Source organism: Noviherbaspirillum sp. ST9 (assembly GCF_048799745.1).
Classification (GTDB): Bacteria; Pseudomonadota; Gammaproteobacteria; order Burkholderiales; family Burkholderiaceae_D; genus Noviherbaspirillum.
Map to the genome: position 1 here is coordinate 57,672 of NZ_JBLWFR010000005.1, position 57,671 is coordinate 115,342.

49 protein-coding genes (2 of these 49 cut by a window edge) are annotated in these 57,671 nt (G+C 60.8%); 20 read left to right on the forward strand and 29 right to left on the reverse strand.

Going from position 1 to position 57,671, the window contains the following annotated elements; genetic code table 11:
• The 5 genes from ACNOHI_RS12200 to ACNOHI_RS12220 form a co-directional block, all read left to right on the forward strand.
• Window positions 1-752 carry the 3' portion of an exopolyphosphatase gene (locus ACNOHI_RS12200; RefSeq protein ID WP_420474942.1) on the forward strand. 187 nt of this gene lie to the left of the window's left edge, so only the last 752 of its 939 coding nucleotides appear in the window; the start codon falls outside the window, past its left edge; the stop codon is at window positions 750-752.
• 53 nt (window positions 753-805) lie between these two features.
• Entirely contained in the window at window positions 806-1,006 is a 201-nt protein-coding gene (locus ACNOHI_RS12205) for an oxidoreductase-like domain-containing protein (RefSeq protein WP_420474943.1), read from the forward strand.
• Between the two features lie 153 nt (window positions 1,007-1,159).
• Window positions 1,160-2,122, forward strand: coding sequence for a thiamine pyrophosphate-dependent dehydrogenase E1 component subunit alpha (locus tag ACNOHI_RS12210; protein ID WP_420474944.1), 963 nt, complete (start codon window positions 1,160-1,162; stop codon window positions 2,120-2,122).
• Window positions 2,123-2,133: 11 nt separating this feature from the next.
• Window positions 2,134-3,123, forward strand: a complete 990-nt coding sequence (locus ACNOHI_RS12215; protein ID WP_420474945.1) for an alpha-ketoacid dehydrogenase subunit beta — start codon at window positions 2,134-2,136, stop codon at window positions 3,121-3,123.
• Between the two features lie 20 nt (window positions 3,124-3,143).
• A complete protein-coding gene (locus tag ACNOHI_RS12220) occupies window positions 3,144-3,557 on the forward strand; it encodes a hypothetical protein (RefSeq protein ID WP_420474946.1) in 414 nt (137 codons plus the stop codon).
• Here the strand turns inward: ACNOHI_RS12220 and ACNOHI_RS12225 are convergent, their stop codons facing one another.
• The gene (locus ACNOHI_RS12225; RefSeq protein WP_420474947.1) at window positions 3,558-4,466 is read right to left on the reverse strand and encodes a methyltransferase domain-containing protein; all 909 of its coding nucleotides are present in this window, start codon (window positions 4,464-4,466) and stop codon (window positions 3,558-3,560) included.
• Window positions 4,467-4,716: 250 nt separating this feature from the next.
• Here ACNOHI_RS12225 and fnr point away from each other — a divergent pair, with 250 nt between their 5' ends.
• Window positions 4,717-5,487 carry a fumarate/nitrate reduction transcriptional regulator Fnr gene (fnr, locus tag ACNOHI_RS12230; protein ID WP_420474948.1) on the forward strand — a complete coding sequence of 257 codons (771 nt, stop codon included), beginning with the start codon at window positions 4,717-4,719 and terminating at the stop codon, window positions 5,485-5,487.
• A gap of 59 nt (window positions 5,488-5,546) precedes the next feature.
• Here fnr and ACNOHI_RS12235 read toward each other — a convergent pair whose 3' ends face one another.
• The 13 genes from ACNOHI_RS12235 to ACNOHI_RS12295 all read right to left on the reverse strand — a co-directional run bounded on the left by ACNOHI_RS12235 (window position 5,547) and on the right by ACNOHI_RS12295 (window position 20,499).
• On the reverse strand, window positions 5,547-5,804 hold the full coding sequence (locus ACNOHI_RS12235) for a hypothetical protein (protein ID WP_420474949.1): 258 nt from the start codon (window positions 5,802-5,804) through the stop codon (window positions 5,547-5,549).
• Window positions 5,805-6,003: 199 nt separating this feature from the next.
• Window positions 6,004-6,540, reverse strand: a complete 537-nt coding sequence (locus ACNOHI_RS12240; protein WP_420474950.1) for a FixH family protein — start codon at window positions 6,538-6,540, stop codon at window positions 6,004-6,006.
• A gap of 9 nt (window positions 6,541-6,549) precedes the next feature.
• Window positions 6,550-7,944: a cytochrome c oxidase accessory protein CcoG gene (gene ccoG / locus ACNOHI_RS12245; RefSeq protein WP_420474951.1), complete on the reverse strand. Its 1,395-nt coding sequence runs from the start codon at window positions 7,942-7,944 to the stop codon at window positions 6,550-6,552.
• A 113-nt stretch (window positions 7,945-8,057) separates the two neighbouring features.
• A complete protein-coding gene (ccoP, locus tag ACNOHI_RS12250) occupies window positions 8,058-8,987 on the reverse strand; it encodes a cytochrome-c oxidase, cbb3-type subunit III (RefSeq protein WP_420474952.1) in 930 nt (309 codons plus the stop codon).
• Window positions 8,980-9,159: a cbb3-type cytochrome oxidase subunit 3 gene (locus ACNOHI_RS12255; RefSeq protein WP_420474953.1), complete on the reverse strand. Its 180-nt coding sequence runs from the start codon at window positions 9,157-9,159 to the stop codon at window positions 8,980-8,982. The genes ccoP and ACNOHI_RS12255 overlap by 8 nt, the downstream gene beginning before the upstream one ends.
• A 2-nt stretch (window positions 9,160-9,161) precedes the next feature.
• Window positions 9,162-9,779, reverse strand: a complete 618-nt coding sequence (gene ccoO, locus ACNOHI_RS12260; protein WP_420474954.1) for a cytochrome-c oxidase, cbb3-type subunit II — start codon at window positions 9,777-9,779, stop codon at window positions 9,162-9,164.
• A 14-nt stretch (window positions 9,780-9,793) separates the two neighbouring features.
• Complete coding sequence (gene ccoN / locus ACNOHI_RS12265) at window positions 9,794-11,218, reverse strand: cytochrome-c oxidase, cbb3-type subunit I (RefSeq protein ID WP_420474955.1); 1,425 nt, start codon at window positions 11,216-11,218, stop codon at window positions 9,794-9,796.
• A gap of 157 nt (window positions 11,219-11,375) precedes the next feature.
• On the reverse strand, window positions 11,376-11,573 hold the full coding sequence (gene ccoS, locus ACNOHI_RS12270) for a cbb3-type cytochrome oxidase assembly protein CcoS (protein ID WP_420474956.1): 198 nt from the start codon (window positions 11,571-11,573) through the stop codon (window positions 11,376-11,378).
• The gene (locus ACNOHI_RS12275) at window positions 11,573-14,059 is read right to left on the reverse strand and encodes a heavy metal translocating P-type ATPase (RefSeq protein ID WP_420474957.1); all 2,487 of its coding nucleotides are present in this window, start codon (window positions 14,057-14,059) and stop codon (window positions 11,573-11,575) included. Before ACNOHI_RS12275 ends, ccoS begins: the two co-directional genes overlap by 1 nt.
• Window positions 14,059-14,820, reverse strand: a complete 762-nt coding sequence (locus tag ACNOHI_RS12280; protein ID WP_420474958.1) for a sulfite exporter TauE/SafE family protein — start codon at window positions 14,818-14,820, stop codon at window positions 14,059-14,061. The genes ACNOHI_RS12275 and ACNOHI_RS12280 overlap by 1 nt, the downstream gene beginning before the upstream one ends.
• A 133-nt stretch (window positions 14,821-14,953) precedes the next feature.
• Window positions 14,954-16,384 (reverse strand): oxygen-independent coproporphyrinogen III oxidase, encoded by a 1,431-nt coding sequence (gene hemN, locus ACNOHI_RS12285; protein WP_420474959.1) that lies wholly within the window; start codon window positions 16,382-16,384, stop codon window positions 14,954-14,956.
• Window positions 16,385-16,535: 151 nt separating this feature from the next.
• Window positions 16,536-17,732, reverse strand: a complete 1,197-nt coding sequence (locus tag ACNOHI_RS12290) for an NnrS family protein (RefSeq protein ID WP_420474960.1) — start codon at window positions 17,730-17,732, stop codon at window positions 16,536-16,538.
• An 85-nt stretch (window positions 17,733-17,817) separates the two neighbouring features.
• The gene (locus ACNOHI_RS12295) at window positions 17,818-20,499 is read right to left on the reverse strand and encodes a bifunctional acetate--CoA ligase family protein/GNAT family N-acetyltransferase (RefSeq protein ID WP_420474961.1); all 2,682 of its coding nucleotides are present in this window, start codon (window positions 20,497-20,499) and stop codon (window positions 17,818-17,820) included.
• A gap of 396 nt (window positions 20,500-20,895) precedes the next feature.
• Between ACNOHI_RS12295 and ACNOHI_RS12300 the strand changes: the two genes are divergently transcribed.
• Window positions 20,896-21,744 carry a universal stress protein gene (locus tag ACNOHI_RS12300; protein ID WP_420474962.1) on the forward strand — a complete coding sequence of 283 codons (849 nt, stop codon included), beginning with the start codon at window positions 20,896-20,898 and terminating at the stop codon, window positions 21,742-21,744.
• A gap of 195 nt (window positions 21,745-21,939) precedes the next feature.
• A complete protein-coding gene (locus tag ACNOHI_RS12305; protein ID WP_420474963.1) occupies window positions 21,940-22,206 on the forward strand; it encodes a heavy-metal-associated domain-containing protein in 267 nt (88 codons plus the stop codon).
• A 153-nt stretch (window positions 22,207-22,359) separates the two neighbouring features.
• On the opposite strand, the gene ACNOHI_RS12310 is transcribed toward ACNOHI_RS12305, so the two are convergent.
• From ACNOHI_RS12310 to moaA, 4 genes are all read right to left on the reverse strand, one after another.
• Window positions 22,360-23,040 (reverse strand): response regulator, encoded by a 681-nt coding sequence (locus ACNOHI_RS12310; RefSeq protein WP_420474964.1) that lies wholly within the window; start codon window positions 23,038-23,040, stop codon window positions 22,360-22,362.
• Between the two features lie 10 nt (window positions 23,041-23,050).
• On the reverse strand, window positions 23,051-24,994 hold the full coding sequence (locus ACNOHI_RS12315; RefSeq protein ID WP_420474965.1) for a type IV pili methyl-accepting chemotaxis transducer N-terminal domain-containing protein: 1,944 nt from the start codon (window positions 24,992-24,994) through the stop codon (window positions 23,051-23,053).
• A gap of 113 nt (window positions 24,995-25,107) precedes the next feature.
• A complete protein-coding gene (locus ACNOHI_RS12320) occupies window positions 25,108-25,773 on the reverse strand; it encodes a carbonic anhydrase (protein WP_420475356.1) in 666 nt (221 codons plus the stop codon).
• Between the two features lie 4 nt (window positions 25,774-25,777).
• Window positions 25,778-26,752: a GTP 3',8-cyclase MoaA gene (moaA, locus tag ACNOHI_RS12325; RefSeq protein WP_420474966.1), complete on the reverse strand. Its 975-nt coding sequence runs from the start codon at window positions 26,750-26,752 to the stop codon at window positions 25,778-25,780.
• 272 nt (window positions 26,753-27,024) lie between these two features.
• Here moaA and ACNOHI_RS12330 point away from each other — a divergent pair, with 272 nt between their 5' ends.
• The 3 genes from ACNOHI_RS12330 to ACNOHI_RS12340 all read left to right on the forward strand — a co-directional run bounded on the left by ACNOHI_RS12330 (window position 27,025) and on the right by ACNOHI_RS12340 (window position 32,284).
• Window positions 27,025-28,281 carry a metallophosphoesterase family protein gene (locus tag ACNOHI_RS12330; protein ID WP_420474967.1) on the forward strand — a complete coding sequence of 419 codons (1,257 nt, stop codon included), beginning with the start codon at window positions 27,025-27,027 and terminating at the stop codon, window positions 28,279-28,281.
• Between the two features lie 6 nt (window positions 28,282-28,287).
• A complete protein-coding gene (locus ACNOHI_RS12335; RefSeq protein WP_420474968.1) occupies window positions 28,288-31,746 on the forward strand; it encodes an AAA family ATPase in 3,459 nt (1,152 codons plus the stop codon).
• A 91-nt stretch (window positions 31,747-31,837) separates the two neighbouring features.
• Window positions 31,838-32,284 carry an SRPBCC family protein gene (locus tag ACNOHI_RS12340; protein ID WP_420474969.1) on the forward strand — a complete coding sequence of 149 codons (447 nt, stop codon included), beginning with the start codon at window positions 31,838-31,840 and terminating at the stop codon, window positions 32,282-32,284.
• Window positions 32,285-32,572: 288 nt separating this feature from the next.
• On the opposite strand, the gene ACNOHI_RS12345 is transcribed toward ACNOHI_RS12340, so the two are convergent.
• From ACNOHI_RS12345 to ACNOHI_RS12375, 7 genes are all read right to left on the reverse strand, one after another.
• Complete coding sequence (locus ACNOHI_RS12345; RefSeq protein ID WP_420474970.1) at window positions 32,573-33,319, reverse strand: peptidylprolyl isomerase; 747 nt, start codon at window positions 33,317-33,319, stop codon at window positions 32,573-32,575.
• A gap of 40 nt (window positions 33,320-33,359) precedes the next feature.
• Complete coding sequence (narI, locus tag ACNOHI_RS12350; protein WP_420474971.1) at window positions 33,360-34,043, reverse strand: respiratory nitrate reductase subunit gamma; 684 nt, start codon at window positions 34,041-34,043, stop codon at window positions 33,360-33,362.
• A 42-nt stretch (window positions 34,044-34,085) separates the two neighbouring features.
• On the reverse strand, window positions 34,086-34,754 hold the full coding sequence (gene narJ, locus ACNOHI_RS12355; protein WP_420474972.1) for a nitrate reductase molybdenum cofactor assembly chaperone: 669 nt from the start codon (window positions 34,752-34,754) through the stop codon (window positions 34,086-34,088).
• Window positions 34,755-34,844: 90 nt separating this feature from the next.
• Window positions 34,845-36,401 (reverse strand): nitrate reductase subunit beta, encoded by a 1,557-nt coding sequence (gene narH, locus ACNOHI_RS12360; RefSeq protein WP_420474973.1) that lies wholly within the window; start codon window positions 36,399-36,401, stop codon window positions 34,845-34,847.
• 25 nt (window positions 36,402-36,426) lie between these two features.
• Window positions 36,427-40,122: a nitrate reductase subunit alpha gene (locus ACNOHI_RS12365; RefSeq protein ID WP_420474974.1), complete on the reverse strand. Its 3,696-nt coding sequence runs from the start codon at window positions 40,120-40,122 to the stop codon at window positions 36,427-36,429.
• A gap of 171 nt (window positions 40,123-40,293) precedes the next feature.
• Window positions 40,294-41,679 (reverse strand): NarK family nitrate/nitrite MFS transporter, encoded by a 1,386-nt coding sequence (locus tag ACNOHI_RS12370; RefSeq protein ID WP_420474975.1) that lies wholly within the window; start codon window positions 41,677-41,679, stop codon window positions 40,294-40,296.
• A 38-nt stretch (window positions 41,680-41,717) separates the two neighbouring features.
• On the reverse strand, window positions 41,718-42,983 hold the full coding sequence (locus ACNOHI_RS12375; protein ID WP_420474976.1) for an MFS transporter: 1,266 nt from the start codon (window positions 42,981-42,983) through the stop codon (window positions 41,718-41,720).
• A 328-nt stretch (window positions 42,984-43,311) separates the two neighbouring features.
• Here ACNOHI_RS12375 and ACNOHI_RS12380 point away from each other — a divergent pair, with 328 nt between their 5' ends.
• From ACNOHI_RS12380 to ACNOHI_RS12395, 4 genes are all read left to right on the forward strand, one after another.
• The gene (locus tag ACNOHI_RS12380) at window positions 43,312-43,749 is read left to right on the forward strand and encodes a universal stress protein (RefSeq protein WP_420474977.1); all 438 of its coding nucleotides are present in this window, start codon (window positions 43,312-43,314) and stop codon (window positions 43,747-43,749) included.
• Between the two features lie 164 nt (window positions 43,750-43,913).
• Window positions 43,914-45,935 carry a ribonucleoside triphosphate reductase gene (locus ACNOHI_RS12385; RefSeq protein WP_420474978.1) on the forward strand — a complete coding sequence of 674 codons (2,022 nt, stop codon included), beginning with the start codon at window positions 43,914-43,916 and terminating at the stop codon, window positions 45,933-45,935.
• 30 nt (window positions 45,936-45,965) lie between these two features.
• Window positions 45,966-46,160 carry an anaerobic ribonucleoside-triphosphate reductase gene (nrdD, locus tag ACNOHI_RS12390; RefSeq protein WP_420474979.1) on the forward strand — a complete coding sequence of 65 codons (195 nt, stop codon included), beginning with the start codon at window positions 45,966-45,968 and terminating at the stop codon, window positions 46,158-46,160.
• A gap of 22 nt (window positions 46,161-46,182) precedes the next feature.
• Entirely contained in the window at window positions 46,183-46,866 is a 684-nt protein-coding gene (locus ACNOHI_RS12395; protein ID WP_420475357.1) for an anaerobic ribonucleoside-triphosphate reductase activating protein, read from the forward strand.
• A gap of 211 nt (window positions 46,867-47,077) precedes the next feature.
• Here ACNOHI_RS12395 and ACNOHI_RS12400 read toward each other — a convergent pair whose 3' ends face one another.
• Window positions 47,078-47,992 (reverse strand): flagellar brake protein, encoded by a 915-nt coding sequence (locus tag ACNOHI_RS12400; RefSeq protein WP_420474980.1) that lies wholly within the window; start codon window positions 47,990-47,992, stop codon window positions 47,078-47,080.
• Between the two features lie 156 nt (window positions 47,993-48,148).
• Here ACNOHI_RS12400 and ACNOHI_RS12405 point away from each other — a divergent pair, with 156 nt between their 5' ends.
• Together ACNOHI_RS12405 and ACNOHI_RS12410 are read left to right on the forward strand one after the other, a co-directional pair.
• Window positions 48,149-48,568: a VOC family protein gene (locus ACNOHI_RS12405; RefSeq protein WP_420474981.1), complete on the forward strand. Its 420-nt coding sequence runs from the start codon at window positions 48,149-48,151 to the stop codon at window positions 48,566-48,568.
• Window positions 48,569-48,937: 369 nt separating this feature from the next.
• Complete coding sequence (locus ACNOHI_RS12410) at window positions 48,938-50,848, forward strand: TonB-dependent receptor plug domain-containing protein (protein WP_420474982.1); 1,911 nt, start codon at window positions 48,938-48,940, stop codon at window positions 50,846-50,848.
• 13 nt (window positions 50,849-50,861) lie between these two features.
• On the opposite strand, the gene ACNOHI_RS12415 is transcribed toward ACNOHI_RS12410, so the two are convergent.
• Together ACNOHI_RS12415 and ACNOHI_RS12420 are read right to left on the reverse strand one after the other, a co-directional pair.
• Window positions 50,862-51,419, reverse strand: coding sequence for a YfiR family protein (locus ACNOHI_RS12415; RefSeq protein WP_420474983.1), 558 nt, complete (start codon window positions 51,417-51,419; stop codon window positions 50,862-50,864).
• A 224-nt stretch (window positions 51,420-51,643) separates the two neighbouring features.
• On the reverse strand, window positions 51,644-53,746 hold the full coding sequence (locus tag ACNOHI_RS12420) for a putative bifunctional diguanylate cyclase/phosphodiesterase (protein ID WP_420474984.1): 2,103 nt from the start codon (window positions 53,744-53,746) through the stop codon (window positions 51,644-51,646).
• Between the two features lie 226 nt (window positions 53,747-53,972).
• Between ACNOHI_RS12420 and ACNOHI_RS12425 the strand changes: the two genes are divergently transcribed.
• From ACNOHI_RS12425 to ACNOHI_RS12435, 3 genes are all read left to right on the forward strand, one after another.
• The gene (locus tag ACNOHI_RS12425) at window positions 53,973-55,457 is read left to right on the forward strand and encodes a sensor histidine kinase (RefSeq protein WP_420474985.1); all 1,485 of its coding nucleotides are present in this window, start codon (window positions 53,973-53,975) and stop codon (window positions 55,455-55,457) included.
• Window positions 55,458-55,543: 86 nt separating this feature from the next.
• Window positions 55,544-56,698 (forward strand): ATP-binding protein, encoded by a 1,155-nt coding sequence (locus ACNOHI_RS12430; protein ID WP_420474986.1) that lies wholly within the window; start codon window positions 55,544-55,546, stop codon window positions 56,696-56,698.
• Window positions 56,699-56,702: 4 nt separating this feature from the next.
• Window positions 56,703-57,146 carry a response regulator gene (locus ACNOHI_RS12435; protein ID WP_420474987.1) on the forward strand — a complete coding sequence of 148 codons (444 nt, stop codon included), beginning with the start codon at window positions 56,703-56,705 and terminating at the stop codon, window positions 57,144-57,146.
• A 63-nt stretch (window positions 57,147-57,209) separates the two neighbouring features.
• Here the strand turns inward: ACNOHI_RS12435 and ACNOHI_RS12440 are convergent, their stop codons facing one another.
• Window positions 57,210-57,671, reverse strand: the 3' portion of a protein-coding gene (locus ACNOHI_RS12440; protein ID WP_420474988.1) for a hypothetical protein. The gene runs 183 nt beyond the window's last position; 462 of the gene's 645 nt are visible here — the last part of the coding sequence; its start codon lies beyond the right edge, outside the window — the gene reads right to left on this strand; the stop codon is at window positions 57,210-57,212.

Genomic DNA, 57,671 nt, shown 5'->3' on the forward strand with positions numbered 1-57,671 from the left:
GTGCCCATCTCGCCTTCGACCACCATTTTTCCGAAACCCTGCGCAACGCGGGCGGCAAGACCAACCACATCATCAACGCGCGCGCGCCCTCCGCTGCCCGCGTCGTTTACGACTATTACGGCGGCGAGATCGCCTTCCCGGCCGCATGGAACGACATGATGGCCGCCGTCGACAAGGGGGACGCGGCGCAGTTCAACCGCGACGAAATCCTGCATCCCGAGAAGTGGGACCTGCTGAACTTCCTCATGGATGCGCGCACCGGGCTCGGCCGCTTCCGCGAGTTCCGCATCTCCAATTACAACCTGATGATGGACCTGATCGATTACTGCAGGAACCACAGCATCGAGCAGATCATGGAACTGCCGGACGTGAAGGAGCGTGTGAACCTGTATTTCGAACACGAAGCGAAATTCAAGGATCAGCTCACGCGCTGCTCCACCGTCCACAAGAATCTCATCGTGCTCGACCTGCGCAAAGAGGAAACGATCTACGCCGGCAACCGTTTCATGATCTACGCCCTCTTCCCCGAAACGAACATTTCGATCCATGTGCTGTGGGGATTGAAGAACCAGAACACGGTATTCGCCACGGGCAAGTCGATCATCAACCGCAGCTCGAAGACCAATATTGGCGAGCTGATGCTGAAGTACGGCGGCGGCGGGCACGAGAACGCCGGCACCTGCCAGGTGGACAACGACAAGGCCGAACAGGTATTGCAGGAGCTGGTGGCGAAGATCAACGCTGACGGCTGAAGCACGCTAAAATCGCGGTTCGGGCGCGCCAACCCTTGCGCCCGGCCGCCGACATGACACACGATTTTCCCGACCTGCCGCCCAAACCCTTGCCGCCCGAACCGCCCGAAGATGGCGACTGCTGCCGCAGCGGCTGCGAGCCCTGCGTGTTCGACCTGCACGCGCTGGCAATGGAGCGCTACCGTGCCGAGCTGAAGACCTGGGAAGCGCAGATCGCCCGGCTCATGCACGACGACAACGTCGACCTGCCCTGAATGCATCCGCGCGGAAACCTTCGCTGCGGGCTTTCCTAAAACTTCATTCAATTCATCTTAAAAAAATCTTAAGCCCGTTCCGGGCCGTGCTGCTGCGCCGGTTCGCGATTTAGACTTCGTCCCTCGATTCCGAACCGTTGAAGAGGGACATTCATGAATCACACTACAACCGAGGGCAGCCCCGCATCCATGCTCGAATGCATGATGCTGATCCGGGCATACGAAGAAAAAGCGGCCGCGCTGCAGGCCGCCGGCAGCATGGCGGGCACCTGCACCGCCGTTGGCCAGGAGGCGTCGGCGGTCGGCGTCGTGCGCGCCCTGCGCGCATCCGACCGCATCCTGACCAACCATCGCAGCGCCGGCCACCTGCTCGCGCGCGGCGCCGACGCGGGCCGCATGATGGCCGAGGTGATGGGTCGCAGCACCGGCTACTGCAAGGGCAAGAGTGGCTCGCTGCACATCTCCGCGAAGGAACTGGGCGTCGTCCTGACGTCGACCATCGTCGGCGGCGAACTCTCCCTGGCCACCGGCGTTGCGCTCTCGACCAAGATGCTCAGGCAGGACGGCATCGTCGCCTGCTTCTTCGGCGACGGCGCTGCCTGTGAAGGCATCTTCCATGAATCGCTCAACCTCGCATCGGTATGGGACCTGCCCATTCTCTACGTCTGCGAAAACAACCAGTGGCAGGCCTTCGTGCACCGCAAGGAAACCATGAACATCGACCACGTCAGCGAATGGGCAAAAGGCTACGGCATGGCCACCCGCACCGTGGACGGCAATGACGTCGAGGCGGTCCATGCTGCGGCGGTGGAAGCCGTCGCGCATATCCGCAAGACCGGCAAGCCCTACCTGCTGGAAACCTATACCTATCGCCTGCGCGGCCATTTCGAGCCGGACGACCAGTCCTATGTCGACGCGCGGGAACTGGCGGAATGGCGCGCGAAAGACCCGGTCGTCATGACGCGCGAACGCCTTCTGAAGAATGGAACACTGAAAGCGGATGACATCGCGCTGATGGAAGAGCGCATCGCCGCGGAAGTGGAACGCGCGGCTGCCTTCGCTGCTGCCTCACCCTTCCCTGTCCCGTCCGAACTCACTACCGACGTCTACGCTTGAGGAGTACCACCATGCCACACATTACCGTCAATGAAGCCATCGAACACGCATTGGCCGAGGAAATGCGCCGCGACGCGCGCGTGCTGATGTTCGGCGAAGGTGTCGCGACCAAGCGCAAGGAACTGGCGAAGGAATTCGGTCCGCTGCGCATTCGTAACACGCCGCTCGCTGAAGGCATCATCGCGGGAACGGCGGCCGGTGCCGCGGCAACCGGATTGCGTCCGGTGGTCGACATGCTGTTCGCGCCCTTCCTCTGCTTTGCGATGGACGAGATCGTCAACAGCGCGGGCAAACTCCGCTACGTGTCGGGAGGCCAGTTCGAATTCCCGATGGTCGTACTTTCCATGACGGGAAGCGGATGGACCGTCGGCGCGCAGCACAACCACAACCTCGAAGCCTGGTTCGTGCACAGCCCTGGACTGAAAGTCGTGATGCCGTCGAATGCCGCCGATTTCAAAGGACTGCTGAAGTCCGCGGTCCGCGACGACAACCCGGTGCTCTTCTTCGTCGACATGCCGCTTGTTCATGCCTCGGGGGACGTGCCCGACGGTGAACATGTCGTCCCGCTCGGCAAGGCCGCAGTGCGGCGCAAGGGTGCGGACGTCACGATCATTTCCTACGCGAAGATGGTCGATACCTGCATGCAGGCGGCCGCACAGCTCGAAGAGCGCGGCATCGATGCGGAAGTGATCGACCTGCGCACCCTCAAGCCCCTCGACGAGGAAACGATATTGCGTTCGGTGAGGAAGACCGGCCGGCTGCTCATCGTCCATGAGGCGAGCCGCATGTGCGGTGTCGGCGCCGAGATCAGCGCGATCGTGGCAGAACATGCTTTCAGTTCGCTGAAGGCGCCCGTCATGCGCCTGACCGGGCCTGATGCACCCACGCCTTCGAGCTATGTACTGGAACAGGCCTTCATGCCTCAGCCGGACGCTGTCGTGGCCGCCGCACTCCAACTCGCTGGACACACCGCCGCCGTCAAGGAAGAACAACTCGTCTGAAAAAGAAAGGAAGAACGATCATGCACACCACTCCGTCCCTCGCCCAAACTCAACCCGCCTTTTCCACCGCCGGCGCGCTCTGGCTGAAGCTTGCCGTCCTGTACCTGATCGTCGGGGTCGGGCTAGGCATCATGATGGGGGCCAGCGAGGACTTCACCATGCGACCGGTCCACGCGCACATCAACCTGCTCGGCTGGGCCACAATGGCCGTGGCGGGACTTGTCTACAGCGTATTTCCGCAAGCGGCAGCGAGCAAACTCGCGAAGGCGCACTTCTGGCTGCACAACATTTCGCTGCCGGTGATGGCGGTTTCGCTGGCCTTCGTGATCGGCGGCCAGCGCGGCCTCATCCCCGTGCTCGCGTTTTCGGAAATCGTCGCCGCACTCGGAATCCTGGTCTTCGCGGCGAATATTTTCCTTAATTTGAAGAAGTAATCAGGCGTAGGCCGGGATGCGTTCGTCGACGACGACGCATTCCGCGCGCATCGCCTGCTGCAGCGACGGCAGTGATCCGCCGGCGCGATACTGGAAGCTGACGCGCAGGGTGTCGCCCGCTACAACCTGCACCGGTTCGCCCAACGGCAGCACCATGTAATGGTTAAGCCAGTCGATGGTCGTGCCCTGCTTCACGAGCACGGTCAGGATGTTCTTGGTGATGAAGCGCAGCGCATTGACACAGCCGGACTGTGTCATCGTGAAACACCCTTCCCACTGGATTATTTCGGAAGTGTCCTGGCTGAAGTCGAGGACACTGTATACAGCAGGCTGCGCCAGCTCGACGCTGCCGGCCTGGATGTGCGAGGGCTCCTGGAACTGGACGATCGGCGCCTGGTAACCATGGAAGTCGTACGCCTGCTGGAGCGGCTGCACTGCCATGATGGCAGCCTCCGGCAGGAAAACCGGGAGCTTGCCGCCGAAGCGCGCGCGGTAGCGGCGCTTGAACGCTTCGATCATCTGCACCTGCTTTTCGCGCAGCATGCCGACGTGGATCATTTCGCAGATCACGACGTCGACTGGCTCGGGTGGCAGGTATTCGAACGCGTCGGCATGGATGACTTCGACCTTGTCGCCGCCCTTGTTCCTCGCCAGGAGGCGGCGTGCCTCGGCCACAAGCTCGGGGTTGAACTCCACGCACCAGACCTTCTCGGCCTTGGCCGAGGCAAACCAGGACAGCACGCCGGTGCCGCCGCCAAGCTCCAGCACCTTCGCCCCCGGAAACACGGCAGCGTTGATGGCAGCCTTGAAGCCGTCCATACGGCGGCTGTCCATCAGCATGTTGTGGTGGTAGTGCAGCGGGATGAATTGTCCCAGATAGCAGCTTTCGATCTCGCGTTCGGTCAGCATGTGTCTCCCTGCGGATATGGGTAGTTGGGCGCAAGCATTTGCGGAATGAGGTACATTATCGACCCCCGCCCCGAATCCAATTCCGCAAGATGCGCCAGGATTGCCATCCTGTTCACCCGTTTTGGGTGAGTTGGCACGGGGTTTGCATGACATTGCTTGACCTGGCTCAATTCAAGGCCATAACAGCAATTATTCCTAAAGTTTGGAAAAGGGCTCGAAAATGATCCTGCACCGCCTAAATCCTGCCGACATGACTCAAACCATCCCGTTCCCGCCCCAGCAAGTGCAGCAGCCGACCGCTACCGTGCATGAGCTTCGCGCCCGCTGCTCGGCGTGCAGCATGCATCAGCTGTGCTTGCCGATGGGATTGAACGAGCTGGACATGGCGAAGCTGGACCAGATCATCGGCCGCCGCCGCAAGGTGCCGCGCGACGCGCACCTGTACCGCGTGGGTGATCCCTTTACCAACCTGTACGCCATCCGCCTGGGCCACTTCAAGACGCATCAGATCAACCCGAGCGGCGATCAGCAAATCACCGGTTTCCAGATGGCCGGCGAGCTGCTCGGCATGGATGCCATCAGCACGGACCGCCACCATTGCAACGCGATCGCGCTGGAAGACAGCGAAGTCTGCGAAATCCCGTTCGCCCGCCTGGAAGCGCTGTTCGCCGAGATGCCCACCCTGCTGCATCACTTCCACCGGATGATGAGCCAGGAAATCACCCGTGAGCAAAGTGTCATGCTTTTGTTGGGGAATATGCGCGCGGAACAGCGTTTCGCAGCCTTCCTGACGAATTTGTCCGCACGTTATTCGGTACGCGGCTATTCGTCCACCAGCTTCCAGCTGCGGATGACGCGTGAAGAGATTGGCAACTATCTCGGCCTGACCATTGAAAGCATCAGCCGCCTGCTGTCCAAGTTCAAGAAGCAGGGCTGGATCAAGGTGAACAACCGCGAACTGGAATTGCTCGACCCGACCACCCTCAAGGCAGTCGCCCAAGGCACGCAGTCCTGCGCCTGAACGCGCGGTAGCGGCCAAAAAGAAGGCGAGCGGCGCATGGCGCCCTCGCCTTTGTTTTTTTACAAGCCCCGGAAGTTGCGCCGGCCTGCGGGCGCCTCGTTTGGCACGGCCATCAGGTAGAAGGTGAGCATGCTGGCAAGTGAACAGAACAGCCAGAAGCAGAAGAACCCGATGCTGTAGACCGCCAGCGGCTTGATGTCCGGATATGTCCCGAACAGCGACAGGTCGTAGGGGTCGAACATCGAGAAGAAAAATCCCTCCGCAACGATCGCCACCAGAAACGACGGCCACAAGACGACCATCATCAGTCGCGCCATCAACCTACCCTCCTTTCACTCCGAACAATCGGTGTAAAGCTGTACCGGGATTTAGCACTGGTCACCATTCCCACTTTCGAACTATTGACATTCCCGATTTCGGGAACCTCATTCACGAGAATGAGAACGATCGTGCTGCGGATATTGTGCACCAGCATTGAATTTGTTGCCAGACGTAAGACAATATCCTACTTCGGAGTTACCTTTGGACCGTCTGGTCCGCCTTCATATCAACCTGCTTCTGCTGCGGCCACATCCACTCGCCAGCAAGGCGCCAGTCGCGCTGCTCGCCTTCGACCACCACATTCCAGCGCGCGATATCGAGAAGAGGCACTGCAATGGCGAACTGGCCTTGCTGGTCTGCCGTTGCCTCGAGTTTCAAATCTTTCATCGGCTGCGTCGAGTGCACGAGGTTCACGTACAGCTTGCCGGAGAACGGCTGCGCCTGGCTGCTGATCGACCCGACCAGTTTTCCGCTCGCCGGATCGAAGCGCAGCGAAGCATTCAGTCCCATCGCCGCTGCCTTGCGGTCGCGGCTCAGGTCCTGGTTGATTGCCTTGCCCTGCTTGTAGTAGTCGTCGACCACCAGCGCATCCTGTTGGGACACGGCGAGGTAAGTCGTGTAGATGCCGGCCACGACAACGACTGCGGGCCCCAGCATCAACAGCCAGGGCCAGCGATGCTTGTACCAGGGCTGTTGTTCATTCATTTTCGGTGGCATGGCTGCAGCTTGCATGTCATCTCCTTAACGCGGCACGATGAATACCGCTTTTTCCTTCACGTGCAGGCGCTCGTCGTCGATGGCCTGCAATTCAAATGTGATCTTGTTGGATCCTTTTTCACCCTTGCCCGGGCCGACGCGAACTCGCACGGGCACTGCACGCGATTCGGTCGAGTTCAGTTCGACCACTTCCGGTGTGGAAAGTGCGATCGATTCGACGCCGGACACGCTCAGCTTGTACTTGTGCGGCTTCTCGTCGGTGTTCATGATCTGCAGGCGGTACACGTTCTCGATCATGCCGTCCTCCACCTCGCGCCCCATCGAGCCACGGTCGCGGATCACATCCATCTTCAGCGGCGTGCGCGTGTACAGCGAGCCGAAGAACACGCCGATGATAACCAGCAGGATCGCACTGTAGATCAGCACGCGCGGTCGCGTCGCACGCTTGCGGATTTCCTTGTCCGACAGCTTGTTGCGCATCGCATTGTCGGTCGAGTAGCGGATCAGTCCGCGCGGTGCGCCGACCTTGTCCATGACGGAGTTGCAGGCGTCGATACACGCTGCGCAGCCGATGCACTCGTACTGCAGGCCGTTGCGGATGTCGATGCCCGTCGGGCAGACCTGCACGCACATCGAGCAGTCGATGCAATCGCCGAGCGAGGACTTGCCTGCCGACTTGCTGCGCGCGCCGCGCGGCTCGCCGCGTTCCTTGTCGTAGGTGATGATGAGCGTGTCGGGATCGAACATCGAGCTCTGGAAACGCGCATACGGGCACATATACATGCACACCTGCTCGCGCATCCAGCCGGCGTTGCCATAGGTGGCGAAGCCGTAGAACAGCACCCAGAACCATTCCCAGGGGCCGAGACCGAGCGTCATCACCGATGCGGACAACTCATGGATTGGCGTGAAGTAGCCGACGAACGTGAAACCGGTCCAGAGCGAGAACACACCCCATGCGAGATGCTTGGCGGTTTTCTTGGCGAACTTCGACGCCGACATCGGTTGCTTGTCGAGACGCATGCGCTGGCTGCGGTTGCCCTCGATCTTGCTCTCGATCCACATGAAGATTTCGGTGTAGACCGTTTGCGGACACGAGTAGCCGCACCAGAGACGCCCGCCGACCGCAGTGAACAGGAACAGCGCGGATGCGCAGATGATCAGCAGCAGCGCAAGATAGATGAAGTCCTGCGGCCACAGCACAACGCCGAAAAGGTAGAACTTGCGGGCGGTGAGGTCGAACAGCACGGCCTGCCGGTCATTCCATGACAGCCATGGCAGTCCGTAGAACACAATCTGCGTCAGCCAGACGCAGACCCAGCGCCAGCTGGCATACCAACCCTTGATTTCGCGCGGATAGATTTCTTCGCGCGCCTTGTACATCCGAATGACGGAAACCTTCGGTGCAGGTTCGCTCATTGATTGACTCGCTTGATCTTTATTACATAAGAGACCGGAATGGTACCTTATGTAATAAGCATGGCGGCGGCAAGCTTCGCTGCCGCCATGCGATTAGAGCCGAGATTCTCTAATTACTTCTGTGCCACCGAGGTGCTGTTGTTGGAGAGGCTCCAGACATAAGCAGCCAGCAGGTGCACCTTGCCTTCACCCAGGAACTCGTTGAAGGCCGGCATCGTGCCGGTACGGCCCTTGCGGATCGTTTCCATGATGGTTTCCGCGCCGCCGCCATAGAGCCAGGTCTTGTCGGTCAGGTTCGGAGCGCCCATCGCCGGATTGCCCTGGCCGGTCGGGCCGTGGCAGGCTGCGCAGGCGGCAAACTTCTCCTTGCCGAACGAAGCCTTGATCGGGTCGGCAGTCGAACCGGAGAGGCTGAGCACGTAATGCGCAACCGCTTCCACTTCCTTGTCGCCACCCACTGCGGCACCCATCGGAGGCATCATGCCGTTACGGCCGTTCATGATGGTCGTCTTGATGACTTCGGGGTCGCCGCCATACAGCCAGTCCTTGTCGGTCAGGTTCGGGAAGCCCTTGTTGCCGCGTGCGTCAGAGCCGTGGCACTGTGCGCAGTAGGTCAGGAACAGACGCTCGCCCATGGCGTGCGCCTGCGGATCGGCTGCAACGGTCTTCAGGTCCTGCGCCTGGTACTTGGCGAAGATCGGGCCGTAGTCGGCGTCTGCCTTCTTCAGCTCTTCCTGGTACTCGCCACGCGATTCCCAGCCCAGCTTGCCCTTGAACGAGCCGAGGCCGGGGTACAGAACCAGATAGACCACACCGAAGACGATGGTGATGTAGAACAGCCACATCCACCAGCGCGGCATCGGGTTGTTCAGCTCAGACAGGCCTTCATCCCAGCTGTGGCCCGTGGTGTCGGCTTCCTTGCCCGCCTCGACCACGATCTTGACGCGCGACTGCTGCCACAGCAGGAGGGCGCAGCCTGCGATGCCGAGGATCGTCAGCAGCGCAACGTAAATACTCCAGAATTCACTTGTAAAGTCAGCCATGTTGTTTCTCCGCAGCTTGCATTTGTTCGTCAGCGAACGGCAGGTTGGCTGCCGCTTCGAAGTCTGCGCTGCGACGCGCGCTGTATGCCCACCAGACGATACCGATGAAAGTCAGGAAGCTCAGCACGGTCACGATATTGCGCGCGTCCATGATCAAAGATTCGAAGCCCATGATTACCTCTTCGCCTTGATCTGGATGCCCAGGCCTTGCAGGTAGGCGACGAGCGCGTCCTGTTCGGTCTTGCCTTCGACGGATTTCGCTGCGTCTGCGATTTCCTGGTCAGAGTACGGATGACCCAGCTTGCGCAGCGCGACCATCTTCGGTGCGACGGACTGCGGGTCGACCTTGGTGGTGGCGAGCCACGGATAGCTCGGCATGTTCGATTCCGGAACGACGTTACGCGGATTGTCGAGGTGGGTACGGTGCCATTCGTCCGAGTAGCGGCCGCCAACGCGTGCCAGGTCGGGACCGGTACGCTTGGAACCCCACTGGAACGGGCGGTCGTACACGTACTCGGCGGCGACCGAGTAGTGGCCGTAACGCTCGGTCTCGGCGCGGAACGGACGGATCATCTGCGAGTGGCAGTTGTAGCAGCCTTCGCGGATGTACACGTCACGGCCGGCGAGGCGCAGCGCGGAGTACGGCTGCAGGCCCGCGACCGGTTCCGTGGTCGACTTCTGGAAGAACAGCGGCACGATTTCAACGAGGCCGCCGACGCTGATCACGAGCAGAACCAGCGCGATCATCAGCCAGGGGTTCTTCTCGATCAGTTCATGGGTAAATTTCTTCATTTTTGCTCCTTGATTCAAGCGTGCGACGCGTAGGCCGGGATGCGTGCATCAACAGTCTTGCCGCCGCGCACAGTCATCAACGTGTTGTAGGCCATGATCACCATACCGGTCAGGTACAGCAGGCCGCCGCCGAAGCGAATCACGTAGTACGGATAGGTCGCCTTCACAGACTCGACGAAGGTGTAGGTCAGCGTGCCGTCGGCATTGACCGCGCGCCACATCAGGCCCTGCATCACGCCGGCAATCCACATTGCTGCGATGTACAGCACGATACCGATGGTCGCCACCCAGAAGTGGACTTCGACCAGGCGGGTGCTATGCATTTCCTTCTTGCCGAACAGGCGCGGCAGCAGGTAGTAGATTGCGCCCATGGAGATGAAGCCGACCCAGCCGAGGGCGCCAGCGTGCACGTGGCCGACGGTCCAGTCGGTGTAGTGCGACAGCGCGTTCACGGTCTTGATGGACATCATCGGGCCTTCGAAGGTCGACATGCCGTAGAAGGACAGCGAAACGATCAGGAACTTCAGGACCGGGTCGTTGCGCAGCTTGTTCCATGCGCCGGACAGGGTCATGATGCCGTTGATCATGCCGCCCCAGGACGGTGCCAGGAGGATCAGCGAGAACACCATGCCGATCGACTGGGTCCAGTCGGGCAGCGCGGTGTAGTGCAGGTGGTGCGGACCCGCCCACATGTAGGTGAAGATCAGCGCCCAGAAGTGCACGATCGACAGGCGGTAGGAGTACACCGGCTTGTCGGCCTGCTTCGGGATGAAGTAGTACATCATGCCCAGGAAGCCTGCGGTCAGGAAGAAGCCCACCGCATTGTGGCCATACCACCACTGGATCATCGCGTCCTGCACGCCAGCGTAGGCGGAGTAGGACTTGGTCATGGTGACCGGGATCGCAGCGCTGTTGACGACGTGCAGAAGCGCGACCGCCAGGATGAAGGCGCCGAAGAACCAGTTAGCCACATAGATATGGGGTACTTTGCGCTTGACCAGCGTGCCGAAGAACACCACGGCATAAGAAACCCAGACCAATGTGATCAGGATGTCGATCGGCCATTCGAGTTCGGCGTATTCCTTGCCCGAAGTGAAACCGAGCGGCAGGGAGACGGCCGCGGCGACGATGACAAGCTGCCAACCCCAGAAGGTGAAGGCGGCCAGGGTGTCGGAGAACAGGCGTACCTGGCTGGTACGCTGGACGACGTAGTACGACGTAGCAAACAGCGCGCAACCGCCGAATGCAAAAATGACAGCGTTGGTATGCAACGGACGCAAGCGACCGTAGCTTAGCCACGCGATGTCGAAGTTAAGTGCGGGCCAGGCTAGTTGTGCAGCGATGAAAACGCCGACCAACATGCCCACCACGCCCCACACTACAGTAGCGATCGCGAATTGCTTCACGACCTTGTAGTTGTAGTTCAGTGATGTATCCACGTACGATCTCCCAGGGTTAGAAACACGAATGGGGGGAGAGTACGATTCCGGGTTTTGAAAAACTTTGACCCAAGTCAAATTGACCCGAATCAAGGTGACCCTTCTGACGACAAGGCCATTTTCATAGGGAGAATGGCTATGTACTAGTTCTTTTTATCTAGTTATTTTTGTCTATTTCGGTAGCAGGCTTGTCAGCGGATTCGGAAGTCTGTGGACGGTCGTCGTCCTGCAGGATGCGCATGGCCGGACCAACGAGGTCGTCGAACTGTCCGCTGTCCGATGCGCGGAAGAATACCCAGATCGCGATGAACACGATCACGATGCTGAGCGGGATGAGGAGATAGAGGGCTTCCATCAGGCTGCCTTAAGTACACGTTGCTCGTTCGAGGACGCCGATGGTACACGAGGAATGCGTCGCAGGCGCAATGCATTGATGACCACAACGGCCGAACTGAGCGACATGCCGATACCCGCCATCCAGGGATTGAGCAGTCCCACTGCTGCTGCCGGAATCGCAACAATGTTGTAGATCGTCGCCCAAGTCAGGTTCTGCCGGATCACCGCCATGGTGTGCGCGGAAGCGCGGTGTGCATCCACCACCGACGCAATCTGTCCGCTCAGCAGCACGGTGTCCGCATGCGTCTGCGCCAGCGCGGCGCCGCTGCCCATTGCAAAAGAAACATCGGCGGCCTTCAACACGGCCGCGTCATTGATCCCGTCGCCAACCATCGCCACCACTGCGCCCTCGCCTTGCAGGCGCTGGACGAAGGCGAGCTTCTGGTCGGGCAGATATTCGCCATGCGCGGTCTCGATCCCCAATTCCGTTGCAACACGACGCGTGACGCCGTCCTCGTCTCCGCTCAGCAAGATGACTGTCTTGCCATTCGACTGAAAGTGCGAAACGACATCCTTTGCATCGGACCTCACCTCGTCGGCGAGATCAAAGCGGGCTACCCATCGGCCTTCCGTGCCGAGATAGACAGGCGTGAAGCCGCCAACCGGATGAGGCGCTGCGGATCCGGCCACTTCACCCACAAACGCAGCGGAGCCCAAGCGGTAGCGCACGCCGTCGACGACACCTTCCATCCCCTGCCCTGCGGTATGTACGATCTCCGACGCCGCCAGCTCGACCCCCTCGCCGCGCGACTTCCTTGCCGCTTCGACAATCGCATGCGCAAGCGGATGGGCACTTGATGCTTCAAGTGCTGCCGCCACTTGCACGCAGCGGCCGGCATCGTCGACGCCGAAGATGGTTGTGTCGCGCAATGCAGGCCTTCCCAGCGTCAGTGTTCCGGTCTTGTCGAAAATGACATGTGTCGTCCGGTACAGCGTCTCCAGCACGTGTGGCTGGACCGCAAGCACGCCCTGTCTGACCAGCCTGTCCGTCGCCGCCGCGAGCGCACTCGGTGTCGCGAGCGACAGCGCGCAAGGACAGGAGACCACCAGCACGGCAACGGCGATCTGCCATGCGCGCGACGGATCGACCCACTGCCACACGCCGAAGATAATCACGGCGAACACTAGCAACGCCGCGACGAACCAGGCGGCAACCTTGTCCGCCCACAGCGACAGTTGCGGTTTGGCCTGGCCGGCACGCTCGATCAGCTTTACAAGGGTCGACAACGTGCTTTCCCTTGCGATCTTTGTCACCTTGACCACGATCGCCTGCGTTGCATTCACGGCGCCACCCGGCAATTCGTCGCCCACGTCCTTGCGCTGCGGGCGGCTCTCGCCGGTCAGCAAGGACAGGTCGACCGCCGTGCTGCCTTCGATTACCACGCAGTCGGCCGCAACCGCCTCGCCCGGTTTGACGAGCACCGTGTCGCCCTCGCGCAACTGGGCGGCAGGAATGGTTTCCGTCGCGCGGTCATGCGGGAAGCCCGGCATGCGCGCCGCCGACGCCGGCAAGGCGTGCTGTAATTTTTCCAGCGCCGAAGCCGCCTTGCGCCGCGCGATCAATTCCAGGTAACGGCTGCACAGCAGCAGGAAGATGAACATCGTCACCGTGTCGAAATAGACATCCCCTTCCCCGGTGAACGTTGCGACGGTACTACCGATGAAGGCTGCGGCGATGCCGAGCGCGACCGGCACGTCCATGCCAAGCGCACGGCTTTTCAGGTTGGCCAATGCGCCCTGGAAGAAAGGCAGGCCGGAATACAGCACGGCAGGCAGTGTGAGCAGCAGGCTGGCCCAGCGCATCAAGCCTTCCATGTCGGCGTCCATGGTGCCGTCGGTTGCCAGATAGACAGGGACGGCATACATCATCACCTGCATCATGGACAAGCCGGCAATGAAGACCTGGCGGAACAGCTTCTTGCTGGCGCGTTGAAGCTGCTCGCCATGACGGACGGCGTCGTAGGGATAGGCGGTATAACCGACTTCGCGTACCGCCTTCAGGATATCGCTCGGCTTGCAGGCATCTTCGCGCCAGCGCACGTGCAGGCGTTCGGTCGCCACATTCAGGTTCATCGATTGGACGCCCTGCACGGCTGCAAGCCGGCGCTCGATCAGCCAGACGCAGGCGGCGCAGCGGATGCCGTCGACGGAAAAGGTTGCCTCGCAGACGCCAGCTTCCTGGCGATCCTTCTCGGCGAACTGGTCGAGGATTTCCGGGGCGTCGTAGAGACGCAGTTCCGCAGGCACCAGCGACTCCTGGTCACCGGTCGGCGAATAGCTTTCACGGGTGACGTAATAATCCGACAAGCCATTGTCGACGATAGTTTTGGCGACCGCTTCGCAGCCGGGGCAGCACATCGGGCGCTCTTCGCCCGAGATCTTCACGGACCACGTCGATCCGGCGGGAACGGGCAGTCCGCAATGGAAACATGACAAGGCTTCCATCAATGGCCTCCGCCGTGGGAACTGGCCGCGGGCGGCGTCAGACATAGGGCGTCGAGCCAGCCGAGAGAAACGCCGCTTGAGGCGCGGGCAAGGCCCAGCAGGCCGAATGCAAGAACGACAAGACCGGCAGCGACACGCACACCGCGGCGGCGCGTCCACGCCTGCAGGCGGGTGCCGAGCATGCCCATCGTGAGCAATACGGGGAGCGTACCGGCGCCGAATGCCAGCATGACCACCGCACCGGAAACGGCGGAACCGCTCAGCATCGCGGTCAGCAGGACGCTATAGACCATGCCGCAAGGAACCCAGCCCCACAGTCCGCCCAGGGCAAATGCCTTGCCCATGCTGTCGACGGGCAGAAGATGCTTCACCATCGGCTGCACCCGGCGCCACACCACCTGCCCCGCCGCTTCCAGCTTGGCAAGGCCGCGCCAGACATCCATCAGGTACAGGCCGAGGGCGACCAGCATGAGATTGGCCAGCCAGTAGCCGCCGATCTGAATGGAGGACATGAATGACAAGGTGCGCACGCCTTGCGCCACGCCGCCGGCAATGGCGCCGGCGATGGCATAACTGGCAAGACGGCCGGCGTTATAGGCGATGACGCGGCCGGCGCCATCGAAGACGGCAGGCGCCGCAACGGCACCCGCGCCATTGGTGACGGGCACAGGAAACGGGCGACGCGGAGTCGCGACGGAGAAAGCGCTAACAATTCCCCCGCACATGCCGACGCAATGCACGCCGCCGAGGAGGCCAATCATGAAGACAGAGAGAAGATGTAATTCGGTCACGGGGCGAGGATAGCAGGTAGATGACTATCCTGCCGGATACCCGCCCGCGCCGTCCGGCAAGGCGGGGTAGCCGGCGGCGCGCAGTTGGCGGGTTCGGGGATCGTCAGATCGTCTTGGAGTAATGCATGCGCTCGACCTTCACTTCGCGCGGCATGCCGAGGTAACGGTCGAATACCATGCAGATGTTGCGGATCAGCAGGCGGCCCTTCGGGGTGACCGTGATCCATTCCTGATCGATGGTGAGCAGGCCGTCGGCTTCGAGTGCGCGCAGCTTCTCGAGTTCCGTCGCGAAGTAGTTCGCGAAGGTGATCGGATAAGCCAGTTCCACGGACTTGATGGACAGTTCGAAATTGCACATCAGCATCTGGATGATGATCCGGCGCAGCAAGTCGTCGACATTCATCTTGATGCCGCGGCAGATCGGCAGTTCGCCCTGCTCGAGACGCTCGTAATAGCCTTCCAGCGTCTTTTCGTTCTGGCTGTAGGTCGAGCCGACCGAGCTGATGGCCGAGACGCCCATCGCGACCATTTCCGCTTCCGCGTGCGTCGAGTAGCCCTGGAAATTGCGGTGGAGGCGGCCCTGGCGCTGGGCAATCGCGAGTTCGTCGTTCGGCTTGGCGAAATGGTCCATGCCGATGTACACGTAGCCGGCTTCCGTCAGGCGGCGGATGCACAGCGACAGCATGTCGAGCTTGGTCTCGCCGCTCGGCAGTTCGTCTTCGTTGATGCGGCGCTGCGGCTTGAACAATGCCGGCATGTGCGCATAGTTGTAGATCGACAGGCGATCAGGATTGGCCGCGATGACCTTGCTGAGCGTCTTGTCCATCGTGATCAGGTTCTGCTTCGGCAGGCCGTAGATCAGGTCGATGCTGATCGAGCGGAAACCGGCATCACGCGCCGCCTGCATCACACCCAGGGTGCACTCTTCCGGCTGGATGCGGTTGACTGCCTTCTGCACATCCTCGTCAAAGTCCTGCACGCCGAAGCTGATGCGATTGAAACCCTGTGCGCGCAGCGAGTGCACGCGCTCCGGCGACACGGTGCGCGGATCGATCTCGATCGAGTACTCGCCCACGTCATCGGTAGCAAAACGGAACCACTTGCGCAGGTGCGCCAGCAGGTCACCCATTTGCGCGTCGGAAATGTAGGTCGGCGTACCGCCGCCGAAATGCAGCTGCTCGACCGTGTTCATGTCGGCAAACAGCTTGCCCTGGATCTCGATCTCGCGCTTCAGGTAGGTGAGGTATTCGTCAGCCTTGCTGCGAACCTTGGTGATGATCTTGTTGCAGGCGCAGTAGTAGCACAGCTTGTCGCAGAACGGGATATGCAGGTACAGCGACAGCGGATTGCGCGCACCCATGGCACGGACGCTATTGACCGCTTGAAGGTAGTCGCCCATGCCGAAGCTGTCCGTGAAACGGTCTGCGGTCGGGTAGGACGTGTAACGCGGCCCCTGCTGGCTCATCTTGCGGATGAGCGCTGCATCGAACTGTACGTTGGATGAAATCGGAACTGCGGTTGCCGGAACTGCCATAGTGTTTTTGCTCCTGTCGTTCGCCCTCGGGACGGGGCGCTCTCAGACTGGCTTGCAGTGTACGTTTCCGGACAAAACAGGGGCCTTGATCTATGTCAAAAAGCCCCAGATTGCGTTACCGCGCGGGAAAAAAAGTCAAGCAAAAAGTGTATCAGCCCTCGCGTCCGTCAACGCGCGGCGACAGGAGATATGGCGCATAGACAACCACATACAGCACGAAGGCGATGCTCCAGCACGCTGCTGCGGCGACGAGCATTTCCGGCCGCATGAGATTCGCGGCGGCAAGCACACGGGCAACGACGCCGAGCTGGATCAGGACATACATGGCAAATTCGCTCTTGCCCGCATCAAGGGGACGTCCCGTATGGCCGAGTGCGGTCCGTGTGATCATGCCGATAATCAGTCCGGCCATCGAGCCGATGGTCAGCACGTGGAAGGCGGCGCTGCTGGTCGTCATCCCCCATGCCGCCAATCCGAGCATGAGGAAGCCGACGGGAATCCATGCGTAGGAAAGGTGCAGGATCCAGAGGATGGGTTTGCGCAAGGTTACGTGGGGCATCCATCCGAGTACGCGCGTTGCCTGCGCAACTGCGGCGGCAATGGCGATCGAACCGGCGAGCGGACCGGGAAGGTGCCCGATCCAGGCCAATGCTGCAAGCGCGGTAAGTGCAATGGTGATCTTGTCGCGCTTCTCATTCATGATCGGCTTGGCCCCCTGGACGGCATTGGCGGTAAAGCCGGGGATGACCCGCCCGCCGATGACCGTTTCGATCATGACAATGATGAGAATGGCCGCCTGGATCGGCGCGATGGAAGAGATCTGGAGCAGGCCGGTTGCTGAGGCATGGAAGCACACATTTACCAGCGTCAACAGTGCGAGCAGGCCCACCAGGAACATGTTGCGCTTGTTGCCGGTGCGTTGCAGCACGCGATAGATCGGATAGGCGGCGAGCGGCAGGAAAAGGAGATCGACGACCGCTGCGACGATGGGCGGGGCGAACAGCATGGCAACACGGCCGGCGATCCACAAGCCCGCCAGCGCCGCAAGGTGCCCTCGCCTCGGCGTCCACAACCCGGTCCAGTTCCGGCCAGCGGTGAACAGGAAGCCAATGATGACCGCGATGGCAAAACCGAACACCATCTCGTGCATGTGCCAGTTCAGGTCCACGTGTGCCAGCATGCCAAAGTTGCCGAAATAACGGGCAATCCAGAGCGGAACACTGAGCGCGGCGAACAGCGCGGCGAGCAGATAGAACGGACGGAAACCGAGCCGGAACACGGGGTGATGGGAGAATCCGGTCTGCACCGGCTCCTTGACACGCGGTTCTTCTATCCTCACGAGGGCCATGACAACTCCTAAAAGATTCATTTAAGAAGAATCTTATATTGCTCGTCCCTCGAATGCAATCGCGGCGACACGCCGCGCACGCGAATTAGTCTTTTTTCAATGGAAGTTTCAGCAAGTAGGTATCGTTCTCGCGCGACCGGTTCGCCGAGAATCCGAGCGGTTTGACCAGCCCGAGCAGCGCCTGGTTCTGGCTCAGGGTTTCGCCGACAATCTCCTGCGCGCCGCGATCGCGTGAATGGCGGATCAGCTTCTGCATCAGCAGCTTGCCGAGGCCTTTTCCCTTCAGCTCGGAGCGGATGGTGACGGCGAACTCGCCCTGGACGTTGTCGGGGTCGAACACGATGCGGGCGACGCCCATCGTTTCCGGCGATCCATCCGCGCGATTCCGCGTTGCAATGAATGCCATTTCGCGGTCGTAGTCGATTTGCGTCATCCGGGCGAGCTGGCCGGGCGACAGCTCGCGCATGTGCACGAACATGCGCATGCGTACGTCCTCCGGCGTGAGCGAGCCGAAGAATTCGACGTGCTGGGCCCCGTCTTCCGGCTTGATCGGCCGCAGGAGGATCTTTTCCCCTTGCCAATCCACCCACTCCTCCAGCTCCTCCGGATAAGGACGGATCGCAAGACGGTCCATGCCGCCCTTTTCCGTCGGCCGGATGCGGATACGCGCATCGAGTGCGATCACGCCGATTGCATCCGCGAGCAGCGGATTGATGTCCAGCTCCATGATCTCGGGAATGTCGATGACGAGATGCGAGATTTGGATCAGCGTATGGCAGATCGCGTCGATGTCGGCAGGCGCGCAGTTGCGGAATCCGGCAAGCAGCTTCGATATGCGCGTCCGCGAAATCATGTCCCGCGCCAGCACGGTGTTCAGCGGCGGGAGGCCGATCGCATGGTCGGCGGTGATTTCGACGGCAATGCCGCCTTGCCCGAACAGGATCACAGGTCCGAACACCGGATCGGTTGCGACGCCGACAATCAGCTCGCGCGCCTCCGGGCGGCGCACCATCGATTGCACGGAGAAACCGGTCAGCGCGGCGCGCGGCCGCATCTCGGCGAGACGCCTGTTCATCGCGGTGGCCGCGGCACGCACGGAGTCCGCGTCCTCCAGGTTGAGGACCACGCCGCCCACGTCCGACTTGTGCACCACGTCGGGGGAAAGAATCTTGAGCGCTACGGGGAATCCGATGCGCTGCGCACATTCCACGGCCTCCTCGATGGAGCTGACCGAGCGCGTCTGCACCACCGGGATGCCATAGGCTGCCAGCACCTGCTTTGCTTCCGGTTCCGTCAAGCTATCCCGTCCGCGGTCCAGTGCTTTCCTGACCATGGCCCGCACCGCCTCCCGATCTTCTTCGACCGATGCGGCAGCGGATGCCGGCACCTCCATCAGCAGCTTCTGGTTGCGGTTGTACTGCACGATTTGCATGAAGCCGCGTGCCGCCTCCTCAGGTGTGTCGTAGGTCGGGATGCCGGCTTCGGAAAAGACGCTGCGCGCCTGGGCGACCTCCTCCCCGCCCAGCCAGCAGGACAGGACGTTGCGCGAGGCGTTCTTGACGGCGGGCACCAGCGCCGCGGCCAGATCCGCGCTGCGCACCATCGCCGACGGCGCATGGATCAGCAATGCGGCGTCAACATCCTTCTCGCGCATCACGATATCCATGGCGTCGATATAACGCTGCGCCGGGGCGTCTCCCAGGACATCCACCGGGTTGTCGCGCGACCAGCCCTTCGGAAGCACCTTGTCCAGGCTGTCGATTGCCTGCTCGGAAAGTCCTGCAAGACTGCCCTGCTTGCCGATCAGCGCGTCTGTCGCCAGCACGCCAGGGCCGCCGCCGTTGCTGATAATGGCCAGGCGGTCTCCCCGCGTGGGCCGGGAATGCGCAAGCGTCTCTACCGCGTCAAACAGATCCAGCGTTGTATAGACCCGCAGCATGCCTGCACGGCGAATGGCTGCGTCATACACGTCGTCGGCACCTGCAAGTGCACCGGTGTGCGACGCAGCAGCCTTGGCACCCTCCGGTGCGCGGCCGGCCTTGATTACGATGATGGGTTTGCTGCGCGCGGCCGCGCGCGCCGCCGACATGAATTTGCGCGCATCGCGGATGGCTTCGAGGTACAGCAGGATTGCCTGCGTATCGTTGTCTCCGGCGAGATAGTCGAGCACGTCGCCAAAGTCGACGTCGCACTTTTCACCGAGCGAAATGAACTTGGAAAATCCGATATTGCGCGCCTTCGCCCAGTCGAGGACGCCGGTCGACATCGCTCCCGACTGGGAGACAAAGGCCACTTTTCCGGGAAGCGCATCGGTATGCGCAAAACTTGCATTGAGGCCGAGGCGCGGCACGAGCAGGCCGACGCTGTTCGGACCGAGGATGCGCAGCAGGTGCGGCCGCGCGGCCTTGAGCATCAGGTCTCGCATGTTCCGCCCGACCAGGTCACGCGCGGCGGCAAGGCCGGGCGTCAGGACGATTGCCGCCTTCGTGCCGAGCTTGCCGAGGTCGGAAATGATGCCGGGAATGGTGGATGGCGGCGTGCAGATGATGGCCAGGTCCGGAGCGCTGGTCAGTTTTGACACCGAGGCATGCACCGGGCGGTCCGCCAGGCTGTCGTACTTCGGATTCACCAGCATGATGTCGCCTTTGAAACCGCCGGAAAGCAGGTTCTTCAGCACGGTCACGCCGACCGACTCCGCGTTCGGGGACGCCCCGATGAGCGCGATCGATTTCGGTTCAAACAGATGCTTGAGGTTCCTGACGGTCATGGCAAATCCTGGCGGGCCGGTTCAAATCATGCAATTGTCGCACTACCAATGCACGGATGCGGCAAATGCGGGCGTTGTCGTTCGGGGTGGTCTATCGAGCTGCGAGATTCGATCGCAATACGGCGGTGCTACGCCTTCCGGCGTGCCTTCTTCGGCGGCGAAAAGCGGCGATTCGTACCGCATTTTCATGTGTCGAGAATGTTACAAATCGGGGTCCGGAGAAATTTTGATCTGAGTCAAAAATGCCCGAAGTAATGTTTGAGGCAGTCGCATTTTTCTGGACTGCATCGAAGCTAGGCCCTACGCTACTAACGCAACTTGAATGAGTGCATCGCCACTGCCCTTTGGAAGACACTGCGTGGCGATAGCCTGGCCAATCAATAAAAGGAAGATTACATGTCGTACAAAACGGTACTCGTCCATGTGGACAAAGACAAGCATTCAACCGAACGTATCAAGCTCGCGGCGCAAATCGCGATGAACGACGAAGCGCACCTGATCGGTGCCGCGCCGAGCGGTGTTTCCCGCTTCATTTACCAGTCCCGCTTCATTTACGAAGGCGGTGGCATGGCTTCCCATCTCGACAGCCATCTGGAAGAACTCCGCAAGGCGGCCAAGGATTCGCTCACCCAGTTTGAAAGCACGGTCAAGAGCCTCGGCCTGCAGTCGTATGAAGCACGCCAGGTCGACGACGAAGCCGGCGCCGGCATCAGCCTCCAGGCGCGCTACAGCGATCTCGTGGTCGTTGGCCAGGCGAACCTCGACGAACCGTCCTCGACGACCCTGCCCGACTTCCCGGAATTCGTGGTCATGAACTCCGGCCGTCCGGTCCTGATCGTTCCCTACGTTGGCCGCTACGACGCCATGCCCAAGCGTGTCCTGATCGCATGGGATGCAAGCACCAGCGCAACCCGCGCCGTCACCGCCGCGATCCCGCTGCTCAAGCGCGCGCAGAACGTTGACGTCGTCGTGTTCAATCCGGATTCCCGCGGCGACGCCCACGGCGAAATGCCGGGCGCCGACATCGGCCTCTACCTGGCCCGTCACAACGTGAAGGTCAACGTGGTGCGCCAGAAGACCGACATCGACGTTGGCAACGCCCTGCTGTCGATCGCAACCGACCTCGGTTCCGACATGATCGTCATGGGCGGCTACGGCCACTCGCGCTTCCGTGAAATCCTGCTCGGCGGCGTGACCCGCACCGTGCTGGAGTCGATGACCGTGCCGATCCTGATGGCACATTGATCACGCCGCGGCGCGGGCTTCCGTCCTGCGCCGCCTCGTGAGTACCGTTACAGATTCAACAGCGCAGGACAGCTTCCGAAAACTTGATCCCGATCATTCAAGACGATGCATGCAGTCCGTTAGCATCGTCCGGAAGACCTGTGCGGCGGCTCCGCGCCGCTTGCCGTATTGTCAATTAGCGATAAAGGAAACACCATGCAAACCGAAGTCCTGAACGTCACCGGAATGACCTCCGAAGACTGCACCGAGACGGTGATGCGGACGATCAAGTCGATCGACGGCGTCAGCAACGTCAGTGTGTCGTACCCGCAGAACCGGGCGATCGTGCAATTCGACGAGGAACAGACCGCGCCGCAGGAAATGGCGAACGCGCTGGCAAAGGCTGGCTTTGGCGTCAGGAAAATCAATCTCGGCGAGCAGGACTCTTCTTGCGGCGGCTGCTGCGGAAAGTGCGGCGGCTGATCCTGGGTTGCACTGCGTTTTGATGTAAATGGGCCGGATTTCCGGCCCGTTTGCTATTGGGGGTCTGCTGAGGGCGGGAACGACGGGGAGCGTAAATGTCCGATTCGACTGGCGGCGCCCGCCTTTAAACGCTGGTAATACGCCTGCGTCGGTTCACACTGCCTTCTCCCCCACCCCGGCCATCCCATGCTCCACCGCATACACCGCTGCCTGCACCCGGCTGGCGAGGTTGAGCTTCTTGAGGATGTTCTGCACGTGGATCTTCACCGTGCTTTCCGCCACATCCAGCGTCCGGGCAATCACCTTGTTGCTTTCTCCCCGTGCCAGGCAGGCCAGGATCTCCCTTTCGCGCGGCGTCAGCCGGTCGATGTCGGATGCCGGAACCGGCTTGCTTGCGCCTCCCTGCATATGCGCGACCAGCTTGGTCGTCATCGCCTCGGCCAGGACCGGCTCTCCCGCAGCCGCCCGCCGAATCGCGCGCACCAGGTAATCCGCATCGATGTTCTTGATCAGGTATCCGCGCGCGCCGGCCTGCAGCGCCGCGGTCAGGTCCTGGGCCTCTTCCGAAACGGTCAGCAGGATCACCGCGGTGTCGGGACAGTCCTGAAGGATGAGCTGCAGGGTTTCCAGCCCTGACATGCCCGGCATGTTGAGGTCCAGGAGCACGACATCGGGTCGCAGCTGCTTGGCGCGCTTGATGCCCTCCACCCCGTCCGCGGCCTCGCCGACCACGGTGAAATCGGCGTTGCGCTGCAGCAGGGACCGGATCCCGCTGCGAAACAGCGTGTGATCGTCAACCAGCAGCACACTGATCGGTTTTGTGTTCGTGTCCATGGTCATTCCTCTAGGCCGCCCGGCGTTGCTCATGCGGAAGCCGCAACGACACCAGCGTACCCTGTCCCACCTCGGAATCGATCTCGAGCCAGGCCAGGATACGTTGTGCGCGCTCCCGCATGATATTGATGCCGACGTGGCCCTCTCCTTTCTGCAATAGTGTCTCCGCGTTGAAGCCGACGCCGTCATCCCTGATGGTGAGCATGAAATCCTGCCCATCCTGCAGCCGGATTTCGACATGGCTTGCCGTGGCGTGCTTGCGGATGTTCGACAGCGCCTCCTGCACGATGAACAGCACCTGCAGCTGCTGTTCGCGGGAGAACGGCGTACCTGTTCCCTCGCACACGAATTCGACATCGATGCCGGTCTGCTTCCGGAACTTGACGAACGCCGTTTGCAACGCGCCAATGAGGTCGTCTTCTGCAAGCCTGCTGCGGAAATTGAGCAGCAGTTCGCGCACATCCTCGTAGCTTTCCTTCACCCCGGCGCGCAGTGCGCCGACGATTTCCTCGACTTCGTCCATGCGCTGGCCGCGCAGCGAGTCGTCGAGCATCTGCAGCTGGATATTCATGAAGTTCAAGCCCTGCGCAATGCTGTCGTGCAGGCCCTGCGCGACAAGGTTGCGTTCTTCGGAGATCGCCATTTCGCGTTCGCGGCTGCCGAGCCGCATGTTCTCGACCGCGGTGCCGAGCATCTGCCCGAGCGTTTCCAGCAATGCCTGCTCCCGCTCGGTAAAGCGATGCGCCTCCCGGAAATGCAGTGTAAAGAAACCGACATGCTGCTCATGCGCGAAGATGTGGAACATCGATACAGTTTCAAACCCTTCCTCGCGGCAGCGGCGGCTCGGCGAAGGCGCCACGCCGCGCAGGTCGTGAATGATCGAAATCCGCTGCGCGACCGCATCCCCGCACAGGCATTCTCCCGGCTTCATGCAGCTTTCCGCCTTGACGTGCGCTTCCGAGATCCCGTGATGCACGATCATGTGCGCATTGCCGTTACGCTCGTCCAGCACCCGGACCGTGCCACCGTCGGCGCCGAAATAAGTCCGAATGCGCAGCAGGAATCCTTCGCACATGGCCTCGACCGGCTGCAGCCGCTGCAGGAAGGCGGCGCTGTCGTACAGCAGGGCCAGCTCGCGGTTCTGATCGGCCAGTTCCGCCGTCTTGACCTTCACCCGCGCTTCGAGGCTGTTGTACAGCGCCTCCAGACGGTCGGCCATATGGTTGAAGCCCTCGGTGAGCTGGCCGAACTCGTCGTTGCTGTCAACGGGAAGACGTGCGCTGAAGTCCTTGTCCGTCATCTTCTCGATACCGCCGCGCAGGCGTTCCACCGGTTCGATGATGAGCAGGAACATCAGGTAGATGATGGCCACGGTCCCGCTCAGTGCCAGTGCGATCAGTCCCATCTGCGACGCGCGCAGCCAGAACGTGCGCATTTCGCTGTCGCGCTCGATGGCTTTGACCAGGTCGTCCACTTCCCGCACGAAACCGTCCACCTCGGTCTGGAACTGCTTCCACGCCGCGATCCGGATATGCGGGTTGTCACCGATCACGTCGACGGCGAGCACCTGGATGGTCTTGTGCCATTGCGCCGAGACCTGTTTGAAGGCATTCCGGATGCCGGTCGTCGGTGGCAGGAACAAGGGCCGTTGCGGGTCGCCCCGCTGGAGGCGCTTGAATGCATCGTTGATGGCCTGGAGCTTGCCCGTGACCTCAGCCCGGGTCTCAAGCCTGGCCGGCTCGGAAACCGTCCGTCCCAGCAGGACAGTCAGGTGATAGCTGTGCATGCGCAGGCTGCCTGTTTCATTGATCGCCGCCGAGCTCCCCTCCAGCTGCCAGGAGAGCATCAGCGTCGTCCCGATGGCCAGCAGCGCGAGGCACAGGAAGCCGAGCAGCACCCCGACGATCTTCGTCGAGAGACGCTGCCAGGTAGGCAAAATGTTATCGAGGGGCATGGGCTGGTCCGTTGCGGCCGATCGTTAGATTCCTGACAAACTGGCTTCCGCCGGCCCCATTATTGATGGGACTGTCGTGCAAAAACCATAAGACAAGTCAAGAAAATGCAGGTTTATGCCGCCGCAACGTTCTTGCCGGCGCGTTCCAACGGGCATACCAGGGGCAGGAACTCCTGCTTGCGGGGGGAATAGGCCATCAGGGCGCCGGTGTCGATGTCGAAATACCAGCCGTGCAGGATGAGGCTGCCCTCCTCCACCCGGCGCTTGATCCACGGATACGTCATCAGGTTGTCCAGGGAGTGCAGGATGCTGGCCAGCTCGCAAGCCTTGTGCTGGCCGGGATCGTCCTTGTGGGGCAGCTCGCGCAGCACGCGTTCGCGCACCGGTTCGGCAATCCGCATCCAGCGGCCGACGAAATCGGTTTCCTCCGCAATGCGACGCGGCGACATCAGCGCGCGGATCCCGCCGCAGCGGGCGTGGCCGAGCACGATCACGCGATCCACTTCGAGTCCGCATACGGCGAACTCGATCGCCGAGCTGACGCCCGGCGGCGCATCCGGCGTACAGGGAGGTACGAGGTTGGCGATATTGCGAACCACGAACAGTTCGCCGGGATTGCTTCCAGTCAGCAATGCCGGATCGACGCGGGAATCGCAGCAACCGATGATCAGCGTGCTCGGTTTCTGGCCTTCGCGCAGGCGCGCGAAGCGGCCGGGTTCAGCAAGATACTCCTGCTGGAAGCGGCTGAAACCGCGAATGAATTTTTCTATGTCCTGCATCACGTTAGCCCCCGGTCTGGGACATGAGACGGACGATCTTGGCCGGCGCCTCCCGGAACTCGTGTTTCTGCGGCTTGAGTTCAATCGCCGTCCGGATCGCCGCCTCCAGTTCCGCATCGCTCGCGCCGCCCCTCAGCAGGGGACGGAATTCGAACTTTTCCTCCTGCCCGAGGCAGAGGTACAGTGTGCCGTCCACCGACAACCGCACGCGGTTGCAGGTCGCGCAGAAGTGCTGCGACATCGGGGTGATGAAGCCGACGCTGGCCTTGCCGTCTTCCGTTGCAAGGTAGCGTGCAGGCCCGCCGCCCAGCTCCGCCGCCTGCGGGCGCAGGCCGAACTTCTGCGACAGGCGCGACTGGATGGGGCCGAGGTCGAGGAATCCGGTATCACGCCCGGTCGCCCCCATCGGCATCGTCTCGATCAGGCGCAGGATGAAGCCATGCTCGATGCAGAACTCGACCATGGAATCGATCTCGCCGTCATTGATGCCCCGCATTGCCACCATGTTGATCTTGATCGGGTCGAAACCCGCCGCCTTGCCTGCCATGATGCCGTCCAGGATCTGGCCGAGGCTGTCACGTCCGGTGATCTTTTCCATGCAACCGCGGTCGAGCGAGTCGAGGCTGACGTTGATGCGTGAGACGCCGGCCGCCTTCAGCGCCTCGGCATGGCGGTCCAGGCGCGTCGCATTGGTTGAAAGGGACAGGTCCCGGATACCGGGCAGACGGGCGATCCGGCCGGCCAGTTCAGGCAGGTTCCGCCGCAGCAATGGCTCGCCGCCGGTCATCCGGATGCGCGAGGTTCCGAGGCGGGCGAAGACCGACAGCAGGCGCTCGATCTCGTCGAACGTCAGCCAGTGCTTGGGCTCTTCAAAGCCTTTGAAGCCTTTCGGGATGCAATAAGTGCAACGCAGGTCGCAGCGATCGGTCACCGACAGACGCAGGTAATCGATGGATCGGCCGAAACGGTCGCTTAACATCCTTGCTCTCCGATGGTTTTACTTGAAAACCATTGTATCGGGAGGGGTTCAGCTTGGAAGTTGGCATGAGGAGCTAATGGGTATAGTTCTTTGGAACTAGCGGACAACGGCTTCAGCGCGAATTTCTTGCCTGTCGGCTAATGGAATTGCGGACGCCCGCAAGGGTGGCAAAGAAGCTCCTCGATGTGTATTATCGCCCGCTCGGTGCGGAACCGGGAGCATCATGCTCCCTCGGCCGGCACGCAACAAACTTGTCTTCGAATCGGGAAAAAATGAGATTCATCCATGCGGCGGACATCCACCTGGACAGTCCCCTGATCGGCCTGAGCGCCTACCCGGATGCGCCCGCGCAAATGCTGCGTAGCGCCACCCGCGACGCATTTACCAACCTGATCAACGAGGCGATCGAACAGCAGGTCGATTTCGTGGTAATCGCGGGCGACCTGTACGACGGCGGCTGGAAGGACCATAACACCGGCATCTACTTCTGCCGGGAAATGGGACGGCTAAAGAAAGCCGGCATCAAGGCTTACGTAAAGTTCGGCAACCATGATGCCGAAAGCGAGATGACGAAGAAGCTGGTCCTGCCGGACAACGTGCATACCTTCGAATCCCGCAAGGCACACACCTTCATCATCGATGAACTGAATGTCGCCCTGCACGGGCGCAGCTTCAAGGATGCCGCCACCACCGAAAACCTGTCGCAGAGCTATCCCGACCCTCTCCCCGGCATGTTCAACATCGGCGTGCTGCATACGGCCCTTGGCGTCCAGTCCACGCATGCCAACTATGCGCCCTGCACGCTCGACGAGTTGCAAGCGAAGGGCTATCAGTACTGGGCGCTGGGCCACGTGCATGAATACCAGATGTGGCAGGGCCACTCGACGATCGTCTTCCCGGGCAACCTGCAGGGGCGCCACGTCCGCGAAACCGGGCCGCGCGGCGCCGTGCTTGTCACGGCCGACGAGACCGGCGTGCAGAAGGTCGAACGGTTGTTTGTCGACGTACTGCGCTGGCACAGCGTGAATGTCGATGCGACGAGTTGCAGCACCATGCCTGAGGTCGTACATGCGATCAACCGGGAACTTGAAACGCTGGTTCAAAGCGGCCCGCCGAATATGCCGTCGGCCGTCCGGATCACCATTACCGGCAAGACGCCGGTGCATGGCGAACTGTTTGGCATGGAAGCGCAACTGCGCGCCGAAGTGCTGGCCTGCGCTGCGGCGATTGCGCCGGAGCGCCTCTGGATTGAAAAGGTGAAGACCGCCACGACGGCATCGGACGAGACGGAGGCGATCCGCGCGCGGGGCGACGCGCTCGCCGACTTGCAGGAGTTTTTCGAACAGGCGCAAACCGACCCGGACTTCCTGGACAGCCTGAAGAACGACCTCATGGGGCTGGTCTCCAAGGCGCCGCTGGAGCTGCAGAACGCCGTTCCCTGCTTCAAGGACATCCGCAGCGGTGAGCTTTCCGGACTGGTCGGCGAAGTCCGTCCCGGCCTCGTGTCGCAACTCGCCAGGATGGAGTAAGCAGACATGCGTTTACATCGACTCGACCTGGTCAAGTACGGAAAATTCACCGATCGCTGCGTGGAATTCCCGCAATCCGTCCGCGACTTCCACCTCATTGTCGGCCCCAATGAAGCTGGCAAATCGACGCTGCGCTCCGCCGTCCTCGACTTGCTGTTCGGCATACCGCCGCGCTCCGCGCACGCCTTCCTGCATCCGTTGAACGAACTGCGGGTAGGCGCGTCGATCGGCAACCGCACGGACTCGCTCGAATTCCAACGGGCGAAGGCGCAAAAGCAAACGCTGCGCACGCCGGCGGACGCGGTCCTTGCGGATAACACCCTCGTGCCGTTCCTCGGCACGGCCGATCGTCATTTCTTCGACCAGATGTTCGGCCTCGACCACACGCGCCTGGTCGAGGGCGGCAACAGCATCCTGAATGCGGAGAACGATGTCGGCCAGGTGTTGTTCCAGTCTGCGGCCGGTATTGCAAGCCTCGGCAAGATCCGGGATGCGCTGCTCGCGGAAGCGGACAAGCTCTGGGCGCCGCGAAAGGCTGCCGACCGCGCCTATTACAGTGCGGCCGACCTGCTTGAAAAGGCAGGCGCGACATTAAAGGAAACGACCGTCCGCACCAAGGTATGGACAGAAGCCAACGCACGCCTGCAATCCGTGATGGACGAACTGGGAGCTGTCGGCGAATCGCTGCGGCAGCTTGAGATCAAACGCAGCAGGCTGGAGCGCATTCGCCGTGTCGCGCCGTTCCTGCAGACGGTTCGAGAAATCGAGAAGCAGCTTGCTGAACTCGGCCAGGTAGCAGATCTGCCGGCAGACGCCGCGGCCATCTTATCGACCGCGGAACGCGATCTGGCCACTGCAAGGCAGCTGCTGGAACTGCGCAATGGCGAAGTCGACAAGGCACAGGAGGAACTGGCGCAGATCCGGGTCGACGACGCCGTACTGGACGTCGCCACCGAGATCACAACACTGGAAGAATCCCGCGTACGCTACAGCACCTACGCACGCGATATCGCCAGGCGGCAGGACGAGGTCAACATCCTCCTCGCCGACATCCGCAAAGCGTGCACGCAACTCGGTTGGGAGTTCGACTCCGAGGACGCCCTCGCCGCGCGCCTGCCGTCGATGCTGGTGCGACGCGACCTGTCGCGGCTTTCGCAGTCGCAGAGCGGACTGACCCAGGCATTGCGGGCGGCGGAACAGGCAGAGCAGGCAAAGGCAGCGGAAATCCAGCAACTGTCGCAGGACCTGGGCGAGATGGAAGCCGGTGAAGCCCCGCCGGCGCTGCGCGCAGCCTTGGCCGGCGCGCGAGCACTTGGCGATACGGAAACCGCCCTGCAGAAGCAGCAAAGCCAGCTTGCCAAGATCAAGACGGCGCAGTCCGGTGCGGAGCAGGCGCTGGGAAGATGGAACAGGCCGATTCCCGATCTCATCGCGATGGAATTGCCCGGCCCGGAGGCGATCCAGCATGTGACGCAGGACCGCCTCACGCTTGTCAATGACCGGAAAGCGCTGGAGCAGCGCATCCAGGAACAGGCCGGCGCAGTCTCGACCATCAAGCTCAAGATTTCCCAGCTGACGGAACTGCATCAGCCGACCGCGCCCGAAGCGGTGTCGGAGGCCCGCCAGGAGCGTGACGAATCCTGGGGCGCGATCAAGGCAGGGACAATCAGCATTCAGGACGGCGCGGAACAGTTTGAAACGCATCTCCGTCAAGCAGATGGACTTGCCGACAAGCGGCTTGAAAACGTCGAAGCGGCAGCGCAATTGCAAAGTCATCAGCACCAGCTTGAGCAGGCAATGCATCAGCAATCGCTCCTCGATGCTCAACGCATCCAGTTGACGGAAGAGCTGGTCCAATTCGACAAGATGTGGGCCGAGATGGCCACGTCGATCGGCCTGCACGGCATGAAGCTGGAAAATATCGGCGAGTGGATCGCCAAGCGCGACAAGGCAATTGCCATCGCGGCGGAATGCAAGGAGGCGCAGGAGAGTGCGGATGCACTACAGCGCCAGGTGGACGAGTACCGGCTGTCGCTGGCGGCGGCATTGCGCGAAGCAGGACTGCAGATTGGCGAAGCGGAGAAACTGACTGCGCTCTGCATGCAGGCGGAACTCCACATCCGGCAGGTCGAGAGCGCCAGTGTGCGCCGCGAAACACTCGAGGCGCAGTTGAAGAGCGCAAAGGCACAGGCGCACTCCCTGCAACAGGCTGCCGCAGATGCAAGAACATCCGTGACCGGCTGGAAAGAAGAATGGTCTCGCGCACTGGACGTAGCGGGGCTGGCGCAGGAGAGCGCGACCGGCACCGTCAGCGGTGCACTGGAACTGTTTGCCTCGCTTGACGAGCTGTTGGGCAAGGTGCGCCAGATCCGCGTGGAACGCATCGCCGCCATGCAGGCCGACCTGGAGAAATTCAACGAGGAAGTACAAGGCCTCGCCCAGCGTTTCGGCACCGAGTTCGATGGTGTGTCCCCGGAGCGCGTTACCCAGGCGCTTGCGAAGCGCTTGGCACGCGCCAAGGAAGCGCGAACGGAAGCCAACCGGTTGAAAGAATCGATCAGAACCGCGAAGGAGCAGGCGAAGAAAGCACAGGAATCGATCGAAACCGCCAACGCCCTCCTGCAGCCGCTGCTGGAACGCGCCGGTGTGAATTCCCGGCCCCTGCTCGCCGAAGCGATCTCGCGCGCCGACGCTTACCGTCGCTGCCTGCTCGACCTGGCCAAGGCGAAAGCGCAGCTCGTCGACAGCGGCGACGGCCTCTCCCGTGAACACCTTGAACAGGAAATCGACGGTGCGGACCTCTCGCAGGTAACGGCCGAGCTGGCAACCGCCACCGCCGAGCACAGCGAAGCCGTGCAACGCCAGGCAGCGCTCTCCGCCGAGAAGGAAAAAGCCGGCAGCGCGCTCGGCTCCATTGGCGGCTCCGACGCTGCCGCCATCGCTGAAGCACAGCGCCAGGAAGCGATCGCACAGATGGCCGACGCGGCGGAACGCTACGTCAAGGTCTTCACGGCGGCAAAACTCCTGCGCTGGTCCATCGACCGCTATCGCCAGGAGAAACAAGGACCCATGCTTGGCCGCGCGAGCGCCATCTTTGCGCAACTTACGCAAGGCAACTTCAACCGGCTGGTCGTGGATTTCGACGCCCAGCCGATGACACTGCACGGCCAGCGCGCGGACGGCAAGCTGGTCGGCATTGCGGGCATGAGCGACGGAACACGGGACCAGCTGTTTCTCGCGTTGCGCCTGGCGGCGCTGGAAATGCACTTGGAGAAAGCGCCTCCCCTGCCGTTTATCGCGGACGACCTGTTCATCAACTACGATGACGGCCGTTCAAAGGCAGGCTTCGAAGCGCTGGCGGCGTTGTCGGAGAAGACGCAGGTGATTTACCTGACGCACCATGATCATCTGGTGGATTCGGTACGGGAAGTCTTTGGGCGCGACGTATCGGTTGTGCATCTGTAGCGTGTCAACATTCAACATGTCGATTTCCCGCGCCGTGATTCGTCGTACGATATAGAGGGCTGCCCTCACTCTTTCTACGAGGAAATCAATCATGACAACGCACACCGTAAGACTCCACCGCGTCCTCAAGGCAACGCCTGAACGCGTCTACCGCGCTTTCCTGGACGCCGACGCCTTCAACAAATGGCTGCCGCCCAATGGCTTTACCGGGCGGGTGCATCATATGGAAGCAGTGGTCGGCGGCAGCTACCGGATGTCGTTCACCAACTTCACGACCGGGCACAGCCACTCGTTTGGCGGGGAATACCTCGAACTGGTGCCGAACGAGCGGCTGCGCTACACGGCCAGCTTCGAAGACCCGAACCTGCCCGGGACCATGCAGACGACGGTCACGCTGCGGGAAGTGTTTTGCGGAACGGAGCTTGACGTCGTTCAGGAAGGCATTCCCGGGGCCATTCCGCCCGAGGCCTGCTACCTCGGCTGGCAGGAGTCGCTGGTGCTGCTTGGGAAATTGGTTGAGGCGGAGATCAGGGATTGACCTCGTTGGGGGGAGGTCGTCGAGGGGGCAACTCGCTTTCCCATTTACCCCGCGCAAGCACTACAGTGCGCCCGTATTTTTGCAACATGCGTTCAAGGGCGGGAAACTACAGTCGGATTGGCGCAAAAGAGTACCCCGTCATTCCCGCGAAAGCGGGAATCCATAGTGAAGCCGCGCATGCTACCCGCCTTTGGATTCCCGCCTTCGCGGGGATGACGGGGAAAGACGTGCAAGTCTTGAACCGAAGCGCCCGCACGCGGACGCCCCTAGGACAACGGTTTGATTCAGCTACTGAACCAGCGGCGACGAGGCCCCTTCCAGCGTCACGCCCTTGATATCCGCCTTCCCCACCAGAATCTGCAGGTACTGATGCACCCCCTTGTGCCAGGCCTGCTGGATCAGCGTATCCGCAATCTGCGCCTTGACCGCGTCGAACGGCATCAGCCTGCCTTCGACATGCTTCATGACCTGCACGATGTGTAGCCCGAAGCGGGTCTCGATCAGGCGATTCGCCATTTCGCCATCACGCAGGCGGAACAGCACACGCTCGAACTCCTGCACCGTCTGGCCACGGGACAGTTGACCGAGGTTGCCGCCGAGGCCTCCCGAGGGGCAGTTCGAATACGTCTTGGCCAGTTCGGCGAAGCGCTCCGGATTGCGCTGCAATTCCTCCAGCACCGACTCCGCCGTGGCACGCAGGAATTCGAGCGAGACGGTCGGCGTCACCTGGAACAGGATATGCCGCGCTTCCACCAGTTCGCCGTAGGTATAGCGCTCCTGATGATTGCGGTAGTACGTCTCGCATGCCGCATCGTCCGCTTCCGGCACGCGCACTTCCTTTGCAAAGAGCGCTTCGATGCGGGCATCGTCATCGTCGCCGTCCAATCCGAGCCGGTCCGCTTCCTGCAGCAGCAGGGTGCGCAGGACCAGCTCGTGGACGGTTTCCTTCAATGGGTTTTCCGCTTTCTGGTGGTGCACGATTTCTTTCTCGATGGCTTCATCCGTGATCTCGATGCCGTTGACGGAAATACCCATGGCCCCTCTCCTCTTTCAATAACGTGGCATTAACTTGACATTAGCGCGGGCGAACCAGCTGGTACGCGCGGCTGAGATAACCGACGGACGCGAAGCCGCTCCACACGTGCACCAGGCGGGTGAACGGGAAGATGATGAACAGCGACATGCCCATGAACAGGTGCACCTTGAACAGCAGCGGCGCTTCAGCCAGGAAGCCTGCGGCATCGCCACGGAAGGTGACGATGTGCTGCGCCCACTGCATGAACAGCGTCATCAGGTGGCCGTCGGTATGTGATGCCGACAGGAAGATCGTGGACAGGCCGAGCAGCAGCGTGGCCAGGATCCACAGCAGGACGATCTTGTCCTTGAAGGTGGTCACGGCGCGCAGGCGGTCGCTGGAAAAGCGGCGTGCCAGCAGGGTCAGCAGGCCGATCAGGCACAGCGTGCCCATGATGCCGCCGGCGGTCATGGCGATGATCTGCTTGGCGCCGTGCGAGACGCCCAGCGTGTCCCACACCCAGATCGGGGTGAGCAGGCCGGCGGCATGGCCGAAGAACAGGCCGATGATGCCGATGTGGAAGCAGATGTTGCCAAAGCGCAGCGAGCCGCGATGCAGAAGCTGGCTCGACTCCGACTTCCATGTGTACTGCTCGCGGTCGAAGCGCACCAGGCTTCCGAGCAGGAAGATCGCCAGTGCGATGTACGGGAAGATCCCGAAGACGAATTGATGCAGGTAGTTCATGTTTTTATCTCCTTGTAATCCTGTGGCGCGGTCCCTGGTGTGTCAGGCCGGTGCTGCCGCTGCCGGGCGGCGTGCGGGATGGAAATTGATCGGCTGCACGCCGCTCGATCCGCAGCTCAGTCCCTTGTTGAGCAGCGGCTCGACGCCGTCCGCGCCTGGCCCCATCGTTTCCAGCAGTTCGTCCATGTCGCGAATCGGCGGCTCGCTCAGTTCTTCGGCCGGAACCGGGCTGAGTGCCTCGACGGCCTGCAGCACGACGGCGTACGGGCTGTTGTTGGCCGCCAGCTTGCGGCCGAGGTGCGCGAGCACGTGCACGGCGTCCGAAAGCAGGCGGTCCGACTCGTCCTTGTCGACCTGGGACAAAAACTCGAGGAACAGCGGCACGTAGTCGGGCAAGTCATCCGCGCACATCTGCAGGCCGTGCTTCTTGTACTCCTGCATGAGGTCCACCATGGCCTGGCCGCGGTCGCGGGATTCGCCGTGGATGTGCTCGAAGAGGTGCAGCGAGTGCGATGGATTGCGGTCGAAGGTCGACACGTAGTTTTCCTGCAGCGTGAGCAGGTCCTCGCCGGCGAGATGGGCAAACAGCGGCTGCAGCGTCGCCTTCATCTCCGGCTGGCCGTCCAGCGCCGCGTACAGTTCGTCGAGCGCCTCGATCAGCGCCTCCTCCGGGTACATCAGCAATGTGGACAAGACTTGATAGTGTTGCATGGTCATTTCCTTATTCAACGCATGCCTGTCGGCAGGTACGGAGGGCAGGATGGGGAGGGATTGGCGGGCCCCATCCTGCCACCAGGCGTCCTACACGCCTTCCGTCTCTTTCTTCTTCCTCGACTTGGGCATGTCGACGAAGATCACCGAACCCTGCTTCTTCTTGCCGAACAGCGAAGGATCGCTCACCCCGTCCGAGCAGCCGTTGCCGAAGCTGAAGCCGCAGGAACCTTTTTCGTTGAAGCTGTCTTCCACCATTTCCTTGTGGCTCGACGGAATCACGAAGCGGTCCTCGTAGTTGGCGATGGCCATGATGTGGTACATGTCTTCCACCTCCGCCTTCGACAGGCCGGTCTGCTTCAGCACTTCCAGGTTTTCGGTGCCGTCGACCGACTTGGCGCGCATGTAGGCACGCATCGCCAGCATGCGGTCGAGTGCATGCACCACCGGCTGTTCCTTGCCTGCGGTCAGCAGGTTGGCGAGGTACTTGACCGGGATGCGCAGGCTCTTGGTGTCCGGGATGATGCCGTTCATGCCCATCTTGCCGGACTCGGCCGCAGCCTGGATCGGCGACAGCGGCGGGATGTACCAGACCATCGGCAGCGTGCGGTATTCCGGATGCAGCGGGAAGGCGACCTTCCATTCCATCGCCATCTTGTAGACCGGCGACTTCTTGGCGGACTCCAGCCAGGCTTCCGGGATGCCCTGCTTGCGCGCTTCCTCGATGACCTTCGGATCGTTCGGGTCGAGGAAGAGCTTGAGCTGGGCTTCGTACAGGTCCTGCTCGTCGGCCACGGACGCCGCGGCTTCGATCTGGTCGGCGTCGTACAGCATCACGCCGAGATAGCGGATACGGCCCACGCAGGTTTCCGAGCACACCGTCGGCTGGCCCGCTTCGATACGCGGGAAGCAGAAGGTGCACTTTTCGGCCTTGCCGGAAGACCAGTTGTAATAGATCTTCTTGTACGGGCAGCCGGAGATGCACATGCGCCAGCCGCGGCACTTGTCCTGGTCGACCAGCACGATGCCGTCGTCTTCACGCTTGTAGACGGAACCGGACGGGCAGGAGGCGACGCAGGCCGGGTTCAGGCAGTGCTCGCACAGGCGCGGCAGGTACATCAGGAAGGTGTTCTCGAACGTGCCATAGATTTCCTTCTGCACGCCGTCGAACAGCTTGTCCTTGCTGCGCTTGGCGAACTCGCCACCGAGGTCGTCTTCCCAGTTCGGGCCCCATTCGATCTTGTCCATCTTCTGGCCGGTGATCACCGAGACCGGGCGTGCGGTCGGCGGTGTCTCGGACAGCGGCGCGTTCTGCAGGTGCTCGTAGTCGTAGGTGAACGGCTCGTAGTAGTCGTCGATGGCCGGCAGGTTCGGGTTGGCGAAGATGTTGGCCAGGATCTTCAGCTTGCTGCCCTGGCGCGGTTCGATCTTGCCGTCGGCGTTGCGCTTCCAGCCGCCGTTCCACTTGTCCTGGTTTTCCCACTCCTTCGGGTAGCCGACGCCCGGCTTGGATTCGACGTTGTTGAACCATGCGTATTCCACACCGTCACGGCTGGTCCAGACGTTTTTGCAGGTGACTGAACAGGTGTGGCAACCGATGCACTTGTCCAGGTTCAGCACCATGCCGATTTGTGCTCTGATTTTCATGTTTGCTCCAGAATGGTGACTGTGATTACGCCTTTTCCTTCAACGGGCCTTCCAGCCAGTCGACGTTCTTCACCTTGCGGATCAGGACGAACTCGTCGCGGTTGGAACCGACGGTGCCGTAGTAGTTGAAGCCGTACGACAACTGTGCGTAACCGCCGATCATGTGCGTGGGCTTGGTCACCGCGCGGGTCACCGAGTTGTGGATGCCGCCGCGCATGCCCGAGGTCTCCGCACCCGGCATGTTCACGATCTTCTCCTGGGCGTGGTACATCAGCGTCATGCCGACCGGGACGCGCTGCGATACCACCGCGCGGGCCACCAGCGTGCCGTTGACGTTGAACACCTCGATCCAGTCGTTGTCGACGATGCCGGCTTCCTTGGCGTCGATTTCCGACAGCCAGACGTGCGGGCCGCCGCGCGACAGCGTCAGCATGCGCAGGTTGTCCGAGTAGGTCGAGTGGATGCCCCACTTCTGGTGCGGCGTGATCCAGTTGAGCGCGATCTCCTTGTTGCCGTTCGGACGCTTGTCCTTGATGGCACCGGTGGTCTTGGTGTTGATCGCCGGCTTGTACACGCACAGGCCTTCACCGAACTCGCGCATCCACTGGTGATCCTGGTAGAACTGCTGGCGGCCGGTCAGGGTGCGCCAGGGGATCAGTTCATGCACGTTGGTGTAGCCGGCGTTGTAGCTGACCTCTTCGCTTTCCAGGCCGGACCAGGTCGGCGAGGAGATGATCTTGCGCGGCTGCGCCTGCACGTCGCGGAAGCGGATGCTGTCATGCTCGCGCGGGATCGCCAGGTGGGTATGGTCGCGGCCGGTGATCTTGGACAGCGCATCCCAAGCCTTGACGGCGACGTGGCCGTTGGTTTCCGGGGCGAGCGACAGGATCATTTCGGCGGCATCGATCGCGGATTCCAGGCGCGGCTGGCCCTTCGACACGCCCTCTTCCGTCACCACGCGGTTCAGGCCGCGCAGGATGTCGACTTCGTGCTCGGTCTTCCAGCTGATGCCCTTGCCGCCGTTGCCGACCTTCTCCAGCAACGGGCCGATGGAAGTGAACTTCTTGTACACATCCTTGTAGTTGCGCTCGACGACCTGCATCGCGGGCATGGTCTTGCCCGGGATCGGTTCGCATTCGCCCGCACGCCAATCCTTCGGATCGAACGGCTGGCCGAGTTCGCCGGGGGTGTCGTGCATCAGCGGCGTCAGGACCAGGTCCTTCTGCGTGCCGAGATACTCGCCGCCGATTTCCGTGAACTTCTTCGCGATGCCCTTGTAGATTTCCCAGTCGGACTTCGCCTTCCACAGCGGCTGCACGGCTTCGGACAGCGGGTGGATGAACGGATGCATGTCCGAGGTGTTGAGGTCGTCCTTTTCGTACCAGGTGGCGGTCGGCAGCACGATGTCACCGTACAGCGCGGTGGTCGACATGCGGAAGTCGAGCACGACGAGCAGGTCGAGCTTGCCTTCGGCCGCCGGACGCACCTTGATGTCGCGCGGCTTGACGCAGCCTTCTTCGTCGCTCATCAGCGCGTTCTGCGTGCCGAGCAGGTACTTCAGGAAGTACTCGTGGCCCTTGCCCGAGCTGCCCAGGATGTTGGAACGCCACACGAACATGGTGCGCGGGAAGTTGGCCGGATTGTCCGGATCGTCGCAGGACAGGTTCAGCTTGCCGTCCTTCAGTTGCTCGACGGCGTACTTGACCGGATCCTTACCGGCGGCTTCGGCGGCGCGAACGACTTCCAGCGGGTTGGTTTCGAGCTGCGGTGCCGACGGCAACCAGCCGAGGCGTTCCGCCTTGGCGTTGAAGTCGATCATCGACATCTTCGAGAACTCGCCATCCGCCGTCGGCGTCAGGATCTCGTTGGAGTGCAGCTTTTCATGGCGCCACTGGCTGGTGTGCGCGTAGAAGAACGAGGTGGAGTTCATCTGGCGCGCCGGACGGTTCCAGTCGAGCGCGAAGGCCAGCGGGGTCCAGCCGGTCTGCGGACGCAGCTTTTCCTGGCCCACGTAGTGCGCCCAACCGCCGCCGGATTGGCCGACGCAGCCGCACATCATCAGCATGTTGATGATGCCGCGGTAGGTCATGTCCATGTGGTACCAGTGGTTCAGCGCGGCGCCGACGATGACCATGCTCTTGCCGCGGGTCTTGTCGGCGTTGTCCGCGAATTCGCGGGCGACGGTGATGACGTCAGCGCGCTTGACGCCGGTGTGCTTCTCCTGCCATGCCGGGGTGTAAGGGACGTCGTCGTCGTAGCTGGTGGCGACATTGCCGCCGCCGAGGCCGCGGTCGACGCCGTAGTTGGCCATCGACAGGTCATACACGGTGGCGACCAGCGCCGTCGTGCCGTCAGCCAGTTGCACTTTCTTGACCGGCACGTTGCGCACGAGCATGTCGTTCGCATCGACGCCGCCGAAGTAGGCGAAGCCGACACCGGCGACGTCGTCGCGATGGTTGATCAGCGACAGTTGCGGATCGATCGCATTGCCGCTCTTGCCTTCCTTCTGTTCGAGGTTCCACTTGCCGGACTCGCCCCAGCGGAAGCCGATGGAGCCGGACGGTGCGACGATGTTGCCGGTCGCTTCATCGATGACCAGCGTCTTCCATTCCGGATTGTTGGCTTCGTCGAGGTTGTTGGCGAGGTGCGAGGCGCGCAGGAAGTAATCCGGCACCAGGTAGCCGTTCTTTTCCTTCAGCAGCACCAGCATCGGGAAGTCAGTGTACTGCTTCGCGTATTCACGGAAGTAGGCGGACTTGCCGGTGGCGTGGAATTCCTTGAGGATCACGTGACCGATTGCCATCGCCAGCGCGGCGTCGGTGCCCTGCTTCGGGGCGAGCCAGATGTCGCCGAACTTGGCCATTTCGCCGAAGTCGGACGACACGGCGACGGTCTTCGTACCTTTGTAACGCACTTCGGTGTAGAAATGCGCATCAGGGGTACGGGTCATCGGGATGTTGGAGCCCCACACCATGAGGTAGGTGGAGTTATACCAGTCGGCCGATTCCGGCACGTCGGTCTGTTCGCCCCAGATTTGCGGCGAGGACGGCGGAAGGTCGCAGTACCAGTCGTAGAAGCTCATTGCCACGCCGCCGATCAGCGACAGGTAGCGGGTGCCGGCGGCATAGCTGACCATGGACATCGCGGGAATCGGCGAGAAGCCGATGATGCGGTCCGGTCCGAATTTCTTGACGGTGTACGCGTTGTTGGCGGCGATGATCTCGTTGACCTCATCCCACTCGGCACGGACGAAACCGCCCTGCCCGCGCACCTTCTTGTACTTGGCGGCGCGTGCCGGATCCTGGCTGATGTATTCCCAGGCCTTGATCGGGTCCATGGTCTTGCGCGCTTCGCGCCACATCTGCATCAGGCGGCCGCGCACCATCGGGTACTTTACGCGCTGGGCCGAATACACGTACCAGGAATACGACGCACCGCGTGGGCAGCCGCGCGGCTCGTGGTTCGGCAGGTCCGGGCGGGTGCGCGGATAGTCGGTCTGCTGGGTTTCCCAGGTGATCAGGCCGTTCTTCACATACACCTTCCAGCTGCACGACCCCGTGCAGTTGGCGCCGTGCGTGGAACGCACGATCTTGTCGTGCTGCCAGCGCTGGCGGTAGGCGTTTTCCCAGGTGCGGTCTTCTTGCACTACCGCGCCGTGGCCGTTGGAAAAGGTTTCCTTGGGCTTGCTGAAGAATTTCAGGCGGTCCAGAAAGTGACTCATGGTTTCTCCATACGTGCGCCCTTGTTCGGGCGCCTTTGTTGTAACTACGCTTTGTAACTAATCGGATTGGCTCTGTATCAAGTCTACGTAGCCCCTCTCGTCCTTCCTATTCGCAAGAAGTCGGGCTGGTTCCGGCGATGGAACTAACCCGACTAGTACTTTCGAACTATCTCAGCACGGCATCGGCGCGTTCTTGCGGGAATAGCACCACCAGGTGATGGCGATGCAGGTGACGTAGAACGCGATGAAGGCCCAGAGCGCAGCGGTCGGGCCGCCGGTCATGGCGATCGAGGTGCCGTAGCTCTTCGGGATGAAGAAGGCGCCGTAGGCACCGACTGCCGAGGAGAAACCGAGCACGGCGGCCGCTTCCTTGTTGGCGTCGACGATAGCCTGGGCTTCTGCCCTGGCGCCCTTGCCGGCGGCGGCGCGCTGGCGCTCGGTCATGAAGATCACCGGGATCATGCGGAAAGTGGACGCATTACCGACGCCAGTGCCGGCGAACAGCAGCATGAACATCCAGAAGAAGCCGTGGAAATGACCGGCCGAACCGTTCACGGGCAGGAAATAAATGACACCGACCACCGCCAGGATCATCACGATGAAGGTCCAGAAAGTGACGATGGCGCCGCCGAGCTTGTCGGAGATCCAGCCGCCGGCAACGCGAGCCAGCGCGCCGACGAGCGGTCCGAGGTAGGCATATTGGAGCGGATTGACGTCCGGGAACTGCGACTTGATCAGCATCGGGAAGCCGGCGGAGTAGCCGATGAAGGAACCGAAGGTGCCGATGTACAGCCAGCACATCAGCCAGTTGTGCTTGCGCTTGAAGATGACAGCCTGTTCCGAGAACGAGGCGCTTGCCGAAGCCAGGTCATTCATGCCGAACCAGGCGGCAAAGGTCGTCATGGCGATGAAGGGCACCCAGACGAAGCCGGCGTTCTGCAGCCACATCTGCTTGGTTTCGCCTGCCTTGGTCCAGATCTGCGCTTCGCCGCCGATGGCACCGAAGATGCCTGCGGTGATCACCAGCGGCACCACGAACTGCACCACCGACACGCCGAGGTTGCCGAGGCCGGCGTTCATGCCCAGCGCATAGCCCTTCTGCGCCTTCGGGAAGAAGAAGCTGATGTTGGCCATGGAGGACGCGAAGTTGCCGCCGCCAAAGCCGCACAGGAGCGCCAGCACGAGCATGGTGGGATACCCGGTGTTCGGGTCCTGCACCGCAAAGCCGATGCCGATGGCCGGGATCATCAGCGACGCGGTCGAGATCGTCGTCCACTTGCGGCCGCCGAAGATCGGCACCATGAACGAGTAGAAGACCCGCAGGGTCGCGCCGGACAGCCCGGGCAGCGCCGCCAGCCAGAACAGCTGGTTGGTGCTGTACTGGAATCCAACGTTGGGCAGGTTCACCACCACCACGCTCCATACCATCCAGACGGCGAATGCCAGGAGCAGTGCCGGAATCGAGATCCACAGGTTGCGGTTGGCGGTGGACTTGCCTTTGGAAACCCAGAACGATGGTGTTTCCGGTTCCCAGTGACTGATCAGATATTTACTCACGTTGTTCTCCTCTTATCGAATGCGACAGATGCGACAGCTCAGGCCGCCTTTTTGAGCGGCACGGAAACGTCAGGGGTTTCCCGCTCGGGTTTGAATGAGAAATGCATCCACACCAGCGACACGCAGACCGTGCCGTAGAGCAGCATGAATGCACTGGAACGGACGCCGGTCAGGTCGACCAGCGCACCAAACATGATCGGCAGGATGAAGCCGCCGAGACCGCCGGCCAGGCCGACGACGCCCGACACGGCGCCGATGTTGTGGCTGAAGTCATCCGAGATGAACTTGAAGACGGACGCCTTGCCGATGGCGGTGGCAACACCGACCACGAACAGCAGGGCGGTGAAGAACCAGGCATTGATGCCGATATCGATGCTCATCGGACCGTTGACCGTCTTGACGACCATGCTGGTCTGCGGATAAGACAGCAGGAAGAACGCCACCCAGCACACCCACATCACATACCAGGTCACCTTGTAGGCCCCGTACTTGTCGGAGATCCAGCCGCCCAGCGCGCGCAGCACGCCACCCGGCAGCGAGAAGCAGGCGGCCAGCAAGGCGGCGAGCTTCATGTCGAAGCCGTATTCCGACACGTAGTACTTGGTCATCCACAGCGCCAGCGCGACGTAGCCGCCGAACACGACCGAGTAGTACTGGCAATAGCGCCAGACGCGCGGATCCTTGAGCATGCGCATCTGCGAGATAAAGCTGACGTTGGACGGAATGGTGTGCGACTTGTCGGTGTAGCTGAAGAACCAGAAGACCAGCGCCGTCGTCAGCATGGCGGCCGCATAGACTTTCGGCAGGAACTGCCAGCCGAATGCGGCGATGATGGCCGGCGCAACGAACTTGGTCAGTGCCGAACCGGAGTTGCCCGCGCCGAAAATGCCCATGGCAAGGCCGCGACGCTCCGGCTGGAACCAGCGCGCGACGTAAGGCGTACCGACCGAGAATGAGCCGCCGGCGACGCCGACGAACAGGCCAAGGACAAGGAAGTGCCAGTATTCGGTGGCTTCGCCGATCAGGTAGATCGGGATCACCGTGGACAGCATCAGCATGAACAGCACGATGCGGCCGCCGAACTTGTCGGTCCAGATCCCGAGCGGCACGCGGACCAGCGATCCGGTGAGCACGGGCGTTGCCGCCAGCAGGCCGAACTGTGTTTCATTCAGCCCCAGCTTTGCCTTGATGGGAATGCCAAGAACGGCAAACATCATCCAGACCGCGAAGCAGATGGTGAAGGCGAACGTACTGCTCGCCAGCACCGATATCTGCTTTCCTTTTGAATTACCCTGATTGGCCACGACGCACCTCCCTCGATGATTGACGCGATGTCAGAAGGTTACGTCTGCGCACTTCAAGGCACTATTGGCCGGAGGGGTATCCGGCGAAGGCAGTTGGCTTAGTCCGATCGGTCGAAGGGAATAGGCTGGAACGAGAGGGATAGGTCGAAAGGTGTAGAAAATGCTGGCGGGCGGCGGTAGTCGATCACACAACGCCCGCCTGCGTGAGGCACCGGCCGCCCCCCCAACCCGGCCCAATTTGACCAGGATCAAGGCCGATTTCTACCTAGAAACCTAGCATGGCTTCAGCGTCCCCGAGGCGTGTCCTACCTTATCCAGAGAATGCACCATGTTCAAAACGATTCTTGTTCCCACCGATGGATCCCCGCTGTCCGACAAGGCGATTGAAGCGGCAATCACGTTTGCAAAAGGCGCCGGCAGCAAGGTGATCGGCATTTCGGTCTCCGAGCCGCGCGACTACTCCCATGTCTCGGACGGAATGAGCGTCTCCGACTCCAAACAGGCCTTCCAGGACCGCTGCGCCATCGCGGAAGCGAATGTCGGCAAGATCGCGGCTGCCGCACAAGCCGCCAACGTCCCCTGCGAAACGGTGACCGCTCGTTCAGTCAATCCATACGAGGAAATCATCAAGGCTGCCAAGGATCACCAGTGCGACGTGATCTTCATGGCATCGCATGGCCGCAAGGGCCTGAGCGCATTGTTCGTCGGCAGCGAAACGCAGAAAGTGCTGGCGAATTCGACCATACCGGTCTTGGTTTTCCGCTAACCATCCCTCCCTCGGAACTTGACACGACGACAACGCGCAAGGGAATGCGCCGGGTTATTCCAGATCAAGCAATTTGGAAAAAGGCCATCGCGCGCGTTGAGCGCACTAGATTTAGTCTCTACCATCTCTCGAACCACAAGATATTGTGCTTTTCTGGAGACTAAATGACACCTCGCGCCATTACCTTCCTGACGCATATCGTCAAGCGCGACGGCACTGTAAAGCCGTTTGACCCGAACAAGATTCTCTCCGCGCTGCTGCGCGCCGGCCAGGCCACCGGCGAATTCGGCCACGAGGAAGCCGAGGCCTTGACGCTGCAGGCCGTCATGCAGCGCATCCAGCTCAACAGCGATACCGCCCCGCATATCGAGCAGATCCAGGACGTCGTTGAATCCGTCCTCTTCGACGCTGGCTACCGCAAGACCTTGCGCGCGTATGTCGTCTATCGCGAGCAGCACAAGAAGCTGCGCAGCGACCGCAAGACGCTAGTCGACGTCGAGTCCTCGATCAACGAATACCTGCAGCAGCTCGACTGGCGCGTCAACGCCAACGCCAACCAGGGCTACTCGCTCGGCGGCCTGATCCTGAACGTGTCCGGCAAGGTCATCGCCAACTACTGGCTCAACCATGTGTATCCGCCGGAAGTCGGCGAAGCGCACCGCCAGGCCGACATCCATATCCACGATCTCGACATGCTGGCCGGCTATTGCGCCGGATGGTCGCTGCGCACCCTGCTCAACGAAGGCCTGAACGGCGTGCCCGGCAAGGTCGAATCCGGCCCGCCCAAGCACATGTCCAGCGCCGTCGGCCAGATCGTCAACTTCCTCGGCACGCTACAGAATGAATGGGCGGGCGCGCAGGCGTTCAGCTCCTTCGACACGTACATGGCCGCCTTCGTGCGCAAGGACAAGCTGTCGTACGAGCAGGTCCGCCAGTACATGCAGGAACTGATCTACAACCTCAACGTTCCCTCGCGCTGGGGCACGCAGACGCCGTTCACCAACCTCACCTTCGACTGGGTCTGCCCGGAAGACCTGCGCGAACAGGTGCCGGTCATCGGCGGCAAGGAAATGGATTTCACCTACGGCGAGCTGCAGGCCGAGATGGACATGATCAACCGCGCCTACATCGAAGTGATGATGGCCGGCGACGCCAAGGGCCGCGTGTTCACGTTCCCGATCCCGACCTACAACATTACCGAGGACTTCGACTGGAACAGCCCGAATGCGGAGCTGCTGTTCGAGATGACGGCGCGCTACGGCCTGCCCTACTTCCAGAACTTCCTGAATTCGGAACTCAAGCCGAACATGATCCGTTCGATGTGCTGCCGCCTGCAGCTCGACCTGCGCGAACTGCTCAAGCGCGGCAATGGCCTGTTCGGATCGGCGGAACAGACCGGCTCGCTCGGCGTGGTGACCATCAACTGCGCGCGCCTCGGACATCTGTATCGCGGCGACGAGGAAGCGCTGTTCGCCCGCGTCGACGAACTGCTCGAACTCGGCAAGGCCAGCCTTGAAATCAAGCGCAAGGTCATCCAGCGCCACATGGACAGCGGCCTGTTCCCGTACACCAAGCGCTACCTCGGCACCCTGCGCAACCACTTCTCGACGTTGGGCGTGAACGGCATCAATGAAATGATCCGCAACTTCACCAGCGACGAGCACGACATCACGACCGAATGGGGTGCGGGCCTCGCGGTACGCCTGCTCGACCACATCCGCGCGCGCATGCTCGAGTTCCAGGACCAGACCGGCAACATGTACAACCTGGAAGCGACGCCGGCGGAAGGCACGACCTACCGCTTCGCCAAGGAAGACCGCAAGCGCTATCCCGACATCCTGCAGGCCGGCACCACCGACATGCCCTACTACACCAACTCCTCGCAACTGCCGGTCGGCTTCACCGACGACCCGTTCGAGGCATTGGAACGCCAGGAGGAACTGCAACGCAAATACACTGGCGGCACCGTGCTCCATCTCTACATGACCGAACCGGTCTCGAGCCCGAACGCCTGCCGCACGCTGGTCAAGCGCGCCCTGAGCCGCTTCCGCCTGCCTTACATCACCGTCTCGCCGACCTTCTCGATCTGCCCGAAACACGGCTACCTGAGCGGCAGCCATGAATTCTGTCCGAAGTGCGATGCGGACATCATCGAGCGCAAGACACGTGAACTGGAGGCGAACTAAATGACCTGCGAAACCATCAAGGAGACAAACATGACCGATCTCAGCAATCAGAAGGCTCTTGAAACCCGTCAAATCATCCTGACCGACGCGGAACGCCAGCCTTGCGAGATCTGGACGCGGGTGATGGGATATCACCGGCCTTTGTCCTCATTCAATATCGGAAAAAAGGGAGAATTCCATGAGCGCAAGTACTTTGACGAGCAATGCGCGAATCTCGGCGGCTGAACCCGGTCCCCGCACGCTGAAGGTGGGCGGCGTTACGCCGTTCACCGCGACGGACTACCCGGGCAAGCTGGCTGCGGTCGTCTTCGTGCAGGGCTGTCCGTGGTCTTGCGGCTATTGCCACAACCCGCACCTGCAGATGCGCCTGCAGAAGAGTCCGCTGCAGTGGAGCAAGGTGCTCGGCCTGCTCGAAAAGCGCGTCGGACTGATCGACGCCGTGGTCTTCAGCGGCGGCGAGCCCACGCTCGACCCGGCGATCGGCAACGCCATCAAGGATACGCGCAAGCTGGGATTCGAGATCGGCCTGCATACCGGCGGGTCCTATCCCCAGCGCCTGAACGAATTGCTGCCTCTCGTCGATTGGGTGGCGCTCGATATCAAGGCGCCGTTCGCGCAGTATGAAAAGGTCACCGGCATCGCCGACAGTGGCCTGCAGGCGCTGGCGTGTGCCGAAGCCGTGCTGGCAAGCGGGAAAGAGTATGAGTTCCGCACGACGGTGCATCCCTCCTTGCTGAGCGAAGACGAGATCATGGACATCGCCCGCGCCCTTGTGGCCATGGGGGCGAAGAACTATGCGCTGCAGACGTTCCGGGCGCAGGGGTGCAAGACGAAGGAGCTGAAGGCGACTGCAGTGGCCGGCTATCCGAGCGAGGGGTTGGTGCAGCAGGTGTCGGGGATGTTTGAACAGTTCAGTTATCGGCCGGCTTGATGTTTGAATGCGGATAGGAATCTGAGAATTGTTCCCCCTCTTTCCCGTCATTCCCGCGCAGGCGGGAATCCATGCGGAGGCGCTCCGGACTGACTCCCTATGGATGGCCGTTCCTCGAAGCTTCGCTTTCCCGCCTGCACGGGAATGACGGGGAAAATTTTACTTCCTGCCTTCACACTTCGGTGCCCGCCTATGCCCGACAGTATGAACCTCACGCCAGCGTATGCGGCTGCTCGATAATCTGTTGGTAAATCAAGCTCTGCAGAATCACGCTGTCGTTCGGCTGCAAATCCAGAAACTGGATGCCATGCTGAACCCTGAGTGCATCTCCCCCCTCCTTTTCCTCATCCGCGAACACGTTGCGCACAATGGCTTTCACAGTCAGGTAAGCCTCCATATTGTGCAGGTTCACCCGGAATGCCAGGACGATCTCCCCGCCTCTCCCGGCTAACTGTTGACGGGCCTTGACCAGCGCACCGTCGGCGCTGAGGTTGACGATCACGCCCGGCTGCTTTTCATTGCCATCGCCCGGCGTCGCGATCGAGGCAATGATCTTTGTCTTGATACGCGGCGACTTGCGTATCACCGCCCCTTGCACGACATCGGGAAAGGACAGGTGGAGATAGTCGTAGGGAATCTTGCATACGCGCACCACGGCGCAATCGAAGGCGAACGCCTTCTGGCTGCTGAATACACGTGCAACGATCTTGTCATGCTCGCGCAACGGCACGCGCATGCCATTGGTCATCGGCGTAGAGACCATGAGGCTGGCATTCTCGAGATAGCCGAGCAGCCGGACAAAGTGACGTTCCGTTCCCATCGATGCAGGCGGCTGCAGCTGGATGCGGTCGCCCACGCGCAGCCGCATGTCCTGGAACGTAAAGCGGCTCTCCGGGTTGATCGAAAGCGCCTTGTCCAGTTCGCCTTGTAAACCCGCGGATTTGTCCGAAGGCGGTTGCAAGGAAAGTTCGCGTAGCGGATTGGCGGCCACCAGCAACTGAAGCTGCTCTTCCGTTTCGATCACCTGCCCGCGCTCCATCAGCACATTGCGCTCCTGGTCATACACCGTCCAAGGCAACCGGGTTCCTACGGCGAGTTTGTCGCTTTCTATCGAAATCAGGCTCATTTTCCGCGTTTCACGTTGTTTGAAGGCTGCTGCAGGCAAGCCTTTCCGCAAAGACAGATCAGGGCCTTATCTTAGCTTCATTCTCGGTCAGCTGTTACATTGGAAGCAGTCCAGATATGTCCGGAGTCCGCTGTAACGACCAGGAAACGAAACGCCATGCGCTTCATCCTTAACATCGATGTACCCGACCTCGTGCCGGCGATCCGCTTCTATACGGATGCCTTCGGCCTGACGCTGAGCCGAATCATTGAGGACGATGTGGCGGAGCTGACCGGTGCCTCTTCCGTCATCTACCTGCTGCAGAACGTACCGGGATCGCGCTGTGCACCTTCCATTCCGCAAGGGCGCGACTATGCCAGGCACTGGACGCCCGTGCACATGGACTTCGTTGTGGAAGATTTGCAGGCCGCTGCCGGCCGCGCAATCGGGGCTGGCGCAGTGCGCGAGAGTGAATGCGTTGAATGGAACGGATCGAAATGCATCACCTTTTCCGACCCGTTCGGCCACGGGTTTTGCCTGATCGAGTTCGAGGGTGATACCTATGGGATGGGCGAGTCGAAACCGGTTGATCCGTAATATCGCGCACATCGCGCGCCTGATGCTGCAGGAAAATAAAACCGGTCAAGTTCGAAATCGACTTGCTTCTTCGATACAGATTCAGAGACATTGGCAACGATCTTCATGAAGCTCTCTTGACACCAATCAGGAGAAGCGTGGTGAACCCCGCATTGCTTATCACCACTGAGTGTCTATTATTTCAGCTGACCATGCGTGGAATTCGGTGACGCACTACGTGCCGCTTCCTCAACGCGAGGCGTGTTCCGTCTTGAGGTATTTCCGAAAGGAGAACCGATGTACTGGAAACCGATCACGGGGCGATGCTCCAGGCATGTATCCCCGGCGCGTCCAGGACCACTTCCTCCCCGCTGCCTCCGCATCATGTGCATGACCTTCCTGGGCGCGACACTGTCGACCGGCATGCATTCATCCAACGCAGCCCCACCCGTAGAAGAATTGGTCAACCTGTCTCTCGAGGAACTGGCGAACATCCAGATTACGTCGGTATCGAAAAAGGGGGAGAGCCTCGCCGATGCAGCCGCGTCGGTATTCGTCATTACCCAGGACGACATCCGGCGCTCCGGGGCCACGAGCCTGCCTGAAGCGTTGCGTCTGGCGCCGAATCTTCATGTCGGGCAAATCAGTGCCCATAACTATGCGATCAGTGCCCGAGGCTTTAATAACATTTCCGCCAACAAGCTGCTGGTCATGATTGACGGCAGGTCTGTCTACACGCCGCTATTTTCGGGCGTGTTCTGGGACGTCCAGGACGTCATGCTTGAGGATGTGGATCGCATTGAAGTCATCAGCGGGCCAGGCGGAACATTGTGGGGCACAAACGCGGTCAACGGAATCATCAACGTGATTACGCAGTCGGCCAGGACAACGCAAGGCGGCCTGGCATCGATTGGAGCGGGAAATCGGGAAAGCGGCGCGGCGCTTCGCCATGGCGGAAAGGTGGAAGCCGACGGCAGCTACCGCGTCTACGGGAAGTATACGGATCGGAAAAACACCGAAACCGCGAACGGCACGGCGATCAATGACGCCTTTCACCAGGGACAGGCTGGATTCCGCATGGATTGGGAACGGCCCGGCGAAAATTTTACCCTGCAAGGAAATGCCTACGACGGGAAAGAAGCGCAACCGGAACCCGGCACAGTCCCCATTGCCGGAGTGCCATTCCGGCTCGGCGACATCTCGTTGTCCGGCATTAATCTGCGTACGCGATGGGAGCGGCTCCTGAACAGCGGCGCCACCCTGAGCGTGCAAGCCTATTTCGATCGCACCGAACGACGCGTTCCACCAACCTTCAGCGAAAAGCTCGATGTTGTCGATCTGCAGCTGCAGCACTCCTTGCCGCGCTATGGCATCCATGCGCCGGTATGGGGAGCCGAATACCGTTACGGCATGGACAGGGTCACGAATAGCCCGTTCTTCGCCTTCTTGCCGGCCAGGGTCAATCAAACCTGGTCCAGCGTATTTGCACAGGACGAAATGCGCCTGCGCGACAACCTCCGCCTGACCGTGGGAGCGCGCGTAGAGCGCAACGAATATACCGGCAACGAGTTTCTGCCCAATATCCGGCTTGCCTGGAAACCTGCTCCCGAACACCTGCTGTGGAGCGCCCTTTCGCGCACTGTACGTGCCCCGTCCCGTCTGGACCGGGACGCATTCGTCCCCGGCGGAGCCCCGTTTGTGCTCGCGGGCGGACGCAATGTTCGCTCGGAAATTGCTGACGTGATCGAGCTGGGCTACCGTGGCCAGCCCATCCGCAACCTGTCCTACTCGGTGACCGCATACCATGCGGACTATGAACATCTGCGTACGCTGGAATCGAACCCGAGCGGTACTTCCTTCTTCTTTTCAAATTTACTGGATGGCACCACAAAGGGCATCGAAATGTGGGGCAACTACCAGGCGACAAAGCGCTGGCGCCTGAGCGGCGGGTGGACGCTACATCGAGAGAAACTGAAGCTCAGGGCAGGCAGTACCGACGTATTCTCTCCGGTTACCGCGGGCAACGATCCGTCGCACATGCTGGTGTTGCGCTCCTCGCACGATCTGTCCGAGAAAAGCGAACTGGACGTGACGGTACGCCGCGTCGGTGCCCTGTCGGCTCCAGCTGTCCCGGCGTACACGGCCGTAGGTTTCCGTTATGGCTGGCGGTTCCGACCGGGGCTTGAACTCTCCGTCGTCGGACAGAACCTCAATGGGGGCGGTCATGGCGAGTTCACGGATGTTTCGACGCGCAGCGAATTGGAACGCAGCATATTTTTCAAGATCCAGAGCCGCTTTTGAATCTAACAACCTGCTAACGCCGGATCCCGGTCTGCCTTGGCCTCACATTGACGGCGAGACTGAGCAGCTTTGAACTGATTGCCAATCCGTTCTGCGCCGCCGCTTCCTCGTCGATGACGAAACGGACGCGGTCGCCCTGAATGACGAAATTGATAATGCCGACTCCGGGCATATCGCTGACGGTAAGCACCCCGTTGCCGCGCATTGCGTCCAGGGCTTGGCTCGCCTCCTGCGTATTGCCGGGGCCCAGGTACAGGATGTGGCAGCCGGAATCGCGTCCCACGTTTTTGATGCGATGGATCTCGATTGGCCGGCCGTTGATTTGCTGACCTCTGATGGCCGTGTCGAGATCCATGCCGAATGGATCCGCTCCCGCAATGCACAGGTTGATCGCGCTGGTCGATGCGGCAAAGGCTGTCGGCGGCCAGTCAACGTAAAGGCCGAATTTATACAGATAGGCCGCCTTGATCGCATACTCAAGCGATTCCCCATCGCTGGCGGCATACGCGTTGTTGCCGGCAGCAACGCAGCAAGCGCAACTGATGCAAAGAATTGCCGATTTGATCACCATTTCAAATCTCTTCCCTGCGCGACACACCATGCGTGATTTGCTGAAAATATCGAGGACGCGCCACGACCTGAGGGGCTCCGGGCAGTGGCATGCTTGCATGGCATATGGCACGGCGCAGACTTGCCGATCCATACCTATCCTTTCCAGAGTCGCTACCGGACGTTTTCTGTTCGATTCTCCAAGTTCAGTTCCGTTGCATTGCTGCCATTCACCACACGACTGTCTTAGGCGGGTGACAATTCATTACCGTCGCGCAGCATTTGCTCGAATTTTGCGGCAGGCACGGGCTCGCTGAAGTAGAAGCCCTGAATCTCATCACACAGGTGATGGCGCAAGTAGGATAGCTGCGCCTCCGTTTCAACCCCCTCCGCCACTACCCGCAAGTTCAGGCGGTGCGCAATGTCGATAATGGCCAGCGTGATCGCCGCATTCGATGTATTGCTTGTTATATCGGCGACGAACGCGCTGTCGATCTTTAACTTGGCGAACGGAAAACGCTGAAGATAGGCGAGCGATGAGTACCCCGTGCCGAAATCGTCAAGCGACAGACTGACGCTCAGATCCCGGATGTCTTGCAAGATGTTGAGTGCGCGCGCCGGGTCGCTGATCATGACTCCTTCGGTCACTTCCAGTTCCAAATACTGCGCATCCAGCCCGGATTGTTCGAGATGGCGTGCCACCATATCCGCCAGGCCTTCCTGTCCAAACTGGCGCGGCGACAGGTTGACCGACACAGGGACCGGTTGCAGACGTGCCTTCTGCCAGGCCTTGTTCTGCATACAGGCCTTTTCCAGCGCCCATTCACCAATCGCCAGGATCAATCCCGTCTCTTCCGCTACCGGGATGAAGGCGGTGGGCGATACCAGGCCGCGAAGCGGATGGTGCCAGCGAATCAACGCCTCCATGCCGCATATGCGTCCGCTCAGGATATCCACCTTGGGCTGATAAAACAGCTCGAACTCCTCACGCTCCAGCGCCTGCACGAGTGCATTGCCGATTTCCAGGCGCTCCTTGGTCCGGCGTGTCATTTCGCCTGAATAAAACTGAAAGCTGTTTCCACCCTCTTCCTTGGCGCGATACATTGCCATGTCCGCATTGCTCAACAGCTCCGATACGTCTTCCGCATCGGTCGGATAAACGGCCGCGCCGATGCTGGTCGTTACATGCAGCATGCGGCCATCGATTTCGAATGGCACGGAGAAAATCTCCAGCAACTTGGCGGCGACTTCGACGGCATCGTCCTGCGTCCAGAGATCGGTCAGCAGGATAATGAACTCGTCTCCCCCCTGACGTGCCACGGTATCGCCTGCGCGGATTGCCGTCTGCAGACGGGAGGCGACGAGTTTAAGCAACTGATCGCCGAAGTCATGCCCGAATGTGTCGTTGTAGTCCTTGAACCGATCCAGGTCCAGGTAAAGCAGCGCCAGCATGCGCTGCAATCGGCGCGCGTGAATGATTGCCTGGTTCAGGCGGTCTGCCAGAAGATTGCGATTCGCCAGATTGGTCAGTGGATCGTGGCTGGCCAGATATTCCGCGCGCAATTCATGCCGTTTGCGCTCCGTGATATCGCTGGCCACGCTGTCCACCCGGCTGATTTTTCCATCGTCATCCTGCACTGCGGTCGACCTCTCCTCGACCCACCGCACTTCGCCATCCGGCCTCAGGATCCGGTACTCGCACCGCATGCTGCCCAGCGCCGGCAACTGTTCTGCCGCATTACGCACGTCCGCCACATCGTCGGGGTGGATGATGTCGAACCACAAGTTTTCGTTTGCGTAGAACTGCTCCACCGGACGTCCATAAACGGTCTGCGCGACCGGGCTCAGGTAAAGGAGCTTATGTCCGGAGGAAGACCAGACGACGTTATCGATCGACGCCAGGATGCTGCTCAGCTTCTCTTCGCTGTCACGCAGTCTGGCACGGGTCGCCTTGCGTTCGATTGCATAGCGGATGGAGCGTTTGAGCACGTGCGCATCAACCTCTCCCTTGACCAGATAATCCTCGGCGCCTGCCTGCAAGGCGCGCATCGCAAGGGCTTCGTCCACCGATCCCGTCAGCACGACGATCGGCGTATGTGGAGCGGAGTTGAGAATGCGTTGGACCGTCTCAAGGCCGCGGCTGTCGGGCAAGGACAGATCGACCAGCAGAACGTCGAAGCGATCCTGCTGCAGACATTGAATAGCGGCGCGCAGGGATTCGGCCGTGCGCAAGGAGAACACGACGGCGGCAACTCCCGCCGGTGCCCCTTCAGACAGCAGCTCCCGGATCAAACGTGCATCCCCCGGGTTGTCTTCCACCAGAAGCACTGCAATAGGTTCAATGGGCATACCTTTTCACCCATGGCAAACGCATTTTTAATTCTAGCGTGTTATTCAGATCACGCTAATAAAAGTGGCAACTAGCGTACACGCAGGAAATTCATTGCCCTGCAGCCTTGCATCACCCTGTGCGGCAAGGCGCGGTTGCACAGGTCTTGCGTGGTATCTACCGATGTTGTTTGCGCAAGAAACTATGCCGTCCTTTCAAGAGTCTCATTCTTGAGGACGGTATGCCGTGAAACGCATCAAGGATCTGCCTATCTACAAGAAGCTTCTTGCGCTGATCGTCCTGAGCAGCGGTGTGTCGCTGCTGGTCGCCGGAACAGTCATCGTTGTCTACGATGCGATCATTCACACCGACCAAACATTGACGGACTTGAAGACGCAAGCAGAAATCGTCGGAGCAAGCAGTACCGCAGCACTCGAATTCAACGACCCCCGAACCGCGCATCAATACCTTTCCACGCTTAACGCGAAGCAATCGATTATCGCGGCTGCCATTTACACGCCAGACGGCCGTCTGTTTGCATCCTATGCCCGCGACGGCGCCGGCCGGGTGTTTCCGACCAAGGAAAATGAAGGAAGCCGGATCGAAGAAGACAATGTCGTTCTGTTTCACCCCATCAGGCAGGGCGAAAAGACTGTCGGCACAGTCTATCTGTTTGCCTACCTCGGGCGAACTGAACGCGTGCTGCGTTATACCGGGATCGTGGTGTTGGTCATGCTGTGCGGATTGGCGATCGGCGTACTGGTATCAACCAAGCTGCAGAGCATGATCTCGGCTCCAATCCGGGATATCACGAAAGTGGCGCAAAACATGATCCATCATGAAATCGATCCAGTGCATTCGTACCGGCAACGCGCTACAAAATTCGGCAATGACGAAATCGGCGTCCTGACCGACGCGTTCAATCAGATGTTGACGCATATGGAAAAACGCGACGCGGCGTTAGTGGAAGCAAACCGCTCGCTGAGTGCGGAAGTGACTGAACGCAAGCGTGCACAGAAATTGCTGGATCGAAAAATACACGACCTTGCCCAGTCCAATGCCGAACTGGAGCAGTTTGCCTACGTATCGTCCCACGACCTTCAGGAGCCCTTGCGGATGGTGGCCTCTTACGCGCAACTTCTTGAACGTCGGTATCACGCAAGACTCGACGAGGATGGACTCGAGTTTCTCAAATATATCGTGGACGGCGCGAAGCGCATGCGGCAGTTGATCGATGACCTGCTTACGTTCTCCCGAATCGGGACGCAGGCGCAGCAATTGCATGCGGTCTCGAGTGAAGAAGCGCTCAGTACCGCTCTTGCGAACCTGACGGTTTCGATACAGGAAAGCGGCACCCGGCTGATGCGGGATCCAATGCCGGAAGTACTGGCGGATCGTTCCCAATTGACCCAACTATTTCAGAACCTGATCAGCAATGCGATCGTCTATCGGCGGCAGGATGTTCCGCTTCAGATTTCCGTTCATGCGGAAAGGACCGGCAGCCAGTGGAAATTTTCCATCACCGATAACGGCATTGGCATTGCGCCTGAACACCGCGAGCGAATTTTTGTCATTTTTCAGCGGCTGCATGGACGCGAAGAGTACCCGGGCACCGGCATTGGACTTGCCATCTGCAAGAAAATTGTCGAACGCCACGGTGGACGCATCTGGGTCGATTCAACCGTGGGCGAGGGATCAAGCTTCCATTTCCTTTTGCCGGCGGTCTCATGAACATCACCCGGAATCCATGAAGCCCTCAGCAACCATGAATCCACTTCGCCACGCCCTGGCGTTCTTGTCGACAGGAAGTGCATGCCATGACGCGGCAAAAAAAGATTGATTTCCAAACGATATTCGAAACGGCGCCGGCGGCCTCCCTTGTGCTGACGCCAGAGTTTCTCATTGTGGCCGCGAGCGACCGATATCTCGAACATGCAATGAAAGCGCGCGAGGATCTTGTCGGCCGCAGGCTGAAAGATGCTTTCGCGGACGACTCCGGAGGCCCCCGCCCTTATACCGTCTCTGAACTGCATGAATCGCTCGGTCGGGTGCTGGCTCAAAGGGAAACCGAAAAGATGCCTGTTCAGAAACTCGGGCTACAGCATGCTGCAAATCATGTTGCGAGCAACGATGAGCGATACTCACGCGCCATCAACGCGCCGCTGTTCGACATGGATGGACGCATTCTTTATCTCATCCACAGCATCGAAGACGTCACGGATCTTGTTCATCCCGCGCCTGCCGAGATGATGGACGAGGAAATGCACGCCAACCATGGAGACGATCCGGCACGCCTGCGTGCCGACTTCGAGCAATTCACCTACGCTGCTTCGCATGACTTGCAGGAACCGCTGCGCATGGTCACAAGCTATGTGCAGCTCCTGGCACGGCGGTACAAAGGAAGACTGGACCAGGATGCGGACGACTTTATCGACTTTGCGCTCGACGGCGCCAAGCGCATGCACAACATGATTTCCGACCTGCTGCGTTTTTCGCGCGTGGGCACGCAAGCAATGCCGTTTGCACCAACGTCGATGGACGCCGTCCTGGAGCTGGCGCTGAACAATCTCCAGCGTCAGATCGAGAGCACCGGCGCAACCGTGACAAAGGCCGCCATGCCGGTCGTGATGGCGGACGAAGCGCAGATGACCATTGTGTTCCAGAGTCTCATCGACAATGCGCTGAAATTTCGCAGCGGTGCCCCGCCGAGAATCCATATCGGCTATGAACGCAGGAACAGCGAACACCTGTTCCATGTGAGGGACAACGGCATCGGCATCGAACCGCAGCAAGCGGACCACATTTTCGTGATCTTCCGGCGCCTGCACCAACGCGGAACGTTTCCCGGCACCGGAATCGGTCTCACATTATGCAAACGAATCATTGAACGCCATCGCGGACGTATCTGGGTAGAGTCGGCGCCGGCGCAAGGCGCCACATTCTATTTCACGATCGTTGATACGGAAGGATAAGATCATGAGCAAAGGACATCGAAAAGCCGTGGATATCCTACTCGTTGAAGACAATCCGGGCGATGTCAGGTTGACGCGGGAATGCCTGCTCGACAATAAGGTGCACAACACGCTTAACGTCGTTGTGGACGGCGAAGAAGCCATGTACTACCTGAGAAAGGAAGGAAAGTACGCCAATGCCACCACCCCGGACTTGATCATGCTGGACCTGAATCTGCCTCGCAAGAGCGGCTTCGAGGTGCTGAAGGAAATCAAGGCCGACGAGAACCTGAAGGTCATTCCGGTAGTTGTGCTGACCAGTTCGGAGGCCGAGAAAGACATCCTGGCAAGCTACAGCCTGCACGCCAATGCCTTCGTCAGCAAACCCGTGGACTTGTTCGAATTCACGAATGCGATCGCCCAGATCAAAGGGTTCTGGCTCGAGATCGTCAAATTTCCCCTGGAGTGATCTGCTTGCCTGCATGAGGCCGTGGCACCGTCGGCCACGATTGATTCCGCTGCCGCGCGGCCCTTATCGATTGTCCAGCAAAGGATCGACGAGCAGGACGTCCAGCAGCCGGGAGATGCCCTCCCATGGATCCTCGGCCGCCACGCCCACCGGGTCTTCGACGACGGTTCCGTCATCCCGGTGCAGGTGCCGCGGAAAACCTTTGCACTCGCCATGCACGGGCGCGGTGTCGAGGCGCAGTTCCGCTTCGCCCCAGCTCCATTGAAGCGAAAATTCTTCCTTGCTGAAATACCGGGCTTCCATCATGAGCCCGGTGTCAAAGGAAAGCAGCAGTGCATCCTGCGCAAGAGCGACAGGTTCAGTCAACCGGTTCGCATACGCTTCTTCCAGCCGCTCTTGCAACATCATGTGCACGCTGATTGCCGGCACCTCTTCGGCAGCCTTGCTGCCGAATCTCACCAGCATTTCCTCGCGCAACTGCTGACGTCCCTGCTCCATGATCAACGCGCTGAGGTAATGTTCGTA

Coding starts and splice junctions, on each gene's coding strand:
- ccoS (WP_420474956.1), bottom strand. CDS start 11,573: ATGGAAGCCCTCTATCTCCTCATCCCGCTCAGCATCGTGATCGTGTTC.
- ACNOHI_RS12340 (WP_420474969.1), top strand. CDS start 31,838: ATGACAACGCACACCGTAAGACTCCACCGCGTCCTCAAGGCAACGCCT.
- ccoG (WP_420474951.1), bottom strand. CDS start 7,944: ATGAGCGAACCTGCACCGAAGGTTTCCGTCATTCGGATGTACAAGGCG.
- ACNOHI_RS12410 (WP_420474982.1), top strand. CDS start 48,938: ATGACCTTCCTGGGCGCGACACTGTCGACCGGCATGCATTCATCCAAC.
- ACNOHI_RS12420 (WP_420474984.1), bottom strand. CDS start 53,746: ATGCCCATTGAACCTATTGCAGTGCTTCTGGTGGAAGACAACCCGGGG.
- ccoP (WP_420474952.1), bottom strand. CDS start 8,987: ATGGCTGACTTTACAAGTGAATTCTGGAGTATTTACGTTGCGCTGCTG.
- ACNOHI_RS12305 (WP_420474963.1), top strand. CDS start 21,940: ATGCAAACCGAAGTCCTGAACGTCACCGGAATGACCTCCGAAGACTGC.
- ACNOHI_RS12280 (WP_420474958.1), bottom strand. CDS start 14,820: ATGATTGGCCTCCTCGGCGGCGTGCATTGCGTCGGCATGTGCGGGGGA.
- ccoO (WP_420474954.1), bottom strand. CDS start 9,779: ATGAAGAAATTTACCCATGAACTGATCGAGAAGAACCCCTGGCTGATG.
- ACNOHI_RS12320 (WP_420475356.1), bottom strand. CDS start 25,773: ATGCAGGACATAGAAAAATTCATTCGCGGTTTCAGCCGCTTCCAGCAG.
- ACNOHI_RS12255 (WP_420474953.1), bottom strand. CDS start 9,159: ATGGGCTTCGAATCTTTGATCATGGACGCGCGCAATATCGTGACCGTG.
- ACNOHI_RS12330 (WP_420474967.1), top strand. CDS start 27,025: ATGAGATTCATCCATGCGGCGGACATCCACCTGGACAGTCCCCTGATC.
- ACNOHI_RS12405 (WP_420474981.1), top strand. CDS start 48,149: ATGCGCTTCATCCTTAACATCGATGTACCCGACCTCGTGCCGGCGATC.
- ACNOHI_RS12205 (WP_420474943.1), top strand. CDS start 806: ATGACACACGATTTTCCCGACCTGCCGCCCAAACCCTTGCCGCCCGAA.
- ACNOHI_RS12335 (WP_420474968.1), top strand. CDS start 28,288: ATGCGTTTACATCGACTCGACCTGGTCAAGTACGGAAAATTCACCGAT.
- narI (WP_420474971.1), bottom strand. CDS start 34,043: ATGAACTACCTGCATCAATTCGTCTTCGGGATCTTCCCGTACATCGCA.
- ACNOHI_RS12225 (WP_420474947.1), bottom strand. CDS start 4,466: ATGCTGACCGAACGCGAGATCGAAAGCTGCTATCTGGGACAATTCATC.
- ACNOHI_RS12415 (WP_420474983.1), bottom strand. CDS start 51,419: ATGGTGATCAAATCGGCAATTCTTTGCATCAGTTGCGCTTGCTGCGTT.
- ACNOHI_RS12240 (WP_420474950.1), bottom strand. CDS start 6,540: ATGCAAGCTGCAGCCATGCCACCGAAAATGAATGAACAACAGCCCTGG.
- ACNOHI_RS12435 (WP_420474987.1), top strand. CDS start 56,703: ATGAGCAAAGGACATCGAAAAGCCGTGGATATCCTACTCGTTGAAGAC.
- narJ (WP_420474972.1), bottom strand. CDS start 34,754: ATGCAACACTATCAAGTCTTGTCCACATTGCTGATGTACCCGGAGGAG.
- ACNOHI_RS12210 (WP_420474944.1), top strand. CDS start 1,160: ATGAATCACACTACAACCGAGGGCAGCCCCGCATCCATGCTCGAATGC.
- ACNOHI_RS12365 (WP_420474974.1), bottom strand. CDS start 40,122: ATGAGTCACTTTCTGGACCGCCTGAAATTCTTCAGCAAGCCCAAGGAA.
- ACNOHI_RS12315 (WP_420474965.1), bottom strand. CDS start 24,994: ATGCCCCTCGATAACATTTTGCCTACCTGGCAGCGTCTCTCGACGAAG.
- ACNOHI_RS12380 (WP_420474977.1), top strand. CDS start 43,312: ATGTTCAAAACGATTCTTGTTCCCACCGATGGATCCCCGCTGTCCGAC.
- ACNOHI_RS12400 (WP_420474980.1), bottom strand. CDS start 47,992: ATGAGCCTGATTTCGATAGAAAGCGACAAACTCGCCGTAGGAACCCGG.
- hemN (WP_420474959.1), bottom strand. CDS start 16,384: ATGGCAGTTCCGGCAACCGCAGTTCCGATTTCATCCAACGTACAGTTC.
- narH (WP_420474973.1), bottom strand. CDS start 36,401: ATGAAAATCAGAGCACAAATCGGCATGGTGCTGAACCTGGACAAGTGC.
- ACNOHI_RS12215 (WP_420474945.1), top strand. CDS start 2,134: ATGCCACACATTACCGTCAATGAAGCCATCGAACACGCATTGGCCGAG.
- moaA (WP_420474966.1), bottom strand. CDS start 26,752: ATGTTAAGCGACCGTTTCGGCCGATCCATCGATTACCTGCGTCTGTCG.
- ACNOHI_RS12345 (WP_420474970.1), bottom strand. CDS start 33,319: ATGGGTATTTCCGTCAACGGCATCGAGATCACGGATGAAGCCATCGAG.
- ACNOHI_RS12295 (WP_420474961.1), bottom strand. CDS start 20,499: ATGACCGTCAGGAACCTCAAGCATCTGTTTGAACCGAAATCGATCGCG.
- ACNOHI_RS12430 (WP_420474986.1), top strand. CDS start 55,544: ATGACGCGGCAAAAAAAGATTGATTTCCAAACGATATTCGAAACGGCG.
- ACNOHI_RS12300 (WP_420474962.1), top strand. CDS start 20,896: ATGTCGTACAAAACGGTACTCGTCCATGTGGACAAAGACAAGCATTCA.
- ACNOHI_RS12385 (WP_420474978.1), top strand. CDS start 43,914: ATGACACCTCGCGCCATTACCTTCCTGACGCATATCGTCAAGCGCGAC.
- fnr (WP_420474948.1), top strand. CDS start 4,717: ATGACTCAAACCATCCCGTTCCCGCCCCAGCAAGTGCAGCAGCCGACC.
- ACNOHI_RS12235 (WP_420474949.1), bottom strand. CDS start 5,804: ATGGCGCGACTGATGATGGTCGTCTTGTGGCCGTCGTTTCTGGTGGCG.
- nrdD (WP_420474979.1), top strand. CDS start 45,966: ATGACCGATCTCAGCAATCAGAAGGCTCTTGAAACCCGTCAAATCATC.
- ACNOHI_RS12220 (WP_420474946.1), top strand. CDS start 3,144: ATGCACACCACTCCGTCCCTCGCCCAAACTCAACCCGCCTTTTCCACC.
- ACNOHI_RS12275 (WP_420474957.1), bottom strand. CDS start 14,059: ATGGAAGCCTTGTCATGTTTCCATTGCGGACTGCCCGTTCCCGCCGGA.
- ACNOHI_RS12310 (WP_420474964.1), bottom strand. CDS start 23,040: ATGGACACGAACACAAAACCGATCAGTGTGCTGCTGGTTGACGATCAC.
- ACNOHI_RS12290 (WP_420474960.1), bottom strand. CDS start 17,732: ATGGCCCTCGTGAGGATAGAAGAACCGCGTGTCAAGGAGCCGGTGCAG.